Source organism: Pseudomonas sp. NPDC086278, assembly GCF_050280905.1.
In the GTDB taxonomy this organism is placed as follows: Bacteria; Pseudomonadota; Gammaproteobacteria; order Pseudomonadales; family Pseudomonadaceae; genus Aquipseudomonas.
Genome location: NZ_JBNNWE010000018.1, coordinates 1 through 55838 on the forward strand (window position 1 = coordinate 1; position 55838 = coordinate 55838).

General features: G+C 60.1%; 51 protein-coding genes and 1 pseudogene (1 of these 52 running past the window's edge). 28 read left to right on the plus strand and 24 right to left on the minus strand.

Features of this window, described 5'->3' with window-relative positions; genetic code table 11:
- Both ACQKP4_RS07955 and ACQKP4_RS07960 read left to right on the plus strand, forming a co-directional pair.
- Positions 1-262 (plus strand): annotated as a pseudogene (locus ACQKP4_RS07955) (hypothetical protein); the annotation flags it as partial.
- A gap of 3 nt (positions 263-265) precedes the next feature.
- On the plus strand, positions 266-1255 hold the full coding sequence (locus ACQKP4_RS07960; RefSeq protein WP_427631987.1) for a sulfate/molybdate ABC transporter ATP-binding protein: 990 nt from the start codon (positions 266-268) through the stop codon (positions 1253-1255).
- A gap of 106 nt (positions 1256-1361) precedes the next feature.
- Here ACQKP4_RS07960 and ACQKP4_RS07965 read toward each other — a convergent pair whose 3' ends face one another.
- Positions 1362-1886: a DUF962 domain-containing protein gene (locus ACQKP4_RS07965; RefSeq protein WP_427631989.1), complete on the minus strand. Its 525-nt coding sequence runs from the start codon at positions 1884-1886 to the stop codon at positions 1362-1364.
- 84 nt (positions 1887-1970) lie between these two features.
- Here ACQKP4_RS07965 and ACQKP4_RS07970 point away from each other — a divergent pair, with 84 nt between their 5' ends.
- The 3 genes from ACQKP4_RS07970 (at position 1971) to ACQKP4_RS07980 (ending at position 3603) form a co-directional block, all read left to right on the plus strand.
- Positions 1971-2657, plus strand: a complete 687-nt coding sequence (locus ACQKP4_RS07970) for a Crp/Fnr family transcriptional regulator (RefSeq protein WP_427631991.1) — start codon at positions 1971-1973, stop codon at positions 2655-2657.
- A gap of 66 nt (positions 2658-2723) precedes the next feature.
- Positions 2724-3053, plus strand: a complete 330-nt coding sequence (locus tag ACQKP4_RS07975; RefSeq protein ID WP_427631993.1) for a hypothetical protein — start codon at positions 2724-2726, stop codon at positions 3051-3053.
- Positions 3054-3237: 184 nt separating this feature from the next.
- The gene (locus ACQKP4_RS07980; RefSeq protein WP_427631994.1) at positions 3238-3603 is read left to right on the plus strand and encodes a response regulator; all 366 of its coding nucleotides are present in this window, start codon (positions 3238-3240) and stop codon (positions 3601-3603) included.
- Between the two features lie 169 nt (positions 3604-3772).
- Here ACQKP4_RS07980 and ACQKP4_RS07985 read toward each other — a convergent pair whose 3' ends face one another.
- Positions 3773-4777 carry an AraC family transcriptional regulator gene (locus ACQKP4_RS07985; RefSeq protein WP_427631996.1) on the minus strand — a complete coding sequence of 335 codons (1005 nt, stop codon included), beginning with the start codon at positions 4775-4777 and terminating at the stop codon, positions 3773-3775.
- A 100-nt stretch (positions 4778-4877) separates the two neighbouring features.
- On the opposite strand from ACQKP4_RS07985, the gene ACQKP4_RS07990 reads away from it, so the two are divergent.
- A complete protein-coding gene (locus tag ACQKP4_RS07990) occupies positions 4878-5951 on the plus strand; it encodes a fatty acid desaturase (protein ID WP_427631998.1) in 1074 nt (357 codons plus the stop codon).
- A 130-nt stretch (positions 5952-6081) separates the two neighbouring features.
- Here ACQKP4_RS07990 and ACQKP4_RS07995 read toward each other — a convergent pair whose 3' ends face one another.
- Genes ACQKP4_RS07995 through ACQKP4_RS08005 form a run of 3 tightly spaced genes read right to left on the minus strand, consistent with a single transcriptional unit; the run spans position 6082 to position 10117 of the window.
- Positions 6082-7692, minus strand: a complete 1611-nt coding sequence (locus tag ACQKP4_RS07995; protein ID WP_427632000.1) for an arylsulfatase — start codon at positions 7690-7692, stop codon at positions 6082-6084.
- A gap of 14 nt (positions 7693-7706) precedes the next feature.
- Entirely contained in the window at positions 7707-8522 is an 816-nt protein-coding gene (locus tag ACQKP4_RS08000; protein WP_427632001.1) for an ABC transporter ATP-binding protein, read from the minus strand.
- Positions 8519-10117, minus strand: coding sequence for an ABC transporter permease (locus ACQKP4_RS08005; protein WP_427632003.1), 1599 nt, complete (start codon positions 10115-10117; stop codon positions 8519-8521). The genes ACQKP4_RS08000 and ACQKP4_RS08005 overlap by 4 nt, the downstream gene beginning before the upstream one ends.
- 326 nt (positions 10118-10443) lie before the next feature.
- Here ACQKP4_RS08005 and ACQKP4_RS08010 point away from each other — a divergent pair, with 326 nt between their 5' ends.
- A complete protein-coding gene (locus ACQKP4_RS08010; RefSeq protein WP_427632005.1) occupies positions 10444-11457 on the plus strand; it encodes an ABC transporter substrate-binding protein in 1014 nt (337 codons plus the stop codon).
- Positions 11458-11558: 101 nt separating this feature from the next.
- On the opposite strand, the gene ACQKP4_RS08015 is transcribed toward ACQKP4_RS08010, so the two are convergent.
- Positions 11559-12479, minus strand: coding sequence for a LysR family transcriptional regulator (locus ACQKP4_RS08015; RefSeq protein ID WP_427632007.1), 921 nt, complete (start codon positions 12477-12479; stop codon positions 11559-11561).
- A gap of 183 nt (positions 12480-12662) precedes the next feature.
- Here ACQKP4_RS08015 and ACQKP4_RS08020 point away from each other — a divergent pair, with 183 nt between their 5' ends.
- Entirely contained in the window at positions 12663-13583 is a 921-nt protein-coding gene (locus ACQKP4_RS08020) for a TauD/TfdA dioxygenase family protein (RefSeq protein ID WP_427632009.1), read from the plus strand.
- 123 nt (positions 13584-13706) lie between these two features.
- Here ACQKP4_RS08020 and ACQKP4_RS08025 read toward each other — a convergent pair whose 3' ends face one another.
- Positions 13707-15317 carry an alkaline phosphatase family protein gene (locus ACQKP4_RS08025; RefSeq protein WP_427632010.1) on the minus strand — a complete coding sequence of 537 codons (1611 nt, stop codon included), beginning with the start codon at positions 15315-15317 and terminating at the stop codon, positions 13707-13709.
- Between the two features lie 648 nt (positions 15318-15965).
- Here ACQKP4_RS08025 and ACQKP4_RS08030 point away from each other — a divergent pair.
- Complete coding sequence (locus tag ACQKP4_RS08030; RefSeq protein ID WP_427632011.1) at positions 15966-16421, plus strand: GNAT family N-acetyltransferase; 456 nt, start codon at positions 15966-15968, stop codon at positions 16419-16421.
- Positions 16422-16601: 180 nt separating this feature from the next.
- On the opposite strand, the gene ACQKP4_RS08035 is transcribed toward ACQKP4_RS08030, so the two are convergent.
- Positions 16602-16940 carry a hypothetical protein gene (locus ACQKP4_RS08035; protein ID WP_427632013.1) on the minus strand — a complete coding sequence of 113 codons (339 nt, stop codon included), beginning with the start codon at positions 16938-16940 and terminating at the stop codon, positions 16602-16604.
- A gap of 158 nt (positions 16941-17098) precedes the next feature.
- Positions 17099-17416, minus strand: coding sequence for a hypothetical protein (locus tag ACQKP4_RS08040; protein ID WP_427632014.1), 318 nt, complete (start codon positions 17414-17416; stop codon positions 17099-17101).
- A 643-nt stretch (positions 17417-18059) separates the two neighbouring features.
- On the opposite strand from ACQKP4_RS08040, the gene ACQKP4_RS08045 reads away from it, so the two are divergent.
- Positions 18060-18449: a DUF6124 family protein gene (locus tag ACQKP4_RS08045; RefSeq protein ID WP_427632016.1), complete on the plus strand. Its 390-nt coding sequence runs from the start codon at positions 18060-18062 to the stop codon at positions 18447-18449.
- A 185-nt stretch (positions 18450-18634) separates the two neighbouring features.
- Positions 18635-19198 (plus strand): type II RES/Xre toxin-antitoxin system antitoxin, encoded by a 564-nt coding sequence (parS, locus tag ACQKP4_RS08050; RefSeq protein WP_427632018.1) that lies wholly within the window; start codon positions 18635-18637, stop codon positions 19196-19198.
- A 228-nt stretch (positions 19199-19426) separates the two neighbouring features.
- Here parS and ACQKP4_RS08055 read toward each other — a convergent pair whose 3' ends face one another.
- On the minus strand, positions 19427-20371 hold the full coding sequence (locus tag ACQKP4_RS08055) for a LysR family transcriptional regulator (protein ID WP_427632020.1): 945 nt from the start codon (positions 20369-20371) through the stop codon (positions 19427-19429).
- A 166-nt stretch (positions 20372-20537) separates the two neighbouring features.
- On the opposite strand from ACQKP4_RS08055, the gene ACQKP4_RS08060 reads away from it, so the two are divergent.
- From ACQKP4_RS08060 to ACQKP4_RS08125, 14 genes are all read left to right on the plus strand, one after another.
- A complete protein-coding gene (locus ACQKP4_RS08060; RefSeq protein ID WP_427632022.1) occupies positions 20538-22898 on the plus strand; it encodes a TonB-dependent receptor in 2361 nt (786 codons plus the stop codon).
- Positions 22899-23199: 301 nt separating this feature from the next.
- Positions 23200-24012, plus strand: coding sequence for an energy transducer TonB (locus ACQKP4_RS08065; RefSeq protein ID WP_427632024.1), 813 nt, complete (start codon positions 23200-23202; stop codon positions 24010-24012).
- 45 nt (positions 24013-24057) lie between these two features.
- Complete coding sequence (locus tag ACQKP4_RS08070; protein WP_427632026.1) at positions 24058-24783, plus strand: MotA/TolQ/ExbB proton channel family protein; 726 nt, start codon at positions 24058-24060, stop codon at positions 24781-24783.
- A gap of 1 nt (position 24784) precedes the next feature.
- The gene (locus ACQKP4_RS08075; protein ID WP_003220570.1) at positions 24785-25186 is read left to right on the plus strand and encodes an ExbD/TolR family protein; all 402 of its coding nucleotides are present in this window, start codon (positions 24785-24787) and stop codon (positions 25184-25186) included.
- A gap of 283 nt (positions 25187-25469) precedes the next feature.
- Complete coding sequence (locus ACQKP4_RS08080) at positions 25470-26051, plus strand: alpha/beta hydrolase (protein WP_427632028.1); 582 nt, start codon at positions 25470-25472, stop codon at positions 26049-26051.
- A gap of 59 nt (positions 26052-26110) precedes the next feature.
- A complete protein-coding gene (locus ACQKP4_RS08085) occupies positions 26111-27043 on the plus strand; it encodes a sigma 54-interacting transcriptional regulator (RefSeq protein WP_427632030.1) in 933 nt (310 codons plus the stop codon).
- Positions 27044-27317: 274 nt separating this feature from the next.
- Positions 27318-28100, plus strand: coding sequence for a MetQ/NlpA family ABC transporter substrate-binding protein (locus ACQKP4_RS08090; RefSeq protein ID WP_427632032.1), 783 nt, complete (start codon positions 27318-27320; stop codon positions 28098-28100).
- 578 nt (positions 28101-28678) lie between these two features.
- Entirely contained in the window at positions 28679-29344 is a 666-nt protein-coding gene (locus ACQKP4_RS08095; protein ID WP_427632034.1) for an amino acid ABC transporter permease, read from the plus strand.
- Complete coding sequence (locus ACQKP4_RS08100) at positions 29325-29984, plus strand: amino acid ABC transporter permease (protein ID WP_427632036.1); 660 nt, start codon at positions 29325-29327, stop codon at positions 29982-29984. Before ACQKP4_RS08095 ends, ACQKP4_RS08100 begins: the two co-directional genes overlap by 20 nt.
- Positions 29981-30763: an amino acid ABC transporter ATP-binding protein gene (locus ACQKP4_RS08105; RefSeq protein WP_427632038.1), complete on the plus strand. Its 783-nt coding sequence runs from the start codon at positions 29981-29983 to the stop codon at positions 30761-30763. The genes ACQKP4_RS08100 and ACQKP4_RS08105 overlap by 4 nt, the downstream gene beginning before the upstream one ends.
- Positions 30760-31641 (plus strand): transporter substrate-binding domain-containing protein, encoded by an 882-nt coding sequence (locus ACQKP4_RS08110; RefSeq protein WP_427632040.1) that lies wholly within the window; start codon positions 30760-30762, stop codon positions 31639-31641. The genes ACQKP4_RS08105 and ACQKP4_RS08110 overlap by 4 nt, the downstream gene beginning before the upstream one ends.
- Positions 31642-32101: 460 nt before the next feature.
- The gene (locus tag ACQKP4_RS08115; RefSeq protein ID WP_427632042.1) at positions 32102-33205 is read left to right on the plus strand and encodes an efflux RND transporter periplasmic adaptor subunit; all 1104 of its coding nucleotides are present in this window, start codon (positions 32102-32104) and stop codon (positions 33203-33205) included.
- Positions 33202-34269, plus strand: a complete 1068-nt coding sequence (locus ACQKP4_RS08120) for an efflux RND transporter periplasmic adaptor subunit (protein WP_427632044.1) — start codon at positions 33202-33204, stop codon at positions 34267-34269. Before ACQKP4_RS08115 ends, ACQKP4_RS08120 begins: the two co-directional genes overlap by 4 nt.
- Positions 34266-37319, plus strand: coding sequence for an efflux RND transporter permease subunit (locus tag ACQKP4_RS08125; RefSeq protein ID WP_427632046.1), 3054 nt, complete (start codon positions 34266-34268; stop codon positions 37317-37319). Before ACQKP4_RS08120 ends, ACQKP4_RS08125 begins: the two co-directional genes overlap by 4 nt.
- 307 nt (positions 37320-37626) lie before the next feature.
- On the opposite strand, the gene ACQKP4_RS08130 is transcribed toward ACQKP4_RS08125, so the two are convergent.
- The 12 genes from ACQKP4_RS08130 to ACQKP4_RS08185 all read right to left on the minus strand — a co-directional run bounded on the left by ACQKP4_RS08130 (position 37627) and on the right by ACQKP4_RS08185 (position 50236).
- On the minus strand, positions 37627-38256 hold the full coding sequence (locus ACQKP4_RS08130; RefSeq protein ID WP_427632048.1) for a class I SAM-dependent methyltransferase: 630 nt from the start codon (positions 38254-38256) through the stop codon (positions 37627-37629).
- A 155-nt stretch (positions 38257-38411) separates the two neighbouring features.
- The gene (locus ACQKP4_RS08135; RefSeq protein WP_427632050.1) at positions 38412-39056 is read right to left on the minus strand and encodes a methionine ABC transporter permease; all 645 of its coding nucleotides are present in this window, start codon (positions 39054-39056) and stop codon (positions 38412-38414) included.
- A complete protein-coding gene (locus ACQKP4_RS08140; protein ID WP_427632052.1) occupies positions 39046-40167 on the minus strand; it encodes a methionine ABC transporter ATP-binding protein in 1122 nt (373 codons plus the stop codon). Before ACQKP4_RS08140 ends, ACQKP4_RS08135 begins: the two co-directional genes overlap by 11 nt.
- A gap of 2 nt (positions 40168-40169) precedes the next feature.
- A complete protein-coding gene (locus tag ACQKP4_RS08145) occupies positions 40170-40979 on the minus strand; it encodes a MetQ/NlpA family ABC transporter substrate-binding protein (RefSeq protein ID WP_427632054.1) in 810 nt (269 codons plus the stop codon).
- A gap of 199 nt (positions 40980-41178) precedes the next feature.
- On the minus strand, positions 41179-42537 hold the full coding sequence (locus ACQKP4_RS08150) for an LLM class flavin-dependent oxidoreductase (RefSeq protein WP_427632056.1): 1359 nt from the start codon (positions 42535-42537) through the stop codon (positions 41179-41181).
- Positions 42537-43730: an SfnB family sulfur acquisition oxidoreductase gene (locus ACQKP4_RS08155; RefSeq protein ID WP_427632058.1), complete on the minus strand. Its 1194-nt coding sequence runs from the start codon at positions 43728-43730 to the stop codon at positions 42537-42539. The genes ACQKP4_RS08150 and ACQKP4_RS08155 overlap by 1 nt, the downstream gene beginning before the upstream one ends.
- A 20-nt stretch (positions 43731-43750) precedes the next feature.
- Positions 43751-44992 (minus strand): SfnB family sulfur acquisition oxidoreductase, encoded by a 1242-nt coding sequence (locus tag ACQKP4_RS08160; RefSeq protein ID WP_427632060.1) that lies wholly within the window; start codon positions 44990-44992, stop codon positions 43751-43753.
- Between the two features lie 328 nt (positions 44993-45320).
- A complete protein-coding gene (locus tag ACQKP4_RS08165) occupies positions 45321-46085 on the minus strand; it encodes a hypothetical protein (RefSeq protein ID WP_427632062.1) in 765 nt (254 codons plus the stop codon).
- Positions 46086-46572: 487 nt separating this feature from the next.
- The gene (tcyN, locus tag ACQKP4_RS08170; protein ID WP_427632064.1) at positions 46573-47328 is read right to left on the minus strand and encodes an L-cystine ABC transporter ATP-binding protein TcyN; all 756 of its coding nucleotides are present in this window, start codon (positions 47326-47328) and stop codon (positions 46573-46575) included.
- Between the two features lie 4 nt (positions 47329-47332).
- Entirely contained in the window at positions 47333-47998 is a 666-nt protein-coding gene (gene tcyL / locus ACQKP4_RS08175; RefSeq protein ID WP_427632066.1) for a cystine ABC transporter permease, read from the minus strand.
- Positions 47998-48798, minus strand: coding sequence for a cystine ABC transporter substrate-binding protein (tcyJ, locus tag ACQKP4_RS08180; protein ID WP_427632068.1), 801 nt, complete (start codon positions 48796-48798; stop codon positions 47998-48000). Before tcyJ ends, tcyL begins: the two co-directional genes overlap by 1 nt.
- Before the next feature lie 445 nt (positions 48799-49243).
- On the minus strand, positions 49244-50236 hold the full coding sequence (locus ACQKP4_RS08185; protein ID WP_427632070.1) for a D-cysteine desulfhydrase: 993 nt from the start codon (positions 50234-50236) through the stop codon (positions 49244-49246).
- A gap of 190 nt (positions 50237-50426) precedes the next feature.
- On the opposite strand from ACQKP4_RS08185, the gene epsC reads away from it, so the two are divergent.
- Together epsC and betT are read left to right on the plus strand one after the other, a co-directional pair.
- Positions 50427-51353, plus strand: coding sequence for a serine O-acetyltransferase EpsC (epsC, locus tag ACQKP4_RS08190; RefSeq protein ID WP_427632072.1), 927 nt, complete (start codon positions 50427-50429; stop codon positions 51351-51353).
- A gap of 420 nt (positions 51354-51773) precedes the next feature.
- Complete coding sequence (betT, locus tag ACQKP4_RS08195; RefSeq protein WP_427632108.1) at positions 51774-53729, plus strand: choline transporter BetT; 1956 nt, start codon at positions 51774-51776, stop codon at positions 53727-53729.
- Between the two features lie 14 nt (positions 53730-53743).
- Here betT and ACQKP4_RS08200 read toward each other — a convergent pair whose 3' ends face one another.
- Both ACQKP4_RS08200 and ACQKP4_RS08205 read right to left on the minus strand, forming a co-directional pair.
- Entirely contained in the window at positions 53744-54001 is a 258-nt protein-coding gene (locus tag ACQKP4_RS08200) for a hypothetical protein (protein ID WP_427632074.1), read from the minus strand.
- Positions 54002-54175: 174 nt separating this feature from the next.
- Positions 54176-54910, minus strand: coding sequence for an SDR family oxidoreductase (locus tag ACQKP4_RS08205; RefSeq protein ID WP_427632076.1), 735 nt, complete (start codon positions 54908-54910; stop codon positions 54176-54178).
- 127 nt (positions 54911-55037) lie between these two features.
- Here ACQKP4_RS08205 and ACQKP4_RS08210 point away from each other — a divergent pair, with 127 nt between their 5' ends.
- Positions 55038-55838, plus strand: the 5' portion of a protein-coding gene (locus tag ACQKP4_RS08210) for a LysR family transcriptional regulator (protein WP_427632078.1). The gene runs 90 nt beyond the window's last position; only the first 801 of its 891 coding nucleotides appear in the window; it begins with the start codon at positions 55038-55040; its stop codon lies beyond the right edge, outside the window.

Below are 55838 nucleotides of genomic sequence, written 5' to 3' on the forward strand. Positions count from 1 at the left end.
CCCTGAGTGGGTGCCTTACCTGTACGTCGCGATGTTCGGTGCGGTCATGATCGCCGTCGGTATTGCCTGCCAGTTGATCCAGCTCTACGTCAGCGCCAACACCTTGCCGCTGCACGTCGAGATCCTCTACAACGAATACAACCACGTGGCCGCGTTTGCGGTAGCGAGCCTGTTGCTGATCATGGCGCTCTTCATCCTGCTGCTGAAGCAGTGGAGCGAAAACCGTATTAACCGCCTGCGCGCCAGCGCCGCGGAGGAATAATTCATGTCGATCGAAGTGCGTAACGTCAGCAAGAATTTCAACGCGTTCAAGGCGCTGGACAACATCAGCCTGGACATCCACAGCGGCGAACTCGTGGCGCTGCTCGGCCCGTCGGGTTGCGGCAAAACCACGCTGCTGCGGATCATCGCCGGCCTGGAAACGCCAGATCAAGGCAACATCGTGTTCCACGGTGAAGACGTTTCCGGCCATGACGTGCGTGATCGCAACGTCGGTTTCGTGTTCCAGCACTACGCGTTGTTTCGCCACATGACGGTGTTCGACAACGTCGCGTTCGGTTTGCGCATGAAACCGAAAAACCAGCGCCCGAGCGAAAGCCAGATCGCGGTCAAAGTCCACGAATTGCTGAACATGGTGCAACTGGATTGGCTGTCGGATCGCTACCCGGAGCAACTCTCCGGCGGTCAGCGCCAGCGCATTGCATTGGCCCGCGCCTTGGCGGTGGAACCCAAAGTCTTGCTGCTCGACGAACCGTTCGGCGCCCTCGACGCCAAGGTCCGTAAAGAACTGCGTCGCTGGCTGGCGCGGCTGCACGAAGACATCAACCTGACTTCCGTGTTCGTGACCCACGACCAGGAAGAAGCGATGGAAGTCGCCGACCGGATCGTGGTGATGAACAAGGGGGTGATCGAGCAGATCGGCTCACCGGGCGATGTGTATGAAAACCCGGCCAGCGATTTCGTCTATCACTTCCTTGGTGATTCCAACCGCCTGCACTTGGGCGAGGACAACCACGTGCTGTTCCGTCCGCACGAGGTGTCGCTGTCGCGGCATGAACTGGAAGATCACCACGCGGCTGAAGTGCGCGATATCCGGCCACTGGGCGCCACGACGCGGGTGACATTGAAGGTGGAAGGTCAGAGCGAGTTGATCGAAGCTGAAGTGGTCAAGGACCACGACAGCCTGACCGGGCTGGCGAAGGGCGAGACGTTGTTCTTCAAACCCAAGGTCTGGCAGAAACTCGCCAACATCTAAAGCAAAAGCTTCGTCGGAAAGCCGCCCGGACCAAGCTCGCTCCCACAGTGATTTGCGTGTTCACACACAAATCCCCTGTGGGAGCGGGTTTACTCGCGAAAGCGATCTACGCAGCAGCACGCTTCGGATTGACTCGAACACCCCCCGCCCGCGCCTCGATCTGCGCTTTCAGGTCATGACGCAGCCCCAGCAAAAACGCCAGTTCCGCCACCACAAACAACGGCCCGACAATCAGCCCCGTCACATCATCCACAAACGCCGGTTTGCGCCCTTCATAGTGATGGCCGACAAACTGAATCACCCAGCCCACCACGAACATCCCGAGACCGCTGACCAGCCACACCAGTGTGCTTTGCTGCGCGAGCACATGGCCGAGCCATACGCAAAGCCCCAGCAACACGGTCATCAAAACTCCCAGCCGCACTTCGAGGCGCAGGTAAAACCACGCCGACGCCAAGGCTAAAAGCACCGCAGGCGAAACCCAGACCCCGGCCACCGGCCATTCAGGCCGCGACAACAACACCGCCACCGCCACCACAATCAGCGGAATGCCGATGAAATGGCTGGCGATGTTGCGCGGATCACGGTGGTAGGTGGCGTATTGACTGAGATGGTCAACGAGGCTTTTCATTGTTATTCCTCCTGTAGGGTGACTGATCATGCCCCGGGTTCACTTTTCGCTCTGTCGGGCAGGCGACAATCTTTAGGAGTTTCCATGGATATGCAGGCCTGGCGTTCACGCCTGATGACGGGGCAATGGTTCAGTCATCTACCTGTGCCCTTACAGGATAGTCTGCTGGCTGCCGCCCGCATTCGGCGCTTGTCGGCGGGGCAGTTGCTGTTCAAGCGCGGTGGTCCGCCCTGCGGGTTGTACGCGGTGCTCGAAGGCTCGGTGCGCATCGGCGCGGTCAGCGAGCAGGGCAAGGAAGCCGTGTTGAGCCTGGTGGAGCCACCGCACTGGTTTGGCGAAATCTGCCTGTTCGACGGCCAGCCGCGCACCCACGATGCGTTCGCCGTGGGCCAGTGCGTGCTGCTGCACATTCCGCAGGTTGCGCTGCTGAAGTTGCTCGACGAACAACCGGTGTACTGGCGCCAACTCGCGCTGCTGATGAGCCACAAGTTGCGCCTGACCTTCATCAGCCTCGAACAGCTGAGCCTGATGCCCGCCCCGGCACGCCTGGCTCATCGCCTGCTGATGATCGCCCAAGGCTATGGCGAAACCGATCCGCCGCGCCGCGCGCTGCAACTGCCACAGGAGCAACTCGCTGCGATGTTGTCGCTGTCGCGCCAGACCACCAATCAGATTCTCAAGGAGCTTGAGGGGCAGGGAATTCTCGGTCTGAGCTATGGCGAAATCGAGATTCTCGACCTGGAGAAATTGCGGGCTACCTGTCAGATATGACAGTAGCGAGGTGCGTGTCGGCGGTGTAGAAGAAGTTTGTCGATCACGACAACAAGGAGATGACCGATGAACGATATGAGCAACTACAAAGGTGCTGAGGCGCTTGGTAAGCCGTCGACGAATGCCGTTGCTGCGCCTGTGGTGACATCACCGTCGCCAGGCAGCAATGTCGAAAACCCCGTGCAGTTCTCGGGAGTCGGTGAGGAGGGCTGGGTGGTCTATGTCTACGCCGTACCCACCGACGGTGACCCGATCGCCTCCGCGTTGGTTAAAGACGGCAAGTGGTCGGTATCGGCGAGTCTGGAGGTCCGTGCCTATTCTGCGTTTGCACTGCAACGGCACGACCGTGAAACGTCTGATTGGGGGGATATATTCGATTTCACGGTGAGCAAGTGACAGCGCGACTTGTTGAATAACGCCATCAAGCCGCGTGCGTTGCGCGCGGCTGCAGTTTTATTAACCACAGCGTCGGCCTTCACCAGCATTGCACTCACTGATCGTCCGGCGGGAAATCCAAGTTTGTCATGGGCAACTCACTTAAAGAGGCCTAGCCTGTGAGGCTGACCAATCGAGGTGTGCCATGCGTGTGCTGTTAGTAGAAGACGAACCGGAGACCGCCAAACTCCTGGCCAGCGGCCTGAATGAGGCGAGCTATTCGGTCGATGTGGCACTCAACGGCATGGACGGCCGGCGCTATATCGAGACCGGCGAATACGCACTGATCATCCTCGACGTGATGCTGCCGGGGCTCAACGGCTGGCAGTTGCAGCAGCAGATCCGCAAGCTGGGCGAGACGCCGGTGCTGTTCCTCACCACCGAGGACGGCATCGAGGATCGGCTGCGGGGTCTGGAGTTGCATGAGGACGATTATCTGCTCAAACCGTTTGCCGTGAGCGAGCTGGTGGCGCGGGTGCGCAAGTTGTTGCGACGGGATCGGGGGCGGTAAGCGATTCTGCTTGGTCTTGAAAATTGCCATCGCGAGCAAGCTCGCTCGCCCATTTGATCTGCAGCGGGCACACAGTTAGTGAACAGCCGAGATCCGCTGTGGGGGCGGGCTTGGTCCGGGCGGCGCTCCGACGAAGAGGCCGGCCCAGACAACCCGCCTTCCGGATCAATCACCGCAACCCATCCCGAAACTGCCCCGGTGTCACCCCCGTCCAGCGCTTGAACGCGCGGCTGAAACTGCTGGTGTCGGCAAACCCCAGCAAATAACTGATTTCACTCAACGAGCATTGCGGGTCACGCAGGTGCAGCAGTGCCAGGTTTTCGCGGCTTTCATTGAGCAGCGTGTCGAACCGGTAACCTTCGTCCGCCAGGTGCCGTTGCAGGCTGCGCAAGCTCAGGTGCAAGGCCTTGGCGATGTGCTCGGCGCTGGGCTCGCCTTCGGGCAATTGCTCCTCGATGGCGTCGCGCACCTTGCGTTCCCAGGTCAGCGGCTTGAGTTGCGCCAGGGTGCGCTTGAGCACGGTCTCATTGTGTTCGGCCAGTTCCGGGTTGGCGTCGTCCAGGTGACTATCGAAGTCCACCAGGGAAAACTCCAGTCGATCTTCGTCAGCGGAAAAATACACCGGTGAGCGGAAGACTTTGTGCCACTGATGCGGGTCGGCGGGTTCCGGACGCCGCAAGTAAACCGCCAACGGTGCGTAGTCGCGACCCAGACGATTGCGGCAGGTGCGCACGTAAATCGCGGTGAAGGCGTCGATGGCTTCGAACGCGGGCGCCGGGTTGCCGGCAGGAATTTTCAGGCGAAACCGGTAGCGATCCTCGGCGCGGGTCAATTCCAGCTCCAGGGCATCGCTGACCACTTGGTGATAGCGCACGATGCGCTCGAACACTTCGCGCAGGCTGCCGCTGGCCACCAGCGCATAACCAAGCGCGTGAAACGTGGTCGGGCTGACAAACCGCGACACGCGCAAGCCAATCGCCGGGTCGCCGCTGACTTGCACCGCGATTTCCCACAGGCGCGTGGTGCCGGACAACGGGTAACGGGCGTTCGGGTCGTCCATCAATTGAGGGTCGAGCCCCGCCTGGTGACACAGGGCGGTGCTGTCGAGGCCCAGCGCGTCGAGTTGCTTGCGCAGGGCACGGGTCCAGCTGGCGAGGGAGGTCGGTTCAGTCATGCTGATTGGCGCTTCCGGTCAACAGGTTGGCGTTCACGGCTACCGCCTTGCGCGGTTTCACAGGGCAGGATGCGAACATCAATAACCAGAGGATGGAAGCATGGACCGTACTTCTGCAAGTCCCCAGCGACTGAATGCAGCCCAGCGATCAGCACATATTCGCGAAGTGGTGCTGGCCAAAGGGGTCGAACTGCGTAAGCGCTACCCGATTCTCAACCATCAGGACGCCTTGGGCGTGGCCATTCTGGCCTTCGCCCTGGCCGGCATGATCGGCTCGGCGGCGCTCTACATCACCGGGCACATGGCGTGGTGGGCGTGCCTGCTGCTCAACGCGTTTTTCGCCTCGCTGACCCACGAACTGGAACACGACCTGATCCACAGCATGTATTTCCGCAAACAACGCGTGCCGCACAACCTGATGATGGGCCTGGTGTGGCTGGCTCGGCCGAGCACGATCAATCCGTGGATCCGTCGGCATCTGCACCTCAATCACCACAAGGTGTCCGGCACTGAAACCGACATGGAAGAACGCGCGATCACCAACGGCGAGCCGTGGGGTTTTGCGCGGTTGCTGATGGTCGGCGACAACGTGATGTCGGCGTTCATTCGCATGCTGCGGGCCAAAACCTGGGCGCACAAGTTCAGCATCATCAAGCGCACGCTGAAGGTCTACGCGCCGCTGGCGCTGGTGCATTGGGGCGCGTGGTATATGTTCCTCGGTTTCCATGCGGCCAATGGCGTTGCCTACTTGATGGGCACGTCGGTGGAATGGTCGGCGACGACGCTGTCGGTGATGCAGGTGATCGACATTGCGGCGGTGGTGATCATCGGCCCGAACGTGTTGCGCACGTTCTGCCTGCACTTTGTCAGCTCGAACATGCATTACTACGGCGACATCGAAGCCGGCAATGTGATCCAGCAAACCCAGGTGCTGAACCCTTGGTGGATGTGGCCGTTGCAGGCGTTCTGCTTCAACTTCGGCAGCAGCCACGGGATTCACCATTTTGTGGTGAAAGAACCGTTTTACATCCGCCAGATGACCGTGCCGGTGGCGCATAAGGTGATGCGCGAGATGGGCGTGAGGTTCAATGATTTCGGGACGTTCGGCCGGGCGAACCGGTTTGTGCGCAAGGAAGAAGTGGCTGTGGCAAACGGGCGTGCAGCCAGTATTTGATTGGCTGTATTTGACGGCCCCTTCGCGGGCAAGCCCGCTCCCACAGGTTTCAAAGTGAATGCTGAGTTTGCATTGAACACAAATCACTGTGGGAGCGGGCTTGCCCGCGAAGGGGCCGGATCAGACACCATCAATCCGGCTGAAACGGCGACTCACTCAAGATCACTCCGGTCTCATCGACATATTTTTGCCAATGCTCAATCAACCCGCTGAGCTTTTCCGGCTGACTCAAAGCCAGATCATGAATCTCCCCCGGATCGTTCCCCAGGTCATACAACTGCCAGGTCGCCGGCCCAACCGGTCCCGGGATATAAACCGCCTTCCACTGCCCCTGCCGAATCGCCCGTCGTCCGAACAATTCCCACCCGGTCACCGTGTGCTCGTCATGCACCTGCGCCGTCTCGCCGGACAGAAACCCCAGCCAGGATTTGCCGCGAATCTCAGCCACTTGCTTGCCGCGCCATTGCTTGCCCGGATGCCTCACACCGGCCAGATCAAGAATGGTCGGCGCGATGTCCATCACCGTGCCAAACCCGTGGCTGATCTGCCCTTTGAGCGACAGTTGCGGGTAATGCATCAGCGCCGGCACGCGAATTCCTCCTTCGGTGGTAAACGCCTTGAACAGGCGCGACGGCGCGGTCGCGGTCTGCGCCCAGTTTGGCCCGTACCAGACGTAGGAATTGGCGCGGCCGATGTTGTCGAGGCTGTTGTCGTAATGCTCGTTCAGGTAGGTCATCAGCTCCGGGCCGAACTTGGGAAACGCCTCCAGCAATGCGCCCTCGGCGCCGTTATCGGACATGAACAGGATGAAGGTATTGTCCAGTTGCCCTTGTTGGCGCAGGTAATCGACGACACGTCCGATGTTCCAGTCCATGCGCTCGACCATCGCCGCGTACACCTCCATGGCGCGCGCGGAAATCTGCCGTTGTTCGTCGCTCAGGGCTGCCCATTGGGCGGTCAGCTGGATCAGTGGATGCGGCTCGACATCGGCCTCGATCAGCCCCAGGGATTTCAGTTTTTCCAGACGCTCCAGCCTGAGCACCTCAGGGCCGGCGTCGTAGCGACCGCGATACTTCTCGACGACATCAGCCGGCGCCTGCAACGGCCAGTGCGGTGCCGAAAACGGCAGGTAGGCGAAGAACGGCCGGGTCTGGTCGCGTTCCTTGAGGTATTGCAGCAACTTGTCGCCGAAGGCATCCGAGGAATAGAAATCCTTGGGTAACTCGTCGATGAATCGGTCGTCCTCGATGTACAGCGCCGGCGTCGATTTCAGCAGGCCGGGCGTCTGTTCGTCGTAGGTCGGCTCGAAACCGTAATGGTTGGCGGCGCCGGGCAGCAGTGAAAAAGAACGCTCGAACCCCCGGGCGTGCGGCGCCAGTTCAGCCGTCAGGCCCAAGTGCCATTTGCCGCTCATCAACGTCTGGTAACCGGCCTCGCGCAACAGCTCGGGCAGCGCCACCACGCGGTCGTTCAAGTAGCCTTCGTAGCCGGGTTTGCCGATCAGGTCCGGTGTCAGCGCTTCGGCCATGGTGCCGATGCCCGCGATGTGGTGGTCGGTGCCGGTGAGCAACATCGAGCGGGTCGGCGAGCAGGTGGGCGCGGTGTGGAAATCGGTGAGGCGCAGGCCGTTGTTCGCCAGTGCATCCAGATTCGGCGTGGCGATTTCACCGCCGAATGCACCGAGGTCGGAAAAGCCCAGGTCATCGGCCAGGATCACCAGAAAGTTGGGACGTTGCGGCATCGAAAATCTCCTGTTCAGCAGGCAATGAAAGACAGCGGCAAATCACGGACCTGCACCTGTACGGGCGGCTGGTAGTGGCCGTCGCTGGTGAGTTCGTGCAGCAGTTCTTCGCGCAGTTGATGGAAGTCGAAGCTGCTGCGCTGGCGCGGATGGGGCAGGGCGATGTCGACCACTTGCTTGATCCGTCCGGGGCGCGGCTCCATCACCACCACGCGGTCAGCGAGAAAAATGGCTTCCTCGACATCGTGGGTTACCAGAATCGTGGTGATTTTTGCCCGCGCGCGAATCGCCAGCAGCTCGTCCTGCATCTGCTGGCGGGTCAGCGCATCGAGGGCGCCGAACGGTTCGTCCAGCAGCAGGATACGCGGGCTCGCCACCAGCCCGCGAGCGATGGCCACCCGTTGCGCCATGCCGCCGGAGAGCTGATGCGGATAGGCGCGGGTGAAATCGGTCAGGCCCACCAGTTCGATGAAATCACTGACCCGTTGTGCCTTTTGCGCGCTGCTCAACGGTTCGTTGACCAGGCCCAGGCCGATGTTGTCGGCCACCGTCAGCCACGGGAACAAGCGGTGTTCCTGGAACACAATGCCGCGCTCGCCGCCAATGCCGGTGACGGCTTTACCGTCCACGGTGATCTGCCCGCGAAACTGCGTGTCAAGGCCGATCAGCAGCCGCAGCAAGGTTGACTTGCCGCAGCCGCTCGAACCGACGATGGCGACAAATTCGCCCTCGGCAATGTCCAGGTTGAATTCGTGAATCGCCTCCAGCTCGAAGCCATCGACGTCGAAGGATTTGCCCACGTGATTGAAGCTGACAATCGGTGCGTTCATGCGTGTCTCCAGCGGGTGGCGCGGATTTCGAGGCGTTGGCCAATGAGGTTGAGCAGGGCGCCGGTCAGGCCGACCAGCAACATGCCGGCCATGATCAGGTCCATGCGCAGCAGTTGTTGGGCGCCGATCATCTGGCTGCCGATGCCGCCGTTGGACGGCATGAAATATTCGGCGCCGATGGTGCCGAGCCAGGCGTAGATCAGGCTCAGGCGCAGACCGGCGAAAATTCCCGGTGCCGCGCCCGGCAATACCAGGCGGCGCAGCCGCTGGCCGAGGCTCAGGCGTAACACCTGCGCGGCCTCGTTGAGTTGTGGCGAGAGGTTGGCGACGCTGCGTTGAGTGGCGATGAACAGCGGAAAAAATGCGGCGAGGGCGACGAACACCCACTTGGCCAATTCCCCCAGGCCGAACCAGGCGGTGAGCAGCGGCACCCAGGCGAAAATCGCGATCTGGCGAAGGGCGGCGAGGGTCGGGCCCAGCACCCGTTCGCTGGTGCGCGACAGGCCCAGCAGCAATCCCAGCGCAAACCCGAGGCCACCGCCGAGCAGCAAGCCGCCGAGGGTGCGACCCAGGCTCAGCGCCATGCCGGCGATCAACGTGCCGTCGAGCAAGCCGTTCCAGGCGGTGTCGAGGACCGCCAACGGGCTGACCAGAATATTCGCGTCGACCCATTGCTGATCCGTCGTCACTTGCCACAACGCAAGCAGCGCCAGCGGCAGCAGCCACGGTTGCACCCGTTGCCAGCCTTCGTAGCGCGGGCCGCGGCGGATTTCCGCGGTCGCCGGATGCGGCCAGTGCACCAGTTTTTTGTCGAGCAGCCCGATGCCGCGATCCATCACCACGCCGATCACGCCGATGACCACGATGCAGACAAAGACGATGTCGAGCATGAACAGCTGTCGCGCCCAGACCATCAGGTAGCCGATGCCTTCGCTGGAGGCGAGCAGTTCCACCGCCAGCAACGATGTCCAGCCAGCGGCCAGTGCGAGCCGCACACCGGCCATGAAGGCGGGCAACGCTGCGGGCAGCACCAGGCGCCGGATCAGCAGCCGTGGCGGCAAGCGCAGCACCGCCGCGGTTTCGCGCAGTCGGGGTTGCGCATCACGCACGCCGACCAGCGTGTGCAAGGTCACCGGCACGACGATGGCCTTGATCAGCACCACCAGTTTCAATACTTCGCCGATGCCGAAAAACACCATGAACAGCGGAATCCACGCCAGCGTCGGTACTTGCGCCAGCCCGGCGAAGGTCGGGAACACCAGGCGCTCCAGTCGACGGCTGAAACCCAGCGCCGCGCCCAACACGGCCCCGGCGCTGATCCCGGCGAGCAAGCCCCAGAACAGGCGTTGCAAGCTGATCCACAACTGACTCCACAACTCGCCCTGGGCCAATTCCACTGCGCTGCTCCAGACCAGCGACGGCGCTGGCAGGATCTGCTCGCTCATCCAGTGATTGCGGCTGGCCAGCCACCACAACGCGAACAAACCGAACGGCAACAACCAAGGCAATAACCGCTGGCCGAGACGCGGCCAACGGCGTTTGCCATTGAGCGACGGCGCGGCCAGCGGCAGGCTGAGAAGGGAAATACGGGCCATGGATGACCTCCGTTGTCGGGTTGCAATACAGGCTGGCCTGTCGTGGGGCTCCTACAGGGTTTAAGTGATATGCAAAAAAGATCTATAAATATGCATGTCAATTCTATTAGGAGATAAGCCAAGCCATTTAAGGCTTACAGCCGATACGCATCCAATGCATTCGATGAATATTTTTGATGCTTTTTAAGCATGGCGATCCACAGCGCCCGTATTTGGTGGTTTAGGTCAAAAAGATCTAAAAATGTGAATTTATATTATTTAAGTGCTGGTCCTGATTCAGCCTACTTTCAGCTCCACTACGCCCGTTGTCCTCAGGAGCCGCATCTATGAACCGCCCTTTCAAACGTGTCATCAGTCTGTTCGCCGCACCGGCTCTGGCAAGCATGCTGGCGTTCACCGTCAACGCTGCCGAACTCAAGGAAATCCGCATCGCCGTGCCCGACCTCAGCGCCGGCACGCAGCACAGCGGCGGGGGCGTGGTGGATGTGTTGCGCGAACAGCAGATCTACGAAAAAGCCTTCGCCGATCAAGGCATCAAGATTCAGTGGAGTTTCTTCAAGGGCGCAGGCCCGGTGATCAACGAAGCGTTCGCCAACGGTCAGGTGGATTTGGCCTACCTCGGTGACTTGGCGGCGATCATTGGCAAGTCGAATGGCCTGGATACGCGGCTGCTAAGCGCCTCGGCGCGCGGTGTGAAGCAATACCTCGGCGTGTTGCCGGGTTCCGGAATCAAGACGCTGCAGGACCTGAAAGGCAAACGCGTGGCGATCTTCAAGGGCACCGCGACGCAACTGTCCTTTGATGCTGCGTTGGCCAGCCAGGGGCTGAGCGAGAAAGACCTGAAGGTGATCAATCTGGACTTCAGCGGTGCGGTTGCCGCGCTCGCGGCCAAGCAGATCGACGCGTCGTGGGGCAGTTCCGGGCTGACGGCGTTGCAGGCCAAGGGCTTGGCCGAGTTGCCGCTGAACACCAAGGACCTGGGCGGCGCCGGCAGCATACAGAGCGTGTTGGTGGGCTCCGGCAAGTTTGTCGACGAGAATCCCGAGGTAGTGGCCAAGTTTCTGAAAGCGCAGCAGCAAGCGGTGGACTGGCTGACTCAGGACAGCAACAAAGAGGCCTACATTCAATTGGTGTCAGGGCTGGCAAGTTACCCGCCGGTGATTCTCTCCCAGGACTTGCAGGACCAGAAGTTGAGCGAGGTGTTCCCGTCGACGCTGGACCCGGTGTTCCTTGGCAAATTGCAGGACGCGGTGGATTTGGCGTCGCAGCAGCGGCTGATTCGCAAGCCGTTCAAGGTATCGGAGTGGGTGGCGCCTGAACTGGCTGCGGCAAAGCTCTGAATCTTTAGCGCCAGCATGGACGCTTTCGCGAGCAAGCCCGCTCCCACAGTGGATGTGTAAACACATAACCCTGTGGGAGCGGGCTTGCTCGCGAAGAGGCCCTAAACCGCGACAGAGATTTGCTGCTTATCCACCGCCACCAGCGTTTCAATCATCGCCCGCGCCGCCGGCGACAACCGAAACCCGGTACGACTCACAATCCCGCACCGCGCGTTCATGCTCTCAATGTTCTGCGGCAGATTTCGCCAGTGCAGCAGCACCAGTGAACCTTGCACACTGTCTTCCAGAAACGCCTCCTCCGTGCCGATGCCGATGGCATTCGACTGCAACACAATCTTCACCAGCGCCGGATAATGCTCGGTCTCGATGGTCGGCGAAAAATCGGTACGGCCACTGAGATTCGCCAGCAGTTTGCGAATGCCTGGCGGGATCAGCGTGGTCGCCAGCGGGTAATCGAACATGTCATTGGTCGACAGGCTTTCCTTGGCCAATAACGGATGGCCCGGCCGGCAGAAAAACACCCCGCGCTTGGGGGTCAAGGCCTGGGTCTGGAAGTTGGGGTCGGATTCAAAGTGGCGGATGTCGGCGATGAAGAATTCGATCTCCTCGCGGCTCAGCGCGCGGCTGAGTTTTTCCCAGTTATCCACCTCGAAACAGGTGCGCACTTTCGGGTGGGCGTTGATGAATTGCGCCACCGCGTCCGGCACCAGTTTCACCGCTGGCGCCGGGCCGCAACCAAAGCGCAGTTCCCCGGCGTCGAGCTTGGTCATCTGCGTCACTTCCGCACTGAGCAACGCCGCGCCCTGCACCAGCGACAAGGCGTGTTGCAGCACCACCTGGCCTTCGGGCGTGGGGCGTAAATCCTTGTTGCCACGGTCCACCAGCACACACCCGAACTCCTGCTCCAGCCCTTGGATACTGCGGCTGAACGCCGGTTGCGTGATGCCCATGGCGTCGGCCGCGCGGACAAAACTGCGGTGTTCGTTGAGGGCGATGAAGTAACGCAGCTGACGAAGATCCATATGCTTTTCCGGCATCCTAAAAATAGCTCGAAGGCATTTGCGACGAGGGTTGCTAGAGGTTTTAAATGCAAGCTCTTATTCCGTCAACGAAGCATGTGAATATCTATTAGACCTAAATTGAATATAGATAGAGCGTTGTTTCGCTGTCGCTCAACCGTCAGCAGTCCGATAGAGGGTCTACCCATGAGCAATGCCGCTTTAGCTGTAAAACCCGCTGTTCACGCACTTGAAATCCATCCAGTGGCCGGTCGGATCGGCGCCGAGATCCGTGGCGTGCACCTTTCCGGTGAACTGGACGCCAGCACCGTTGAAGCCATCCAGCAGGCGCTGGTGCAGTACAAAGTGATCTTCTTCCGCGAGCAGACGCATCTCGACGATCAGCGCCAGGAAGCGTTCGCTCATCTGCTCGGCGAGCCGGTGGCGCACCCGACTGTACCGGTGCGTGAAGGCACGCGTTATCTGCTGGAGCTGGACGGTGCCGAAGGCCAGCGCGCCAACTCGTGGCACACCGACGTGACCTTCGTGGAGGCGTATCCGAAAGCTTCGATCCTGCGCTCCGTCGTGGCGCCGGCATTCGGCGGCGACACGCTGTGGGCCAACACCGCGACCGCTTACAACGAACTCGCCCCCGAGCTGCGTGAACTGGCGGACAAACTGGTGGCCGTGCACAGCAACGAATATGACTACGCCGGCGCCAAGCCTGACGTCTCGGCGGAGAAGCTTGAGCGTTACCGCAAGATCTTCACCTCGACGGTTTACGAGACCGAGCATCCGGTGGTCCGTGTGCACCCGATCAGTGGCGAGAAAAGCCTGTTGCTGGGGCATTTCGTCAAGCGCATCAAAGGTTATTCGCAGGCGGATTCGGCGCACCTGTTCGGGCTGCTGCAAAGCCATGTGGTGCGTCAGGAAAACACCGTGCGCTGGCGCTGGCAGGCTGGTGATGTGGCGATCTGGGACAACCGTTCGACCCAGCATTACGCGGTGGATGACTACGGCACTCAGGACCGGATCGTGCGGCGGGTGACACTTAAAGGTGAAGTGCCAATCGGGGTGGCGGGGCAGCGGAGCCAGACCATTAAGGGAGCTGAAGTCAGCGGCGTCTGATCGGACGCTATCGCGGGCAAGGCCGCTCCCACAGTGAAGTGATGTTGAACACAATGGATGTGAACAGACACCAAACACTGTGGGAGCGGCCTTGCCCCGGGCGCGGCGTTCCGACGATGCTTTTCACCAAACGCCGATCTGTACCATTTTCTCAGTCTGCGGCTCACCGTACCGAAATCTCTGCCCCCGCACATCAATCTCCTGATGACTGATCGTCGTCCTGCGTTTCAACCCACGCACCCACTCGAACAAATACCCCGCATGCTCTTCGCGCACGGCCGCATACGCCGGGTCAGCGCCCAGATCGTGTAACTCCTGCGGATCATTCAGCAGATCAAACAGCTGCGGTCGAAAGCCGTCATACGCCAGGTATTTCCAGCGTTCGCTGCGGACCATGGTCATGCGGCAACGGTCGATCGGTTGCGCCAGCCGCTCCCGCGCCGGGGCCTGGAAGGCGTAGTCGTATTCGCTGATGGCGTAGCGGCGCCACTCAGTGTTCACACCGTGCAGCAACGGAATCAGCGAGCGTCCCTCCAGCCGATGCTCGGCACTCGGCAACCCAAGTGCTTGCAGAAATGTCGGCAACGCATCGATGGTTTCCACCAGCCGCGCATCCACCGAACCCCGCGTGGCATCCGCCGCCCGACGCGGGTCGCGCACGATCAACGGCACGCCGACCGCCGGCTCCAGCAGAAACTCTTTTTCGCCCAGGTAATGGTCGCCGAGGAAGTCGCCGTGATCGCTGGTAAACACGATCAGCGTGTCGTCCCAGCGACCGTTGCTCTGCAGAAAATCAAACAGCCGCCCGAGCTGATCGTCGACCTGTTTGATCAGTCCCATGTAGGTCGGGATTACGTTTAGCCGCACCTCTTCACGGGAGAAATTCAGGCTCTCTTCATGCTGACGAAACGCGGTGTACACCGGGTGATCGCTCTCTTCGCCGAGCGCTGCACGGATCGGGTCGACGACGTGTGCGGCGCCGTACAGCGCGTTATAGGGCGCAGGCGCGATGTAAGGCCAGTGCGGTTTGATGTACGACAGATGCAGGCACCACGGATGCTCGCCTTGTTCGCCAATGAAGTCGATGGCACGGTCGGTGGTGTAGACGGTTTCGGAGTGCTGCTCTGGGATGCGCGCCGGCACATGGGCGTTGCGCATTTGCCAGCCACTGAGGATTTCGCCCTGAGCACCTGCGCCGGCGTTGGCCCACTCGTGCCACGGGTTGCGGCCTGCAAAACCGAGGTCGCGCAGGTAATGGGTGTAAGGCGCTGATTCACGTTTTTCGTCGAACAGCGGGTCGTCGGGAAAGATGCCGTCGTGGCGAAAGTACGGTTCGAAGCCGACTTCGTTCAGCATCTCGGCGTGTTTCGGGTCGATGGCCAAGCGTTGCAAGGCCGGCTCGTTCGGCGTGGCGTGGGTCTTGCCGACCAGCGCCGTGCGAATGCCGTGCGGCCGCAGGTAATCGCCGAGGGTCAGCTCCTCCAGCGGCAACGGCACGGCGTTCCACGCGACTTGATGGCTGCTGACATAACGTCCGGTGTAGGCCGACATCCGCGACGGCCCGCAGATGGTGCCTTGGGTATAGGCGCGGCTGAAACGCACACCGGCAGCGGCCAGACGATCGATATTCGGCGTGTGCAGATGCGGGTGGCCGTAGCACGACAAGTAATCGCGGCGCAGTTGATCGCACATGATGTACAGCACATTGCGCACGGGGTTCGGGGTGTTGGGCATGGGGTTCACCGATCAAAAGACAGGCGAGGGTTTTCGCTGGTTGGGCGGGTTGGGGCAAGTGCATTTGGGGAATGGGGTTGATGCAGGGGTTGCATCGTTGCTTGGGCAGATCAACATTCGGCTAGAAGCAGCTGCTCAGCGTTCCCCTGGCTGGTTTTTTTTTGCTCATGGGCTTGGCGTAGCCGGTCAAGTGACTCGCCACCACCACTGCCATCCAGCGGGAGATCGGTCAGCACCGTAAACCGACGACTGAAAGGGTTCCGCCTAAGGTTTACAGTAGCGTCCACATACAGAGTTAGTTTGTATCTGTGGGGCACTCAACCTACATGGATCGCCCCGATTTTGCCGGTAGTGAGTGACCGCTTTTGGATGATTGTGTTGAAAAAGTCGGTCCTTCCAGACTGCCCACGTATTGACTGCTGAAAATGCCTTTTTTGCGCGCAGCTACGCGAAATCTGAGTCCGGAATCCTCTACTCAAAGTAAAGATTTCAATCTCAAGCGCGTACTTTTCTGCCGTGGAAACCATGGCCGCCTTTTTCAACAGAATCGGCCGTTTTCTGCCTATGGAGGCCGACTGAAAGCAAGCGTCCGGTTAAGGCGCGTTGCGATGAGCTAGGCTGTGATCACTAAAGATTGAGGTTCCCAACATGGAATGTCATGTTCGCCCCGCAACAGGCGGAGATACAGCAGCGATTAGCCGTGTAGTGATCGCTGCTCTGCGTGAGTCAAATTCACAGGATTACTCACCTGACGTTATCGCTCAGGTGGAACGGAGCTTTGCTCCTGAAGCCGTCAGCGCACTGCTCGATAAGCGCAAGATTTTCGTAGCCTTGCTAGGCGAAAATATTACCGGCACTGCAAGTCTCGACGGTGATGTTGTTAGAAGCGTTTTCGTTGATCCTTCGTACCAAGGTGGCGGTATCGGTCGGCAGTTGATGAATGTCATACATGCTATTGCTGCCAGCGGTGGTGTTAGAGCTTTGCGGGTGCCGTCGTCGATTACAGCGGAGAAGTTTTACGCTGCGCTGGGTTATCAGAAAATCCGCGATGAGTTTTATGGGATTGAGCGCACCATCGTTATGGAAAAACGGCTTGAGGATTAGTCCTGGCCTTTCACCCACTTATGCGGCAGCAATTCAGTGATTTCACTCGCCCGCTGCGTCGGTAGGCGCGTGAGAACATCTTTTAGGGCTGAAAACGACCCAAAGCGGCCCTACACGAAGGCTCAGCTACAAAACGCGTAAATGGGTTAGTGGACGAGATTCAGTGCGTTGTTGGCCCGCTCACCACAGCAATGCTTCAACTTCATCGTATTTCTCAGCCACTTTAAGGAAGGTGCCCGCCCAACCACTGCTGAGGCTGACTTCTTGCAGTGGACCGGTTGGAGCAAAAAGAACAGCAACTTTCATCCTTTCGGGTAGCACGCCAGATTTCAGCGTGCTGACCAAACCTAGCAATTCTCTCTTTGCCTGCTCTTCGTCCTCCCAACGTGACCAGCAGAAGTCATTGTCCGGAAGAGAAATCAGTTCAATGGCTGCTTCAAGAACATGGATGAGACTTTCAATAGGGAAGTCATGATCTTGCTCTCCATGAATCAGCTGCTTTGCACGATCCAAATTCATAGGGTGACTGACTCTTCCTGCTCGTGGCGGTTAAAACACATTGAGGCTAGCGCGTACAGGGATGGAGAAACAAGAGAACAGCCCCTATTTCCGAACGACTGCTTCTGGCCGGATTCAACCGGTCGACGAAGATTGGCTAAATCGTTCAGCGGGGCATGTCAAGCATTCACAATGATGCAAAAAAGCAGCTTGATATCGGTAGTCTCGTTCTGGAGTTCGTGTTCCTTTTGCGACAGGCTCATGGAAGCTTTGGCCCAGCTATACGCTTCTGATGAAGGAAGCACTGAAGTGTCAGTGGTGCCTTGGTGCATGTCGGAATGTCCCAACCTGCCGTCTGGGTAGCGTAACCACCCCTCCCATCCCATCAGGATAGCGCCGGTTACCTCCAGAAGTTGCAAAGCTGTAATCGCTTGGGGGTAGGGAAGAACCAGTTCGCTTTGAGATACGGATAACCGTTGCAAGTCAGCCAGTGTCATCGGGATATCCTTGTGTCATGCATACGGTGTCGCGTGTTGAGTAGTTTATGAGGAAAAGGCCTACTCGACTCAGCGCGTATATAGACTATCAATGCATGACAGTATCGTCAGCTTTTGGCTGATTGCTGCCTTTCGCTTGATCGCAATAGTGTCGCTTACTTCCTGAGAAATCCGTTCCAGCATTCCGCTCGATGGGATTGCGAGCTCGCCTGACGCTGTGAGTAATACAACGTGCTATCAGCATGCGTTTAGCGTGTAGGACGTTTTCGTAGGCAGTTCAACATCAGCGGATACCGCGTGTTTAAAACCGATCAAGGTTACGTCCTGAAAGCTACGAAACCTTGCGCCGTGGCCTACAGCTACGCCAGAATCCGCCGACTTGTGCGTCGTCGGCCTTGATTCTATTGTTTCCGTGTCGCTGAAAGTTCAGCGGTCGGGCTTGGAAACTCGACAGGTAAACGACACAAATGCACCTGTTCATAACGCAGTTTTTCGCACTCTGTGCGTCCGTTATGGCGGCTGTGCGTGGGAGACCTTTTAGGTCTGCCGGGCTCGTTTACCCTGGTTTTCCAACCCGCGTACAGTTGCCACCCCTTCGCTTGGAAACGAACGTGGCAGCTCCACCAGTAGACGAGGATTTACCATGTTCAAGGTCACACCCAACCCACCCGACACCGATCCCATTTCCCCCTACCAAAGCCCCGATTCAAAGAAGTTCAACGATGCCGCCGAGCGCGCGCTCGATTATCACTTCCCTTCATTCGCTGACTTCAAAGCCAAACCCCGTACCCCCAGCACACTGTTTGCCGTGGACCCACAAGCTTCGTCCGAAACCCTGACGGTTTACTTGGTGGAGACGCTGGCGTCGGTCGATGTGATGGTCCATCAGTTGGTGGATCACCTGGAGGGTGAAGCGCGCTATGCACTGCTGGGTATTTCAAACAGCATTATGGTGGCGGAGCTCACGGCTAACAGATTGCTGGATCAGACTGATCCGCCGGCGTTAGAGCGAACAGCGGTGGTGGATGAGTAACTGACGTTGGGATGTGTGGCGGTGCCTTTTATGGCGCTGCCGCGCGACCTCGTTGGAACAGGCTCCCTCGCCGCAAGGTCGGTGTTTTTGGGTGCGGCGATGTTGGGTGGTGGCGCTGGGGCTCGAAGCATAATGGCTGGGCTTTCCGCCATTCAATGCCAGATGACTGAGCATCGGAGGCCACCATGAGTGCGAAGAAGAACGCAGACACCGCCGGCGAGGCTGTCAAAGGAGTCGTTCGGGGCAGCCGTGCCAAACGAAATGACGAAGCCTCGGGCCAATTTTTTCGCATGGAGCAGGAATCGACAGTGATTAAAGTGCATCAGGATTCACAGATGGTTTCGATATTGCTCGCGGGTAGCGTGAGCGATGACCGGATGGCGATTTACAGGGCGGTCAAAAACGGTTTTCCGCTGCAGTCGGTGTTGGACATGATCGACAACAGCGAGGTGTTCAAGCAACGCGGCGTGCTGTCGAGAATCATGGGCACGTCTGATCGGATGCTGGCGCGGCGGTTGAAAACGCCGGATGAAGCGTTGACGGCGGAGCAGAGCACGCGCGCACTCAATTATGCCGAGGTGTTGGAGAAGGCCACGCAGCTGCTCGGCTCGCGTGAGCTTGCTGAGCAGTGGATGGTCAAACCGGCGCGGGGCCTGGAAGGTGAGACGCCTATCGACTTGATTTCTAATTCGGTGGGGCATGAGTTGGTGACGGACCTGCTGACGCGCATTGAGTATGGGATCTATTGATGGCGCAAGGTCCGTTAAGCGATGAGGAAACCTAAAGGCCTTGCCACGATTTATGCGGTGCACCCCGAGAGCATTGCCAACTCGAATTGGGCCGTTCGGTGCCGGTTTGCTGAAGCAGTAACCGTTTGTGTTGGTGCCTTCGAGTGTCTGTCGGCATAGCTGCAATCTACTGGTCAATCCGCCGATGGCTCGAGGGCCTGGATTTGATTAACCGACGAAAGCAGCCAATCAAACAGCCAGATAATCCAGCGAACACACTTCCTCATCCAACTCATCAATCGCCTTGATCTGCGCAATCATCGCCTCGGCCAGCGGCGATAACCGATACCCCGCGCGACTGACAATCCCATACCGGGTGTACAGCTCCTCCAGGTCATCCGCGAGCCCGTCGATCTTCAAATACACCAGTTCACCCTTGGCGTTGTGCAGTGCGTCGGAATACGCGCCGACAATCCCGATCGCATCCGATTGCATCACCACACTCAGCAGGCTGTAACTGTTCTCGCACTCCACATTCGGCGTGAAATCCGGCCGGCCGCTCAAATCGACGATGACCTTGCGCAGGTTCGGCGGGCGAATGCTCACCGCCATCGGATAACTCATCAATTGCTCGGCGCTGACGCTGTCGCGAGCGGCCAGCGGGTGCCCGGCGCGGCAGCAGAAATGCCATTTGCGCGGACGCAGCCGCTGGGTCAGGTAATCCGGATCGGCCTCGAACTGACGGGTGTCGGCCACGAAGAATTCGAACTCTTCGCTCAGCAGCCGCTTGCTCAGGCTCTGCCAGTCATCCACCTGAAATTGCACCCGTGCTTTCGGGTAGCGCCCGATGAAGCTGCCAATCGCACGCGGGATCAACCCCGCCGCTGGCGCCGGCCCGCAACCGAAGCGCAACTCGCCCGCCTCCAGGCCATTGAACTGGCTGATCTCGTTGGCCATTTGCTGTGCGCCGCTGACCAGGCGCCGCGCGTGCTCCAGCAGCATCTGCCCTTGTTTGGTCGGCGCCAGGTCCTTGCGCCCGCGATCCACCAACTGACAGCCGACGCTGTGTTCCAGCGCCTGAATGCTGCGGCTGAACGCCGATTGCGAGAGGTTCACCGCCAACGCGCCCGCGACAAAGCTGCGCTGATCGGCGAGGGCGATGAAGTGGCGGAGTTGGCGCAAATCGATATGCATTTTTCACATAAAAAATATCGGGGAAATGCATTGGATATGCATTAGGTCGACTCCTTATAAAGGCAATCTCTTATGCAGTAAATCTTTGTAAAAACATAAATAAATAACTTTTAAGAATATGCACTGCTGAAAAGTCGCTGTGTGTTTTTTGACCTGGAGCCGCTTTATGAGTCCGTTGAACCTTGCGTTTCCCCTCACTCCCCGACGGCTCAAACGCCTGCCCCTGGCCCTGCTGCTGGCGGGGAGCGCCAGTTGGACCCACGGCTACGCGGCCGATGCCGCTTCCCCCGTACCGGCTCCGGCCGGCAAAGCCACCGCCGACAGTTCGCAACTGGAAACCGTGACCGTGACCACGCGCCGCCGCGAAGAAAGTTCGCAGGACGTACCGACGCCGATGAGCGTGGTCAGCGGCCAGACCCTGGAGACGCAGCGGGTCTATCGCATCCAGGACCTGCAACAACTGGTGCCCAGCGTCAACGTTGCCTACATGCATGCGCGGCAATCCAGCGTGTCGATCCGTGGCCTGGGCAACAACCCGGCGAGCGACGGCCTGGAAGGCAGCGTCGGCCTCTACATCGACAACGTTTACCTCGGGCGGCCGGGCATGGCGGTGTTCGATTTGATGGACATCGAGCAGCTCGAAGTGCTGCGCGGTCCGCAAGGCACGCTGTTCGGCAAAAACACCACGGCGGGGGTGATCAATATCAGTACCCGCGCGCCGACGTTCACGCCTGAGCACAGCATCGAAACCTCGGTGGGCGAGGACGGTTACTTCCAGACCAAGGGCACCATTTCCGGCCCGTTGAACGATGAGCTCGCCGGGCGGTTTTCGGCGTACCGCACCCGCAACGACGGCGACATCAAGAACGAATACAACGGCCATGAGTTGAACGGCGGTTCGCGCGACGGCTTCCGTGGGCAGTTGCTGTTCAAGCCGAACGAGTCATTTAACCTGCGCTGGATCGGCGACTACAACGAAGAAGATTCCAGCGCCGGCACCCGCGTGTTGTACGACACCGGGCCGACCATCAACGGCGTCAACCTCTACCAGGCACGGGCCACTGCCGCCGGCGCGACGCTAGTGAACGGCACGCATCGCAAGGTCAATCTGGACAACGATCAACACGTCACCGTGCATCAGGGCGGCACGTCGGTGGAGGCCAACTGGACCTTGCCGAGCGACTTCACCCTGACGTCGATCAGCTCCTACCGCTGGTGGAATTTCACCCCGCGCAACGACGACGGCTTGAATGTCGCGGCGACTTACAACGCCGGCGTGTCGGTGGAGGACAAACAGTACTCCCAGGAATTTCGCCTGGCGTCGCCCAAGGGCGAGTTCTTCGATTACGTGCTGGGGGCGTATTACTTCGGCAACGATCTGGACAACAAATCCTTCGCCTATTACGGCCCGCAAGCGGACATCTGGAACGGCACGCCGCGCGGGGCACTGGCCAACGTCGACAGCGTCGGCAACGGCCACATCAAGACCGACAGCTTCGCGCTGTTCGCCCAAGGCACTTGGCACCTCACCCCGCGCCTGGATTTCACCGCCGGTGTGCGCGGCACCTATGAACAGAAAAACGCCTGGGTCACTCGCGATGCACCGCAGGGTGGCGCGGCAGTCACCGGCGCAGCGGCGACCGCCAGACGTGGCCGCACCGGCGCCTACGATTCAGGCGATTTGAATCAATACAGTTCCAGCCCTTCCGGATTGTTGAACCTCAGTTACCACTTCACCGACGATTTGCTCGGCTACGCAACGCTGTCCCACGGCGAAAAATCCGGCGGAGTGAACCTCGGCGTCGCCTCGGCGCCGGTCGCTGGCGCCGACTCGTTGCTGGTCGGCACCGAGCGCGCCAACAACGCCGAACTCGGTTTCAAGAGCACCTTGTGGGACCGTCGGCTGCAACTCAACGCCAACGTGTTCTGGACCCAGGTCAACGCCTATCAGACCAACGCCTACGACGACGTCAACCGCGTGCAATACCTGACCAACGCCGGTTCAGTGCGCTCACGCGGCGTGGAATTCGACAGCACGCTGATCCCGCTGCGCGGCCTGACGCTGAACATCAACGGCTCCTATAACGACGTCAGTTACCTCTCCTACAAAGATGCGCCATGCCCGCCGGAAGTCAGCCTGGCACCGGGCGCGCCGGCGTCTTGCGACTTGAGCGGCCACCAGGTGGTCGGGGCGTCGAAATGGATCGGTAACGCCAACGGCGAATACAAATGGAACCTCAGTAACGGCTTCGAAGAGTACGTCACCGCCAGCTACGCCTTCCGTTCGAAAGCGGTGGGCATGGTGGAAGATTCCGACTACGGGCAGATCCCGAGTTACGCCGTGGTCAACCTGTCCACGGGCCTGCGTGGCGACTTCAACCAAGGCCAGTGGGACGTCTCGCTCTGGCTGAAAAACGCCTTCGACAAAACCTATTACACGACCCTCTGGACCGGCGGCAACGGCGGTTATGAAGGCTTGCTCGGTACGCCTCGGACGTTGGGTGTGACCGGTCGCTACGACTTCTGATTGGTTATTCAGAAAACGTCCGGGAATACGTAAAAACGGCGAAAAGCCATGCCTTCAATGAATATTTTCGATGCAGCCAAAGCATGGTTTTTTCGCCGTCGCGCCGCAGGCCTTGAACGACGGGCCTTTGCACGTAACGGCAATTCTGCATATGCATTTATGATCTAAATATAACTTCAAAGATTACTTTAAGAGATAAGCGCCTGCGTCAATGATTGGCCCCATCGATACGTCGCCGGGGGATGTCAGGTGCGACGTTTCGGCTTATCCGCACCGCAAAGAGACCGCAGGGAGTTAATCAATGGGCAATGTCCAGACCGCCGCCAGTGCGCATGAGGTGCTGTGGCGCCAGGCACCGGGTGGTGAGTTGGTCGACCTCGGCCGACCGCACCGCGTGCCCTTGGGCCAATTGCGTTTGCAGCGTGCGCCCAAGGGCATCCTGAGCCGCCGCGAAGCGATTCTGCTCGGTGTGCTGGCGTTGCTGGTGCATGGCGCGGTGATTTATTGGCTGAATCAGCAGCCCGTCAAAGCACTGCCGATTGTGCCGCCGGAAATTCCGCCGATGACCATCGAGTTCTCGCGTCCGGCACCGCCTGTGGTCGAGCCGCCGCCACCACCGCCCCCGCCGGCGCCGGTGGTAGAACCGCCGCCGCCGGTGCAAGACGAGCTGGCCGTGAAACCGCCGCCACCGAAACCGATTCCGAAACCGAAACCAGTGGTCAAGCCCGTGCCGAAACCGGCGCCCAAAGCCGTCGAGCAACCGCCCGCGCCGCCACAACCGGCAGCGCCCGTGGCGGCGCCGGCTCCACCCGCCCCACCGGCGCCGGCGCCTGTGACACCGGCTTCGGCCAGTGCCGCTTACCTGAAGAACCCGGCGCCGGAATACCCGTCGCTGGCCCAGCGTCGCGGTTGGGAAGGCACGGTGTTGTTGCGGGTGCACGTACTCGCCAGCGGCAAACCCGGCGAAATCCAGATTCAGAAAAGCAGCGGCCGCGAAGCCCTGGACGAAGCGGCGTTAAGCGCCGTGAAGCGTTGGAGTTTTGTGCCAGCCAAGCAGGGTGATGTCGCCCAGGACGGCTGGGTCAGCGTGCCCATCGATTTCAAGATTCATTAAACCGAAACCTATTTCGCGCGAAACGTTTACACGAGGGAATACATCATGACGTTACTGGCCTCTCCACTTGAATCCATCGAAAGCGCGGTGATCTGGCTGCTGGTGGTTTTTTCCGTAGCCACCTGGGGTTTGGCGTTGCTCAAAGGCGTGCAGTTCGGTCGCCTGAAAGCTCAGGATCGCAAGTTTCATAAACAGTTCTGGGCGGCGTCGAGCCTCGATGCCGCCGCTGAGTTGACTGAAACCGAGCCCGGTGCTGCGGCCCGGGTGGCCCAGGCCGGTTACGCGGCGATTCAGGTGGGTGAGGTGCCGCATGCGAATGACTTGAGCCACGCGATCAATCATCAGGATCGCCTGGAGCGCGCGTTGCGCCAGCAGATCGTACGTGAACGCCGCTCGCTGGAAACCGGCCTGGCCGTGGTCGCGAGTATTGGCAGCACCTCGCCGTTCATTGGTTTGTTCGGCACGGTGTGGGGAATCATGGAGGCATTGAAAGGCATCAGCGCGGCGGGCTCGGCGAGCCTGGAAACGGTGGCCGGACCGATCGGCGCAGCGTTGGTGGCGACCGGTGTGGGGATCGCCGTCGCGGTGCCGGCGGTGCTGGTTTACAACTACTTCTTGCGTCGTTTGAAACTGACGGCGGCGGACCTGGATGACTTCGCCCATGACTTCTACAGCCTGGCGCAGAAGAGTTCGTTCCGCGTATTGATCCACCCGACGGCGCACAAAGCTGCCGCCCAAGGCAACACGCAAAAAGTGAAGGAGGCGTCCTGATATGGCCTTCTCCACGCAAGACAGCGACGAGGTGCTGAGCGAGATCAACGTGACGCCACTGGTGGACGTGATGTTGGTGCTGCTGGTGGTGTTCATCGTCACCGCACCGCTGCTGACCAATGCGATACCGATCAACCTGCCCAAGACCGAAGCCGTGGCGCCGGTGGAGCAGAAAGACCCGCTGGTGGTGAGCATCGACGGTGCGGGAAAACTGTTTATCAACAAGGATGAAATCCAGCCGGATCTGCTGGAATTCAACCTCAAGTCGGCCAAGGCCAAAGACCCGGAAGTGCGTGTGCAATTGCAGGCGGATGACGGGGTGAATTACGGCGAAGTGGCGCGCGCCATGGCGTCGATCGAGCGGGCCGGGATTACCAAATTGTCGGTGATCACCGCGCGCTGACAGGTTTCAAGTTTTCCGGGGCCGTCTCCTTGGCAGGGTGCGGCCCTTTTTTTATTCCCAAGAAAAAACACAAATCCCCCGTGGGAGCGGGCTTGCTCGCGAAGGCGCTGGGTCAGACAACATTGATGCGACTGACCCAGCGCCTTCGCGAGCAAGCCAGCTCCCACAGTGAATGTTTTTATATTCGATATAGGTCTTAATAAATAGCTTCTTATTCCTTAACGAATATAAATACCGTCCCTATACTCGACCAGGAACAGACACGCAGCAGGAGAGTTCCCCCATGCGCAACGAATCAATTCGCTACCTGATTGTGCCGGGCTGGCAAGGATCGCCGGAAGATCATTGGCAAACTCACTGGCAGAATAGCCTGCCGAACAGCGCGCGGGTGGAGCAGGCCGACTGGCTGACACCGCGTCGTGAAGACTGGGTGGCCGCGTTGGCCGAGGCGATTGCCGCCGACAGCACGCCAGTGATCCTGATTGCTCACAGCCTGGGCTGTGTCACGGTTGCCCACTGGGCCGCCACCGCCCCTTTGAATTTCTTGCGCCAGGTGCGCGGTGCCTTGCTGGTGGCACCGGCCGACGTCGAGCGCCCGGCCTGCGCGCCGGCCCTGCGCAACTTCGCACCGATTCCCACCACCCTGTTACCGTTCCCGAGCCAGGTCGTGAGTTCCGACAACGACAGCGCCGTCAGTGCGCCGCGCGCGTTGGAACTGGCGCGTAACTGGGGCGCCGAGGCCGGGATTCTGGCCGGTGCCGGACACATCAACGTGAAGTCCGGGCATCAGCGCTGGGAGCAGGGTTTCGCTTATCTCTATCGCTTGCAAAACCGCATGGAACATCACGCGCTGCGCCGCGCTTGAACCTTCTATTTTTTTAATATCGCCCCCCGTCTCCCGGCGGTTTTGGGCGGGAGTCTGCCATGAGTTTTGAAGTTTTCGGTCAGCCACTGCTGACCTTCCCCGATGCAGAAAAAAGTCCGTTGAGCATCCGCGCCAAGGCGCTGGTGTTCGTCGATCCGCGCTCGCGGCAGTTGCGCCAGGAATTGGAGCAACTGGCACCGCGTGCGATCTCGGTGCTGATTCGCGGTGAAACCGGCAGCGGCAAGGAATTGCTGGCGCGGCACATCCATCGCGGCAGTGATCGTGGCGGGCTGTTCGTCTCGGTCAATTGCGGCGCGATCAGCCCGACGTACGCCGATGCCGAGTTGTTCGGTTATGCGGCCGGCAGCTTCAGCGGTTCGGCGAGCAGTCGTGCCGGTTGGTTCGGTTCGGCCAATGGCGGCACGCTGTACCTGGATGAGATCGGCGACCTGCCGTTGCCGATCCAGATCAAATTGCTGGCCGCGCTGGAAAACCACGAAGTCACCCGCGTCGGCGCGCCGCAGCCGAGCCCGGTGGACGTGCGTCTGGTGGCCGCGACCAGCATCGATCTGGCGCAAGCGGTGGCGGCCGGCAAATTCCATGAGCGGCTTTACCATTACCTGATTGAAGGTCAGCTGGAGTTGCCGGCGTTGCGCGAACGGGTCGGCGACATCCTGTCGCTGTCGGAATATTTCCTCGGTATCTACAGCCAGCGCCTGGACCTGCCCGTGCCACTGATCAGCGAAGCCGCGCAGCACGTGTTGGAGCAGCACAGTTGGCCGGGCAACACCCGTGAACTGGAGAACGTCATTCACTTCGCGCTGCTGGTCAGCACCGGCGACGAGATCTTGCCGGAGCATCTGAACCTACCGGCGGCGTCGCCGTCGCTGGTGCAGATCGGGCAGCAGGTGGCGCAACTGGTGAAAAACGGCACGGCCGCCGAGCGCTCGGCGCTCAAGGATTTACTCGAAAGCCTGAGCCAGACGCTGTGACCCTTTGTGGGAGCGGGCTTGCTCGCGAAAGCGCTGGGTCAGACGACATTGATAGTGACTGACCCCGCGCATTCGCGAGCAAGCCCGCTCCCACATCAGGTAATCCGTGCGCTGGCGCTTTAGGAACAAAATGGAATATCAAAGTGAATAAAAGATATTGTTCGGGAATAAAAAATCCCGGTATTGTCCGCTTCACGCCAGCGATAGCATTTCGCTGGCACACCCATGTTTAGCCGTCGCCGTTGGCGACCGTGATTTTCGATAAGGACACTGCATGAAAAAGGTTCTGTTGTTCACCGCACTGGCGGCTGCCCTGACCGCAAGCCTGGCCCAGGCTGGCGAGAAACTGGTGGTTGCGGCGACCCCGATCCCACACGCCGAGATTCTCGAACTGATCAAGCCAACCCTCGCCAAAGAAGGCGTGGACCTGGAAATCAAAGTCTTCACCGACTACGTTCAGCCGAACGTGCAGGTCGCCGAAAAGCATCTGGATGCCAACTACTTCCAGACCAAGCCTTACCTGGACAGCTTCAACAAAGGCAAAGGTACTGACCTGGTCACCGTGATCGGCGTCCACGTTGAACCGTTCGGTGGCTACTCGAGCAAATACAAAACCCTGGCTGAACTGCCAAACGGCGCGACCATCGCCCTGCCAAACGAAGGCAGCAACAGCGGCCGTGCCCTGATCCTGCTGCAGAAGGCTGGCCTGATCGAGCTGAAAGACCCGACAAACGCTCTGTCTACGCCGAAAGACATCGCCAAGAACCCGCACAACTTCAAGTTCAAGGAACTGGAATCGGCCATGCTGCCGCGCGTCCTGAAGGAAGTGGATCTGGACCTGATCAACACCAACTATGCACTGGAAGCCGGTTTGAACCCGGCTAAAGATGCGCTGATCATCGAAGGCGCGGATTCGCCTTACGTGAACTTCCTCGTCGCTCGTCCGGACAACAAGAACAGCGACGCGGTCCAGAAACTGGCCAAGGCACTGACCAGCCCGGAAGTGAAAGCGTTCATCGAGAAGAAGTACAGCGGCGCGGTATTGCCAGCGTTCTGATTCGACGCAGCATCAAACCCCAAAGGTTTCGAACGCCGACGGCTAACACTAGCGTCGGCGTTTTTGTATGCCTGCACAAAACCCCCTGTGGGAGCGGGCTTGCTCGCGAAGGCGGTGAATCAGTCGAAACCGATGTCGGCTGACACTGCGCCTTCGCGAGCAAGCCCGCTCCCACAGGGGGATGCGGGTGGTTCAGACGATTCAGGCCACCCTGGCCTTCAACGCCCTGTGCAACGCCACCAGCAACTTCACAATCTCTTGCGGATCCAGCCGCTGGGGCACTTTTACGTCAGCCATGTTCTCTTCCTTGTGATGGTTTGGCCGAGGGAGTCTGGCCACAAGCTGTACGTCCTTGGAGGGGTATTTCGAAAAAAAGATCCTTCCTACAGCGCAAAGGAAAATAGTCGTCTTCCGCAGCCGTGGCAAATCCGCAGGATAGTTTTTTGGGTGATATCAATATGCTTTAACGGTATTTAAATTCTTTTTCTTATGCCTTTAAAGTCAGTGCCTGCCGGGCGGTTATCCATCGCCCCTGGACCGCATCACCGTCGCTTACCGAGTGGCGTTCAGGATTTTCAATGACCTTCGATTACGCTTTTATCCTCAGCACCCTGCCGGCGTTTCTCAAAGCCGTGGGCGTGACACTGCAGGTCGGTTTCATCGCCATTGGCACCTCGTTGCTGGTGGCGCTGCTCAACGCGACGATATTGGTGTTTCGTACGCCCTACCTGCGACGCCTGGTCGGGCTCTATGTCGAACTCGCGCGCAACACCCCTCTGTTGATCCAGCTGTTCTTCGTCTACTTCGCCTTGCCGGCGCTGGGCATCAGGGTGTCGGGGTTCGCCGCGGCGATCATCACCATGACCTTCCTCGGCGGCGCGTACCTCACCGAAGTGCTGCGCGCCGGTGTCGAAGCGGTGCCCCAGGCGCAACTCGAATCCGGCCGCTCGATCGGCCTGTCTCACGGGCAACTGCTGCGCTACGTGATCCTGCCGCAGGCCGGCATCCTCAGCCTGCCGTCGCTGTTCGCCAATTTCATTTTCCTGCTCAAGGAAACCACCGTGGTCTCCGCCGTGGCCGTGCCGGAAATCCTCTACACCACCAAAAGCTACATCGCGCTCTACTACAAAACCTACGAAATGCTCGCCGTGCTGACGCTGATCTGCGTGCTGCTGTTCTTGCCGTTGTCGCTGCTGCTCAGCCGTCTGGAAAGGAGGCTCCAGCATGGCCAGTTCGGGTCTTGAGTTGTTGTGGGTGTCGTTGCCGCAATTGGGCAAGGGCGCTGCGCAAACCTTGTCGATTTCTTTCCTGAGCATCGCCTTCAGCACGGTTGGCGGCGTGGTTTACGGTGTGTTACGCACGCTGAATTCGACATGGCTGAATGCGATTCTGCGGGTCTATCTGGAGTTGTTCCGGGCGATCCCGGTGTTGGTTTGGCTGTATCTGCTGTTCTTCGGCCTGCCGATTTTTTTTGGCCTGAGCATTGCGAGCTTCTGGTGCGCGGTGCTGGTGCTGTCGCTGTGGGGCGCCAGCGAAGTCGGCGAAGTGGTGCGCGGCGCGTTGCATTCGCTGCCTCGCGGCCAACGGGAGGCAGGGTTGTCGATTGGCCTGGACGGCCCGCAACTCTACGGTTACGTGCTGCTGCCGCAGGCGCTGAAACGCATGACGCCGCCGACCATCAATGTCTACACGCGCATCATCAAGACCAGTTCGCTGGCGGTGCTGATCGGTGTGGTGGACGTGATCAAGGTCGGCCAGCAGATCATCGAACGCACTTACGAATCGGTGCTGATCTACGGCGCACTGTTCCTGTTTTTCTTTTTCATCTGCTACCCGCTGTCGGCCGCCTCGCGCGTGCTGGAGCGGCGCTGGACGCAAGCATGAGCGCATTGATCGAGTTCAAGGGTTTCAACAAGTTTTTCGGCGAGCAACAGGTGCTCAAAGCGATCGACCTGCAAGTGAAGCCTGGCGAAGTCATCGTCATCCTCGGCCCCAGCGGTTGCGGCAAAAGCACCTTGCTGCGTTGCCTCAACGGTTTGGAAATCGCCCACAGCGGCAGCCTGAAATTCAACGGCCGTGAACTGCTGGACAAGGGCACCGACTGGCGCGATGTGCGCCAGCAGATCGGCATGGTGTTCCAGAGTTATCACCTGTTTCCGCACATGAACGTGCTCGATAACGTGCTGCTCGGCCCGGTCAAAGTGCAGAAGCGCGAGCGCGGCGAAGCCCGCGCCCAGGCCGAAGCGTTGCTCGACCGTGTGGGCCTGCTGGACAAGCGCGACGCCTTCCCGCGTCAGCTCTCCGGCGGCCAGCAACAACGGATCGCCATCGTCCGCTCGCTGTGCATGAACCCCAAAGTCATGCTGTTCGACGAAGTCACCGCCGCCCTCGACCCGGAGATGGTCAAGGAAGTGCTGGAAGTGATTCAAGGCCTGGCCCGCGAAGGCATGACCCTGTTGATCGTCACCCACGAAATGGCCTTCGCCCGTGCCGTGGCTGACCGCATTGTGTTCATGGATGGCGGACGCATCCTTGAGCAAAACCCTCCCGAGATTTTCTTTACGAACCCGCAAACCGCACGAGCGCAGCAGTTCCTGGAGAAGTTCTCCTACGTCGCCGCCTTACCCAAAACGACTCAAACAAAGGAACTGCAACTGCCATGAAAACTGCCAAGTCTTGCCTCTTTCTCCTGCCGTTGCTCGGCCTCGCCTTGCTCGCGGGCTGCAACAAAACCGATGAACCAGCCAAACCCAAAGTCGCCAGCGAAAGCACCGCGCCGGCCGGCTACCTGGACAAAATCAAAGCCAGGGACAAGCTGATTGTCGGCGTGTTCACCGACAAACCACCGTTCGGTTTTGTCGACGAGGCCGGACGTTACGTCGGTTTCGATACCGACATCGCCCGTCGATTCGCCAAGGATCTGCTGGGCGATGAAAACAAGGTCGAGTTTGTTGCGGTGGAACCGGCCAGCCGCATTCCATTCCTGCAAAGCGACAAGGTCGATTTGATTCTGGCCAACATGACGGTCACTCCGGAGCGCAAGGAAGCGGTGGAATTCACCATCCCGAACCTCAAGGTCGCGGTGCAGGCGCTGGTGCCGCAGGCGAGTGCGGTGAAAAACCTGGATGACCTGGCGACACGCACCACCATCGTCACCACCGGTACTACGGCGGATATCTGGCTGACCAAGAACCACCCGGACTGGAAGCTGCTGAAGTTCGAGAAAAACTCCGAATCCCTGCAAGCCCTGGCCAATGGTCGTGGCGATGCGTATGCGCAGGACAATCTGGTGCTGTTCAGCTGGGCCAAGCAGAACCCTGGCTACCGCGTGTTGACCCAGACCCTGGGCGCAGAAGCGCCGATTGCGCCGGCGGTGAAGAAGGGCAACATCGAGTTGCGCGATTGGGTGAATACCGAGTTGGCGAAGCTGGGTGAGGAGAAGTACTTGCTCAAGCTGTATGACCAATACGTGCGTAAAGAACTGAGCGATGACACCAAGCCTGAAAGCGTGATTGTTGAAGGGGGCAAGTGGCAGGGTTAATGCTCTGGAGGATGCGCTGATCCTTCGATAGCCTTCGCGAGCAAGCCCGCTCCCACATTGGAATGCATTTCAAATGGGGGAGCGGGCTTCTGTGGTGAGAAAGCTTCTGTGGCGAGGGGGCTTGCCCCCGTTCGACTGCGCAGCAGTCGCCTTCGGTGTCACTGAAAAAAAACAGTGGGGCCGCTTCGCAGCCCAACGGGGGCAAGCCCCCTCGCCACAGGTCATTCACTGGCCAAGATTCACAAAGCCACAGGTCATTCACTGGCCAAGATTCACAAAGCCACAGGTCATTCATTGGCCAAGATTCACAAAACCACAGGTCATTCATTGGCCAAGGTTCACTAAGACAGGTTATTCACAGAGCCACAGGAACACAGCAAACCTGTGCGCCCATTGAACCCTGTTCTAAGCTCACAGTCGTATCGCCATTGGCACGTCCGTACAACGCAAAGGAGTCTGCATGGCTGGTCCCGGATTGAAAACAGTGGTTGGCCTGAGCCTCCTGGTCCTGCTGAGCGCCTGCGGCGACAAAAAGCAGGTCGAAAAGGACCTGCCGCGCGTCTTTGTGCAAGAGGTCAAACCCGCTGACTACGCGGCTTCCGTGACCCTGACCGGCGACGTCCAGGCGCGGGTGCAGACTGATTTGTCGTTTCGCGTGGGCGGCAAGATCATCCAGCGCATGGTCGATGTCGGTGACCGGGTGTCGGCCAAGCAAGTGCTGGCCAAACTCGATCCCAAGGATTTGCAGACCAACGTCGATTCGGCCCAGGCCCAGGTCGTCGCCGAACAGGCCCGGGTCAAGCAGACCGCCGCTGCATTCGTCCGCCAGCAGAAACTCCTGCCCAAGGGCTACACCAGTCGCAGCGAATTCGATTCCGCCCAAGCCGCCTTGCGCAGCAGTCAGAGCGCGTTGGCCGCTGCCCAGGCGCAACTGGCCAACGCCCGTGAACAATTGAGCTACACCTCGCTGATTGCCGAAGCGCCGGGGATTATCACCGCGCGCCAGGCCGAAGTCGGTCAGGTGGTGCAGGCGACGGTGCCGATTTACAGCCTTGCCCGCGACGGCGACCGCGATGCGGTGTTCAACGTCTACGAATCGCTGCTGACCACAGAACCGGAAGATAAAACCATCGTGGTCAGCCTGCTCGACAACCCGAACATCAAGACCACCGGCACCGTGCGCGAAATCACCCCGGCGGTGTCGGCGCAGACCGGCACCGTGCAAGTCAAAGTCACGCTCAACAGCCTGCCCGACGGCATGCAATTAGGTTCTGTTGTGAGCGCCACGGCCAAGCAGCCGGGCACGTCGGCGGTGGAACTGCCGTGGTCGGCGTTGACCAAAAACATCAGCGAACCGGCCGTTTGGCTGGTCGACGCCGACGGCAAGGCGCAACTGCACACCGTCACGGTGGGGCGTTACCTGACCGGCAAAGTCATCATCAGCGGCGGCCTGAACGCCGGCGACAAAGTGATCATCGCCGGCGGCCAGTTGTTGCACCCTGGCATGAAAGTCGAAATCGCTGAAAACACCTACAAGGATTTGGCCGTGGGAGCCCAGCCATGAAGCGTCTGTTACTGGTGTGTGCCGGTGTGATGCTGGTGGCCTGCTCGAAAAAGGAACCGCCACCGGAACCCGTGCGGCCGGTGCTGTCGGTCAAGGTCGAGGCTTTGAATGAAGAAAGTCTCGGCCGCTTTGCCGGCAGTATCCAGGCCCGCTACGAAAGCAACGTCGGGTTCCGGGTGCCGGGCAGAATCGCCAGCCGCGCGGTTGATGTCGGTGCTGAAGTCGACAAAGGCGCATTGCTTGCCACGCTCGACCCGACCGATCAACAAAACCAGTTGCGTGCCGCCCAAGGTGATCTGGCCAACATTCAGGCGCAATTCATCAATGCCCAGGCCAGCGCCCGGCGTCAGCAGGAATTGTTCGATCGCGGCGTCGGTGCGCAAGCGCAACTCGATGTTGCCCAGACCGACCTGAAAACCACTCAGGCGTCCCTCGATCAAGCGAAGGCCGCGGTGGATCAGGCCAAGGACCAACTCAACTACGTCGAACTGCGCGCCGACCACAAAGCCGTGGTCACCGCGTGGAATGCCGAAGCCGGCCAGGTCGTGACGGCCGGGCAGCAAGTGGTGACGCTGGCGCAACCCGACATCAAGGAAGCGGTGATCGATCTGCCGGACATCCTGGTCGACCAATTGCCCGCCGACGTGGTGTTTCAGGTTGCCGCGCAACTGGACCCGAGCATCAATACCACCGCCGTGGTTCGCGAAATCGAACCCCAGGCCCAGAGCGCGACCCGTACCCGTCGCGCGCGCCTGACCCTGGCCGAGACGCCGCCTGGCTTTCGCCTGGGCACGGCGATCAGCGTGACCCTCAGCTCCGCGATCAAACCGCGCATCGAACTGCCCCTTACCGCGCTGCAAGAAGTCGATGGCCAGGCACGTATCTGGGTCATCGATACCCAAAATAAAACCGTGTCACCCCGTGATGTCCGTGTGATCAGTCGCACGGACGATACCGTGGTGCTGGCGGACGGCGTGAAGGCTGGCGAGCATGTCGTCAGTGCCGGTGTGAATAGCCTGAAACCCGGGCAACCCGTGAAATTCGACGAGGACCGCCCACAATGAAAGGGAGTTTCAACTTATCCGAATGGGCCATCAAACATCAGTCGTTTGTCTGGTACCTGATGTTCGTCGCGCTGCTGATGGGCGTGTTCTCGTACATGAACCTGGGCCGCGAGGAAGACCCGTCCTTCACCATCAAAACCATGGTGATCCAGACCCGCTGGCCAGGCGCGACGCAAGAGGAAACCCTCAAGCAGGTCACCGACCGCATCGAGAAAAAACTCGAAGAGCTCGACTCCCTCGACTACGTGAAAAGCTACACGCGGCCCGGCGAATCGACGGTGTTCGTCTACCTGCGCGACACCACCAGCGCCAAGGACATTCCGGAAATCTGGTACCAGGTGCGCAAGAAGATCAACGACATTCGCGGCGAGTTCCCCCAGGGCCTGCAAGGGCCGGGGTTCAACGACGAGTTCGGTGATGTCTACGGTTCGGTGTATGCCTTTACCGCTGACGGCTTGTCGATGCGCCAGTTGCGCGACTACGTGGAGCAGGTGCGCGCGGCGATTCGCGACGTGCCGGGGCTGGGCAAGGTCGAGATGGTCGGTGAGCAGGATGAAGTCCTGTACCTGAATTTCTCCACGCGCAAACTGGCGGCGCTGGGCATCGATCAGCGGCAGGTGGTGCAGAGCCTGCAATCACAGAACGCCGTGACCCCGGCGGGGGTGATCGAGGCCGGTCCGGAACGGATTTCCGTGCGCACCTCAGGGCAGTTCGCTTCTGAAAAGGACCTGGAAAACGTCAACCTGCGGCTCAACGACCGCTTCTATCGCCTGGCCGATATCGCTGAAATCAGCCGGGGTTACGTCGACCCGGCCACCCCTGAATTTCGTTTCAACGGTCACCCGGCCATCGGCCTGGCCATCGCGATGAAGAAGGGCGGCAACATTCAGGAGTTCGGCAAGGCGTTGCATCAACGCATGACCGACCTGACCGCCGACCTGCCGGTGGGCGTGGGCGTACACAACGTGTCCGATCAGGCCGACGTGGTGGAAAAAGCAGTCGGCGGCTTCACCAGCGCGCTGTTCGAGGCGGTGGTCATCGTGCTGATCGTCAGCTTCATCAGCCTCGGCGTGCGCGCCGGTCTGGTGGTGGCGTGCTCGATTCCGCTGGTGCTGGCGATGGTCTTCGTCTTCATGGAATACAGCGGAATCACCATGCAGCGGATTTCCCTCGGCGCGCTGATCATCGCCCTCGGCCTGCTGGTGGACGACGCGATGATCACCGTGGAGATGATGGTCACGCGCCTGGAAATGGGCGAGACCAAGGAGCAGGCGGCCACATTCGCCTACACCTCGACCGCGTTCCCGATGCTCACCGGCACGCTGGTGACCGTGGCCGGGTTCGTGCCGATTGGCCTCAACGCCAGCTCGGCCGGCGAGTACACCTTCACCCTGTTTGCGGTGATCGCGGTGGCGATGCTGGTGTCGTGGGTCGTCGCGGTGCTGTTCGCACCGGTGATCGGCGTGCACATCCTCAGCGCCAATGTGAAACCGCACTCGGCCGAGCCGGGTCGCATCGGCCGTGGGTTCAATCACGGCATGCTGTGGGCGATGCGCAATCGCTGGTGGGCCATCGGCATCACCCTCGGGCTGTTCGTGGCGTCGGTGTACTCCATGCAGTTCGTGCAAAACCAGTTTTTCCCGTCCTCGGACCGCCCGGAAATTCTCGTCGACCTCAACCTGCCGCAAAACGCCTCCATCGCCGAAACCCGCAAAGCGGTGGACAAGCTCGAAGCGACGCTCAAGGACGACCCGGACATCGTGCGCTGGAGCACCTACATCGGCGAGGGCGCGATCCGTTTCTACCTGCCCCTCGACCAGCAACTGCAAAACCCGTACTACGCGCAACTGGTGATCGTCAGCAAAGGCCTGGAGTCACGCGCCGCCCTCAGCCAGCGCTTGCGCGAGCGGCTGCGCAAGGATTTTGTCGGCATCGGCAGCTATGTTCAGGCGCTGGAAATGGGCCCGCCGGTGGGGCGGCCGATTCAGTACCGGGTCAGCGGCAACGACATCGACCAGGTGCGCAAACACGCGATCGAACTGGCCACCGAGCTGGATAAAAACTCGCACATCGGCGAAATCATTTACGACTGGAACGAGCCGGGCAAAGTCCTGCGTATCGACATCGCGCAGGACAAGGCGCGGCAATTGGGGTTGTCGTCGGAAGACGTGGCCAATCTGATGAACAGCATCGTCGTCGGTTCGCCAGTGACGCAGGTCGATGACGATATCTACCTGATCAACGTGGTCGGCCGCGCCGTCGATGCGGAGCGCGGCACGCCGGAAACCCTGCAAAACCTGCAGATCGTCACGCCGAGCGGCACCTCGATTCCGCTGCTGGCGTTCGCCACGGTGCGGTACGAACTGGAGCAGCCGCTGGTGTGGCGCCGCGACCGCAAGCCGACCATCACCGTCAAGGCGGCGGTGCGCGACGAGATTCAGCCGACCGACCTGGTCAAGCAGTTGAAACCGGACATCGACAAATTCGCGGCCGGCCTACCGGTCGGTTACAAGGTCGCCACGGGCGGCACGGTCGAGGAAAGCGGCAAGGCCCAGGGGCCGATTGCCAAAGTCGTGCCGTTGATGCTGTTTCTGATGGCGACCTTTTTGATGATCCAGTTGCACAGCGTGCAGAAGATGTTCCTGGTGGCCAGCGTCGCGCCGCTCGGCTTGATCGGCGTGGTGCTGGCGCTGATCCCGACCGGCACGCCGATGGGCTTCGTGGCGATCCTGGGGATTCTCGCGCTGATCGGCATCATCATCCGCAACTCGGTGATCCTGGTGACCCAGATCGATGCCTACGAGAAGGACGGCTATGTGCCGTGGGACGCGGTGGTGCAAGCCACGGAACATCGTCGTCGCCCGATTCTGTTGACGGCGGCAGCGGCGAGCCTGGGCATGATCCCGATTGCCCGGGAAGTGTTCTGGGGGCCGATGGCGTACGCGATGATTGGCGGGATTATCATCGCGACGCTGCTGACGCTGCTGTTTTTGCCGGCGCTGTACGTGGCCTGGTACAAAATCCGCGAGCCGAAGAAAGAAGCGCAGTAAGGCACAAACCCTGTGGGAGCGGGCTTGCTCGCGAAAGCGGTTGCACATTCAACATGTCTGTTGCCTGAACCGACGCCTTCGCGAGCAAGCCCGCTCCCACAGTTGATCGAGTGATCCAGGCGGATGCGGTCAAAGGTTGGAGTTCGTTCCCACAGGGGAGTGCGGTTCCTTGTGGGAGCGGGCTTGCTCGCGAAAGCAATTGCACATTCAACAGCTCTGTTGCCTGAGCCAACGCCTTCGCGGGCAAGCCCGCTCCCACAGTTGATCGCGTTGTCCAGACGGATGCGGTCAAGGTGGGGGCAAAGGGTTACACAGGTTTACGCCAGACACTCGCCAACCAAGGTTGCTGCTCGCGTGGCAATCCTGCTGGCCGGTAGTAATGCTCCAACTCGACAAACCCGGCCTCGGTCAGCAAGGCCTGCCATGCCGTTAAATCGTGGTACGCCCCGTACCGTGGCCCGTTCCAGCCCTCCTGATTTTCACCGCGCGGGTTGGAGCTGAACAACACCCCGCCTGGCTTCAACGCGCCACGCAGCTCCTGCAACACCCGAGGCAATTCCTGACGCGGAATGTGGAACAACACGGCGTTGGCAAAAACTCCGTCGAAGCGCTCGGCCGGTAGATCGAGCTTCAGGAAATCCTGCTGCCACACCTCGCATCCACTGTCCTCACGCGCCATCTGCGCAAACTTCTCCGAGCCGTCCAGCCCGACAGCCGTGTGGCCCATGCGGGTGAAGGTTTGCAAATCACGCCCCGGCCCACAGCCGAAATCGAGGATGTCGAACGGCGCTTCAGCCTGAATGTGCCGCAGCAGGGCATCGATGTTCTGGCTGACATCATGATCGCGAGTCCCTTCACGGAAGCCTTCGGCCACCGAGTTGTAATGGCCCAGGGTGGTCGCGGTGATCTGCTGGAGGTCGTCGGGGGTTTGTTTCATGGGGGGGCTGCGCAGGCAATGTGGGTTTGCCGAATATACGCCATCAGCCTTGGGGCTGCTGCGCAGCCATTCGCGAGCAAGCCCGCTCCCACAGGGGAACGCGGTCCCATGTGGGAGCGGGCTTGCTCGCGAATGGCGGTATCACTGGCAGGCTTTCAGCGTTTGTTGAGGCCCCGGGCCAACCGATCACCGCCGAGTTGAATAATCGCCACCAACACCACCAGCAGCACAATCACCGTCAACATGATCTGGCTGTCAAAGCGCTGATAACCATATCGATAAGCAATGTCCCCCAGTCCGCCAGCGCCAATCGCCCCGGCCATGGCCGACGAATTGATCATCGTCACCAGCGTAATCGTGAAACCGCCGACAATTCCCGGCAACGCCTCGGGCAACAGCACATGCCAGACGATGTGCCAGCGCCGGCAACCCATCGCCTGCGCCGCTTCGATCAAACCGTGATCGACCTCGCGCAAACTCACTTCCGCGATACGCGCAAAAAATGGCGTGGCCGCAATGGTCAGCGGCACGACCGCCGCCCACACGCCGTACGTGGTGCCGACGATCAACCGCGTGAACGGAATCAGCGCCACCATCAGAATCAGAAACGGAATCGAGCGAAACAGGTTCACGAACGCGCCCAGGACGCGGTTCAGCGTCGGCGCTTCATAGATTCCGCCCTTGGAGCTGGTGACCAGAATCACCGCCATCGGGATGCCCGCCAGCAGCGCGATCAGTGACGACACGCCGACCATCAGGAAGGTGTCGATAAAGCCCTGAAGCAAGCGATCAAACCACATAACCGAGCACCTCCACCTGTTGCGCCCAGTGGCTGGCACGCTCACACATGTCTTCGGCGTCCCGGGGGGAGCCCGTCACGGCCAACAGCAATTGCCCCAGCGCATGGCCCTGAATCCGTTCCACGCCGCCCTGAAGCAGGCGCACGCGACCGCCGAGGGCACTGAACAACGCGGCCAGGTCCGGTTCCTCCGCCGCGCTGCCAGTGAATTGCAAACGCAACACCACAGCGGCATCCGGCGATTGTGGCTGCGTGCGCAAACGGTTTTGCAGCTCTTCCGGCAAGCCATGTTGCAGCGGCGCGAGCAAGGTCTTGCTGACCTCATGCTGCGGGTTGCCGAAAACCTCCCACACCGGCCCTTGTTCGACGACACGCCCGTGTTCAAGCACGACGACGCGGTCGCAGATATCGCGAATCACCGCCATCTCATGCGTGATCAACACGATGGTCAAACCCAGGCGCTGATTGATCTCGCGCAGCAGGCCGAGAATCGATTGCGTGGTTTCCGGGTCCAGCGCCGACGTGGCTTCGTCGCACAGCAGAATTTCCGGGTCATGCACCAAGGCGCGGGCGATGCCGACGCGCTGTTTCTGTCCGCCGGAAAGCTGCGCCGGGTAAGCCTTGTGCTTTTCTTGCAGGCCCACCAGTTCGAGCAATTCGCGGACTTTGCGCTCGCGTTTGTCCTTGGCCACGCCAGCCACTTTCAGCGGCAATTCAACGTTCTGCCAGACCGTTTTGGCCGACATCAGATTGAAGTGCTGAAAGATCATGCCGATCCGTCGGCGCAGTGCTACCAAGCGGTCTTCATCGAACGCGCCGATGTCCACTTGATCGATCAGCACGCGCCCGCTGCTCGGTTGTTCCAGGCGATTGATGGTGCGGATCAGCGACGATTTGCCGGCGCCGCTGCGGCCGATGATGCCGAACACTTCACCGCGCTGGATCGCCAGGTCGATGCCGTGCAGCGCCGCCACCGGACCTTGCTGGCCGTTGTAGGTTTTACCCAGGCCGATGAAGCGCACGTGGGCGTGATTCAGGTCCGGGTGCAGCTCAGTTCGTTCAGCTTCTTTTGGCTCTGGAATATCCAGTCGCCGTTGAATCGCAGCCGTCATGCTCAGCTTTCCCAACCGGCTTGGTAGAGCTTGCCGTGGGCCTTGTCCAGTGCCGCGCGAACCGCTGGCGAATGCTGGTAGATGTCGACGAATTTGATCAGGCGCGGGTCGGTTTTGCTTTTCGGCTGGATCACGAACTGGATCACGTATTCCTTGTGATCGAGGCCATCGAACAGCAGCGCCGAGCCGGCATCGAAGGTCTTCGCCAGGCGGATGTAGGCCGGGTAGCCCTGGACCAGATCGGCGTCGTCATAGGCGCGCACCAGTTGCACCGCTTCGACCTGGAGGATTTTGATTTTCTTCGGGTTGGCGATGATGTCTTCTTCGGTGGCCTTGTAGCCGACCCCCGGTTTGAGCGTGATCAGCCCGGCCTTGGCCAATAGTTGCAGGCCGCGACCACTGTTGATTGGGTCGTTGGCGATGGCGACGGTGGCGCCTTGTGGCAGTTCGTCGAAGCTTTTGTATTTCTTCGAGTAGAGGCCGACGTTGTTGATGATCCCCGGCGCGAACGGCACCAGGTCAAAACCGGCGGCAGCCTTGGCGTTTTCCAGGAACGGCACGTGCTGGAAGTAATTCACGTCGATGTCGCCGGCGGCGAGGCTGACGTTCGGCGCGATCCAGTCGGTGAACTCCACCAGCTCGACTTTCAGCCCTTGTTTGGAAGCTTCTTCCACAGCAGCCTCGAGAGGGATGGCAAAAGCGGCGGTGGTGCCGACTTTCAGCGGTGCGTCGGCGGCAAATACCGCCGAGCTGAACAGGCCGAGGGCCAGGGCCAGTGCTTTGACTGGGTGGGACAGGTTTTTTGTGATCATGATGTTTTTCCAGTCAATTATTTAATGTGTGCCCGCATCTGTGGCGAGGAGCCTGTGTGGCGAGGGGGCTTGTGTGGCGAGGGGGCTTGCCCCCGTTGGGCTGCGAAGCGGCCCCCAAACCATTCAATAAGGAAAACCGCTGCGCAGGTTTTACGACTGCTGCGCAGCCCGACGGGGGCAAGCCCCCTCGCCACAGGGATCAGTGGCGAAACGCGGCGCCGGTGTGTTGCTGCGGCAAATGCGCCTCACCGTGAAACAGCTTTTCGCGCAGGCTGCCAGTGTCGTAGGCGGTCTTGTACGACCCACGACGTTGCAACTCCGGAATCACCAGATCGATGAAATCCACATAGCTTTCCGGCGTGACGATCCGCGTCAGGTTGAAGCCGTCGAGCCCGGTTTCGGCGATCCACGATTCCAGCTCATCGGCCACTTGCTCCGGCGAGCCGACCACGGTGATGTAGCGGCCACCGAGGGCGTGTTGTTCGAGCAATTTGCGTCGGGTCCAGTCGTTGTTCTGCAGGTTCTTGGTCGCCGACTGAATCGCGTTGCTCTTCACGTACTGAATCGGTTCGTCGATTTCGTACTGGGAAAAATCGATCCCCGTTGACGCCGAGAAATGCGCCACGCCGGCCTCGGCACTGGCGTAGCTCAAGTACTCGGCGTGCTTGGCCCAAGCTGCCTCTTCGGTTTCGCCAACAATCACGTTCAGCCCCATGAACACCTTGATGTCCTCAGGGTTGCGCCCGGCCTCGACCGCGCTGGCGCGGACCTTGTCCACTTGCACCTTGGTCGACGGTTTGTTCTGGCCGCTGATGAACACGCACTCGGCGTGCCGCCCGGCGAACAGCAAACCGCGATCCGAACTGCCGGCCTGGAACAGCACCGGCGTGCGCTGCGGCGACGGTTCGCAGAGGTGATAACCCTCGACCTGATAGAACTCGCCCTTGTGCTCGACCTTGTGCACTTTTTCCGGTTGGGCGTAGATCCGCTGTTGGCGATCGTTGAGCACCGCGCCGTTTTCCCAGCTGCCTTCCCAGAGTTTGTAGAGCACCTCCAGGTACTCATCGGCCTGGTCGTAACGGCGGTCGTGTTCCACTTGCTCGCTCAGGCCCATGGCCTTGGCGGCGCTGTCGAGGTAACCGGTGACGATGTTCCAGCCGACCCGACCGCGACTCAAATGATCGAGGGTCGACATGCGTCGGGCGAACAGATAGGGCGGTTCGTAGGTCAGGTTGGCGGTGAGGCCGAAACCGAGGTTTCGGGTGACGGCAGCCATGGCCGAGACCAGCAGCAACGGGTCGTTGACCGGCAACTGGATCGACTCTTTGAGCGGCACATCCACCGAGTTCTGATAGACGTCGTACACGCCGACGATGTCCGCGATGAACAAGCCGTCGAACAGCCCGCGCTCCAGCAACTGCGCCAGTTCGGTCCAGTATTCGATGGTTTTGTATTGGGTCGAAGTGTCCCGTGGGTGTGTCCACAGGCCATGGTTGATGTGCCCGATGCAGTTCATGTTGAACGCGTTGAGCAAAATCTTTTTCTTGGCGTGGGCCATCAGATGGTCCCCCGCAGTGGCGGGTTTTCATCGTTGAGGTAGTAATTGCCCACGGCGTGATACTTCCAGCGCACCGGGTCGTGCAGCGTGTGCACCCGGGCGTTGCGCCAGTGACGGTCCAGACCGTGTTCGATCAGGGTCGCCTGGCTGCCGGCCAGCTCGAACAGTGTGCTGCCGGCGGCGAGGGAAATCTCGGTGCTGATGGCGCGGGCTTCGGCGACGGCAATCGATGCGGCGGCGACGGTCTCGGCGTTGGTGTCGGCCTGGGCCTTGTCGAGGAATTCGCCAGAGCGTTCCAGCAGGGCTTCGGTGGCGTGCAGACGAATCGCCAAGTGGCCGAAACTCTTGATGGTCAGCGGGTCGTCGATGGCTTTTTCATGGGTGGCGTCGATCCACGGCCGGGTTTTGGTACGCACGAAATGCAGCGCATCTTCGTAAGCCGCGCGGGCAATGCCAGTGTCGATGGCCGCGTGGAGAATCTGCGCCAACGGGCCGACGGTGGTCGGGCGTTCGAACGCGCTTTGAAACGCGATCACGTCTTCGGCGGCGACGTATACGTCTTCGAACACCACCGAACCGCTGCCGGTGGTGCGCTGGCCGAAGCCGCTCCAGTCGTCGATCACCGTCAGGCCTTTGCTGTCACGCGGGACGAACGCCAACTGCTGCACACCGTTTTCATCCACGACCGACGTCGGGATGCGTTGCGCGTAAATCGCGCCGGTGGCGTAGAACTTGCGACCGTTGATGCGATAGCCATCGCCGTCGCGCTTGAGGCTGGTGACGCGGTCATGGGCGGTTTTGGTGCCGAGTTCGGCGAGGGCATTGCCAAAGCGCTGGCCGGCCAGCACTTCGGCGTACAGGCGTTTTTTCTGCGCGTCGCTGCCGTTCACGCGCAGCACTTCGAGCGCATAGAAATGGTTCTGCGGGATTTGCCCGAGGGAGCCGTCAGCCTGGGCGATCAGCGCAATGACTTTAGCCAGGGTGACGTTGGACACGTCAGCGCCGCCGTATTCTTTTGGCACGCTGATGCCCCACAGGCCCGAGCGGGAAAACACTTCAAGTTCCGGGTGCGGCAAACGGCGTTCGCGGTCACGCAGGGCGCTGTCGCGTTTGAAGTCGTCGGCCAGGTCACTGGCGACGATCAGGGCTTGCTCATCGCTGGTTATGACCGCGACGTGGTGAGAAAGAGTCATGTGTTTCTCCAGAGGTCTGGTCAAATCCAGGAGTGGCGAGCGGGTAGCGTGCCGTTCAGGTGATAGCTGCCGACGGCGTGATACTTCCAGCGCACCGGGTCGTGGAGCGTGTGCACGCGGGCATTGCGCCAGTGACGGTCGAGGTTGAATTCGGCGAGGGTGGCGCGGCTGCCGGCCAGTTCGAAGAGCTTTTCGCTGGCCAGCAGCGAGATCTCGGTGGTCAGCACTTTGGCTTCGGCCACGGCAATCGAGGCGCGCGCGGCGGACTCGGCGGTGAGCGGCGCGGCGTTGACCTGATCGAGCACTTTGCCGGCCTTGCGCAGCAGCGCTTCGGCGGCGTGCAGTTCGATTTTCAGTTTGCCGATGTCGGCAATCACATACAGGTCATCGCTGGCCCGTTCGACCTTGGCGTCGATCCATGGGCGAGCACGGGTTTTGACGAATTCGATGGCGTCGTCGATGGCGCCGCGAGCGATGCCGGCGTCGATGGCCGCCTGGATCAACTGCGACACGGCGCCCTGGATGTTTGGCTGGTCGTTGATTTTCCAGTTATCCACCACCAGCTCGGCGTCGACCCGTACGTTGTTGAGCAAAATGGTGCCGCTGGCGGTGGTGCGCTGGCCGAAACCGGACCAGTCATCGACGATGCGCAAGCCCGGCGTACCACGGCGGACGAAGGCCAGCACTTGCTTGCCATCGTCGTTCAGCGCCTTGACCGCCACCCAGTGCGCGAACAGCGCGCCGGTGGAATAGAACTTCTGGCCGTTGATGACGAAACCGTCACCGTCAGCGGTGATGCGCGCCTTGAGTTCGAGGGTGTTTTTGGTGCCGCGTTCCGGGCCGGCATTGCCGATGCGCCAGCCTTCGAGCACGCTTTTGAACAGCTGTTTTTTCTGCGCCTCGGTCGCGCTGCCGAGCACCAGATTGAGGATGCCGAACTGGTTCTGCGGAATCTGCCCGAGCGCCGGGTCTGCCGCGGAAATGATCGCGAACACCTCCGCAAGGGTGACGAACGAAACCTGCGGGCCACCGTATTCGCGCGGGATGGCAATGCTGCCTAATCCGCTGCGGGTGAACTGTTCGATTTCCGACCATGGCAACTTGCGCTGCTGGTCACGTTTGGCCGCTTGCAGGCGGGCGACTTGCGCCAGCTCGTGGGCAGCCTTGATGGCTTGTGCGTCGTTGCGCAAAACCTGCGCGGGCAACAACAGGGGGGCGATGTCCAGATCACTCTGAACGATTGCATCTGCCAGACTCGACATCAGCGCCACTCCTTGGCTGCACGCAATGCCCTGGCGTTCTGCACTGGGGTGATTGTGTTCCGGACCATACCTACCTCACATCTCATGAAAACGCCGCAATGGTGGCGGCGAGCGAAAAACAAGAATGTCCGGTGGTCCGGTGCATATACCCTAAGCGCGTATAAATATTAAATAAACTAACTTTTAGGAATATGCATAGAAGGGTGACTGTCCGTAGCGCAACAGTTGTTCGTGGAGCAACAGCTGAGCGTTGGGCTGGGCCGTCAAACCTCAATTCGCGACCCTGTGGGAGCGGCGGTGCGACGCTCCCACAGGGTCGGCGGTGCCTTCACTTTTTGCCGGGTTCTGCAACCTTCAGTTCTTCCTTCAACGGCATTTTCAGATAAGGATTGGCGCAGCCGATCTTCAGCATTCGTGGCGGCGCCCAGCGTGAGTTATTGCCCACGCGGTCGAGGATGCAATACGTGACTTCCAGGCGAAGGTCTTCGCCCGCTTCAACAATGATGGACGGCGGTACCCAGACCTGAATCGGCTCGCCGACATCGCACGCCTTGAGTTTTGGCAGGTCCATGCGCACGTCGCCCCAACGCAGGGTGATCTCGTCGTCGGCGGCCATGTTCAGGTAGGGCTCGATGGTCAACGGCACGCCGCGTTTGATCTGGTTCGGATTGACCCCCTGCCGGCGAATGGTGTCAGGGAGACTGACCGGCGCCAGGTGCTCGTTTTCGTCACTGCCCGGCGTGCAGGGCTGGCCACCGGGGCAATCGAGCTTGATCTGCACGCGCGTCGCGGATGATAGCGCCGGCCCGTGCCCGACCTGCATCACGCGGTAATGCAGGCGGGAGGAGCCATTGGCAATGAAGCTTTGCGGGACGCGCAGGCTGATCACTTCGCCAACGTCGGCGGTACTCAGCACGCGGGACGCGACGTAGCAGTTGTCCCAGAACAATTCGATCAGGTCACCTTCGTCCATGCCGGGGTAGGGCGCGACGTCGATCAGCAGATGCGCTGCCGAAGTGACGTTGATGCCAGTCTTGTTCGATTGCGCCAAGGTGGGGGCCGCAAGTTCGGGTTTATTCGAGGTGCTTTTCATGGGGTTTCTCCTTGAAGCCTTGCAACGAAGTTCCGTTTCTGGAAGATCAAAAAGCGCGCATTGCCCAGCAACAATAAGATTCACTATTTGCAAGTTTAATAATAAACGAGTGCACGGGCGGCGCCTGCTGGCAACTAGATAAGAGCGCGCTTGAATAGGTGTCAATAGAGGATGCTAGTTAAGTATTGGATCTACTGTTATTCAGAAATATCCTACGCGTCCAAGTTAATAAGCTGCGCCGTGCTGTCGAACATGACGACGAATTCAGGGGGTTTTATTCGTCGGCCATGGCCAATGGTTGCTCGTGGATGAACGCTGTATCGAGTGATTCTGCGCAAGGTTGATCTGTTGCAGGACATATATATGTACCGCACACAACATTAAACAAAAATCTAAAGTGCGAAGAATTGAATAAACAGGAGAGGTTTTTTCGGAGGGGTAGTTGTCACTTCCATCCTTGGAAGTTAACAAGTAGTGAGGCGATGTTTCAATGTTGAGCGTTAGTCAGGAACTTGCTGAGAAACTGTTGAGTGCGTTCTTCTTTCGGGTTGGCAAACAGTGCCTTGGATTCACCTTGTTCAACGATCACGCCTTTGTCGAAGAACACCACGCGGTTGGCCACGTCTCGGGCAAAACCCATTTCGTGGGTGACGATCACCATGGTGCGGTTCTCTTCGGCCAGGCTGCGAATGGTCGCCAGCACTTCACCGACCAGTTCAGGGTCGAGCGCCGAGGTGGGCTCGTCGAACAGGATCACTTCCGGCTCCATCGCCAGCGCGCGGGCAATCGCCACGCGTTGTTGCTGCCCGCCGGAAAGGCGTCGCGGGTAAGCGTCTTCCTTGCCCGCCAGGCCCACCCTGGCCAACAGCTTTTTGCCCAGGGCAACGGCGTCGGCGTGGGCCATCTTCTTGACGATGATCGGGCCTTCGATGACGTTTTCCAGGGCGGTGCGATGGGGGAACAGGTTGAAGTTCTGGAACACAAAACCCACGTGCTGGCGCAAGCGACGCACCAGGCCTTGCTGCTGGTTCAAGGGACGGCTGCCATCGATTTCGATGTCACCGACCTTGATCCGGCCGCTGGTAGGTTCCTCCAGAAAATTCAGGCAACGCAGAAACGTGGTTTTACCCGAGCCGCTCGGCCCGATGATCGCCACTACCTCGCCTTCCTTTACTTCCAGATCGATGCCGTTGAGCACGACTTGACCCTTGAACTGCTTTGTCAGTTTTTCCACGACAATCATGGGGTCAGGACTCCTGGTCGTGCCGGTTGACCCGCTCTTCCAACTTGTTCTGCAGGTGCGACAGCACCGTGGCCAGAATCCAGTAGATCAGCGCGGCGGCAAGGTACATGGTGAAAATTTCGAAGGTGCGCGCGGTAATCAGCTGCGCCTGGCGGAACAGTTCCGGCACCTGAATGGTGGCGGCCAGCGCCGTGTCCTTGACCAGTGAAATGAAGCTGTTGCCCAGTGGCGGCAAAGCCGTGCGCATCGCTTGCGGCAGGATGGCCCGGCGCAGGGTTTGCGCGCGGGTCATGCCGATACTCGCGGCGGCTTCCCACTGGCCGCGCTCGATCGAGCTGATCGCGGCGCGCAGGATTTCGCAGGCGTACGCGGCCATGTTCAGCGAGAAGCCGATCAGGGCCGCTGGCAGCGGATCAAGTTCGATACCCAGTTGCGGCAAGCCGTAATAGATCACGAACAGCTGCACCAGCAACGGCGTGCCGCGAAAGAACGACACGTAGATGCGGGCCAGCCAGCTGACCGATTTGAAGCGCGACAAGCGCATCAACGCGAGGCCGAAGCCCATCAGCAGGCCGAAGAACATCCCGCCCAGGCTCAAGATGACCGTGTAGTACGCGCCCTTCAGCAGGAAGGGCGCGGAATCCAGTGCCAGTTGGAAAGCTTCTTCCATTATTGAGTGACGTCAGCGCTGAAGTATTTTTCCGAAAGCTTTTTCAGCGTGCCGTCGGCCCGCAGCTTGTCGATGGCCTTGTTCACCGCGGCCAGCAGCTCAGGCTCGCCTTTGCGCAAGGTAACCCCGGCTTCCTGGCGGGAGAACGGTTCGCCGGCGGCGGAGGTGTCTTTGGCTTTCTTGGCGTATTCGAGGGCAGCGAGGCGGTCGATCAGAATCACGTCGGTGCGGCCGTTACGCAGGTCTGCGAACTTGCTCGGATCATCTTCGTAGGTGCGCACGTCAGCGGTCGGCACGTTGGCTTTGACCCATTGCTCGTAGTTGGTGCCCAGGCCTACGCCGACTTTCTTGCCACCCAGGTCGGCGGCGGTCTTGATGTTCAACTCTGGTGCTTTCTTGGTCAGCACCAGCGCCTGAATCCCGGAAACGGTGTACGGCTCGGAGAAGTCATACTTCTTCTTGCGCTCGTCCGAGATGGTCACCTGGTTGATCACCGCGTCCAGACGCTTGGATTCCAGCGCCGCGAGGATGCCGTCCCATTTGGTCGGTTGCAGTTTGACCTTCACGCCCAGCTCTTTGGCCAGGGCTTCGGAGAACTCGACTTCGAAGCCGGTCAGTTTGCCGTCGGCGTCGACGAAACTGAACGGTGGATACGTGCCTTCCAGGCCGACGTTGATCACGCCGGCGTCCTTGATTTTTTGCAGTTGCTCACCGGCAACCGCTTGCCCCAGCAGACCGGCGCTCAGCGCCAGGCCCAGCGAACCTACCAGCAGATTTCGACGTAGTGCGGAAAAATTCATGACAAGCCCCTGTGGTTTCTTATGGAAAGCGCTTTTAGGAAAGTTGGCAAAATCGGGATTTGAACGACTGCAATATCCTGCCCTAAAGCAGCTTATGCGTCTCGCGCCAAATTCGCCTGCGGCGCGACTATATGACGATGCCGTTAGATAGGAAAATACTTAATATTGATTTTGTTATTCTATTTTGAAATATAAGGCTGAGGGCTAACTGAAGGAAAGAGGCTTCTGTGGTGAGGGGGCTTGCCCCCGTTGGGTCGCGAAGCGGCCCCCTGCGTCCGTCAGTCATCCAATGTCAGCAGACTCTACGACTGCTGCGCAGCCGAACGGGGGCAAGCCCCCTCGCCACAGAAGCCCTTTCCCTTCAGTTAGCCCTTCCAGCACAGAAGCCCGAACACCCACAGAAGCCCTCTCACCAAAGAAGCTCCCCTAGCCACAGCACGATCACTTAAAGGAAATCTTTATACGCAAACAACGCCGGCGCTCCACCGGTGTGCAGGAAGATGATCGGCCCTTCGTCAAAGCGTCCGCGCCCAATCCCGTCGAGCAATCCGGCCATGGCCTTGCCGGTGTACACCGGGTCCAGCAACAACCCTTCCTGACTCGCCAGCAGCTTCACTGCGGACAGCGTGCCAGCATTCGGTTCGCCATAACGCGGGCCGAAATACTCGTCCCATAGTTCGATCTTGAAACTCGCTGGCAATTTCACCCCCAGCAATTGGGCGGTTCGTTCGGCCAGGCCCTGGACCTTGGGCCGTTGATCTTCATCGCTACGGGACACGGTGACGCCGATCACTGGCAAATCCGGCAATGTTTCACTCAACGCCAGCGCCAGGCCGCTGTGGGTCCCGGCGCTGCCCGAGGCCAGAACCACGGCGGCAAACCGCAGGCCGGTGTCCTTGATCTGCTCGGCCAGTTCCAGTCCCGCGCGCACATAACCCAATGCGCCTAATGCATTCGAACCGCCAATCGGCACCAGATACGGTTTCTTGCCGTTATTGCGCAGGCGTTCGGCCAAGGCTTGCAGTTGGTCGTCGGCGTTGTCGAGGTTTTCCACCAACTCGACCTTGGCGTCGAACAGGTCGAGCAATAGCCGATTGCCGTTACCGAGGTAGTTGGCGTCGTCGGTGCCCAGCGGATTTTCCAGCAGGGCAACGCAACCCAGGCCCAGTCTGGCGGCGATGGCGGCAGTCTGGCGCACGTGGTTGGATTGCAACGCGCCGGCGGTGATCAATGTGTCGGCGCCCTGGGCCAGCGCATCGGCGGCCAGGTATTCGAGTTTGCGCAGTTTGTTGCCGCCCATGGCCAGCGGGGTCAGGTCGTCGCGTTTGACGTACACATCACGGCCCAGCCAGGTTGACAGGCGTTCGAGTTTTTCCAGGGGCGTGGGGTGGCCGAGCAGGTCGAGGCGGTCAAAACGGGAGAGCTGTTGTTTGATCATGGTTCCGTACTGGCGGAGGAAGGTGTCAGGACTATAGGCACGTGGTTTTCACCGGGCAACCGTGAATCGCATATAGCCAAAAGTATTGAGCACAGCACTATTGGTTCTTAATTTCGCCCGCGATCCTTGCCGTAAAGTAATCGCCGTCAAGGCGGCCAGACAGTCCGGCCGCCCGTGAGGAGTTTTTACCGTGAGCGAGCGTTCCAGCCATTGGCAATTGCAGTCCATCGTCAGCCAGCTGCGCACCGCGCGCGCACAATGGCGTGCCCAAAACGGTCGTGTCAGCGGCGAGCAGGGCGGTCGCGAGTTGCCGTCCCGGGCGGCGATGGCGGAGATTCTCGAAGCGCTGTGCGGTGCCTTGTTTCCGATGCGGCTGGGCCCGGTGGATCTGCGCGAAGAGAGCGAAGACTTCTACGTCGGCCACACGCTGGACGTCGCGCTGAATGCGTTGCTGGCCCAGGCGCGGCTCGAATTGCGTTACGCCGCGCGCCACAGCAACGACGCCGACGTCGAGGTCGAGGCCAAAACCATTTCGATCATTCAGGACTTTGCCCTCGCGTTGCCAGGGCTGCGCAGTTTGCTGGACACCGATGTGCTGGCGGCTTACCACGGCGATCCGGCGGCGCGCAGTGTCGACGAAGTGTTGCTGTGCTATCCGGGAATTCTGGCGGTGATTCACCATCGCCTCGCGCACCATTTGTACCGCGCCGGGCTGCCGTTGCTGGCGCGGATCAGCGCAGAAATCGCGCACTCGGCCACCGGCATCGATATCCATCCGGGCGCGCAGATCGGGCGCAGCTTCTTCATCGATCACGGGACGGGCGTGGTGATTGGCGAGACGGCGATCATTGGCGAGCGCGTGCGGATTTATCAGGCGGTAACGCTGGGCGCCAAGCGCTTCCCGGCGGATGAAGACGGGCAGTTGCAGAAGGGCCATCCGCGGCATCCGATTGTCGAGGACGATGTGGTGATCTATGCCGGGGCGACGATTCTGGGACGGATCACCATCGGCAAGGGTTCGACCATTGGCGGCAATGTCTGGCTGACCCGCAGCGTGCCGGCGGGGTGCAACCTGACGCAGGCGAATCTGCAGCATGATGACGGGACGCAGAAGTAGGCCCTCCGGCGTCTGATAGATCGTCTTCGCGAGCAAGCCCGCTCCCACAGTGGACCTGTGTCGACCCCGGCATTGGTGAACGACACAAACCCCTGTGGGAGCGGGCTTGCTCGCGAATGGTTTCAAGCCGAACACAGGTAATGGCATTTAGCTCATTTCCCACTGAACGAATCCTCCAAACCCCGCGTCATACCCTTCCTTGAACTAGTGTAGGAAAGGCACCGCCGAGCCCTGCGATTAGTCCTTAGCAGGCTATTCATGTTTAACTTGAACGCTCATTCAAGTTAAACCGCCGGTTTGCTGCCCGCTCACAACAGGAGGCTTGCCTTTGCCGAGTCCGTTTTCGATCGCCCTGATTTACCCCCTCGAGGTGCGCTTTTCATGAGTGCATCGTCCACCCCCGCCAGCGGTCAGGTCCGCATGAACCCGCCAGTGTTTTACTTCGCGGCGAGCTTCATCCTGCTGTTTGGCATTGTCGTCATTGCCATGCCTGAACGGGCCGGCGCCTGGCTGCTGGAAGCGCAAAACTGGGCGGCCAACACGGTCGGCTGGTACTACATGCTCGCGATGACCCTGTATCTGGTCTTCGTGGTGGTCACCGCGTTATCTGGCTACGGCAAGATCAAGCTCGGTGCCGACCACGACGAGCCCGAATTCAGTTACCTGTCCTGGGCCGGGATGCTGTTCGCCGCCGGGATCAGCATCACGCTGTTTTTCTTTTGCGTGTCCGAACCGCTGACGCACCTGTCGCAACCGCCACAGGGCAGCGCCGGTACGCCGGATGCGGCGCGCCAGGCGATGCAGATTCTGTTTCTGCACTGGGGCTTGCACGGTTGGGGCGTGTTCGCCTTTGTCGGCATGGCGCTGGCGTACTTTGCCTACCGTCACAACCTGCCGCTGGCCCTGCGCTCGGCGCTGTACCCGCTGATTGGCAAACGCATCAACGGCCCCATCGGTTATGCGGTGGACGGCTTCGGCATCATCGCCACCGTATTCGGCCTCGGCGCCGATATGGGCTTCGGCGTGTTGCACCTGAACGCCGGGCTCGACTACCTGTTCGGCATCGCGCATACGCAGTGGATTCAGGTCGGCCTGATCACGCTGATGATGGGCGCGGCGATCATCGTCGCCGTGTCCGGCGTCGACAAAGGCGTGCGGGTCATGTCCGACATCAACATGCTGCTGGCCTGCGCGCTGTTGCTGTTCGTGCTGTTCGCCGGCCCGACGCAGCACTTGCTCAACACCTTGATCCAGAACATCGGCGACTACCTCGGCGCCTTGCCGATGAAGAGTTTCGACCTCTACGCCTACGACAAACCCAGCGACTGGCTGGGCGGCTGGACGGTGTTCTATTGGGCCTGGTGGATCGCATGGTCGCCGTTCGTGGGCCTGTTTATCGCGCGCATTTCCCGTGGCCGCACCATTCGTGAATTCGTCTTCGGCGTGTTGTTGATTCCGCTCGGTTTCACCCTGGCGTGGATGTCGATCTTCGGCAACAGCGCCATCGATCAAGTGCTCAACCACGGCATGAGCGCGCTCGGCATGTCGGCCATCGATAACCCGTCGATGACGCTGTACCTGCTGCTGGAAACCTACCCGTGGAGCAAAACCGTGATCGCGGTGACGGTGTTCATCAGCTTCGTGTTCTTCGTCACCTCGGCCGACTCCGGCACGGTGGTGCTGTCGACGCTGTCCGCCAAGGGCGGCAATCCTGACGAAGACGGGCCGAAATGGCTGCGGGTGTTCTGGGGCGCGATGACTGCGCTGGTCACCAGTGCGTTGCTGTTCTCCGGCAGCATCGACGCGCTGAAGTCGGCGGTGGTGCTGACCTCGTTGCCGTTCTCGATGATTTTGCTGCTGATGATGTGGGGGCTGCACAAGGCGTTCTATCTGGAGTCGCAGAAGCAGATCGCGCAGCTGCATTCTTTGGCGCCGGTGTCCGGTTCGCGCCGAGGCGGCTGGCGTCAGCGCCTGAGCCAGGCGGTGCACTTCCCGTCGCGCGACGAGGTGTATCGCTTTCTCGATACGACGGTGCGTCCGGCGATTGAAGAAGTGACGGCGGTGTTTGTCGAGAAGGGGCTGAACGTGGTCACTCAGCCGGACCCGGCGAACGACAATGTCAGCCTGGAAATCGGCCACGGCGAACAGCATCCGTTTATCTATCAGGTGCAGATGCGCGGTTACTTCACGCCGTCATTCGCCCGTGGCGGCATGGGTTCCAAGGAACTCAACAACCGTCGTTATTACCGGGCGGAAGTGCATTTGGCGGAAGGCAGTCAGGACTACGACCTGGTGGGCTACACCAAGGAGCAGATCATCAACGACATCCTCGATCAGTACGAACGGCACATGCAGTTCCTGCACCTGGTGCGTTGATCGCAAGGTGGCTGCTAGGCGTTGTTCAGGACCATGAACAACACCAGCGCCGCCACCGGCACGCCGAACACCACACTGCCGACCACCAGCTCCGAACTCACGGGCTGGCCGGCAGTGACCACGCCGATTGCGCCGTTGATCACCGTCAGCGCCAGCCACAAGGCCACGAAGCTGTAGGTCAGGGTCTGGCGGCTGAAGCCGACCCGTTCGCCGATGAACAGCATCAGCGCGAGCAGGGCCAGGCCGAAGGTGATGATGATTGCGGTGTGCATGGTGGGTTACGCCCGTTCAATGTGTGTTGCCTGACAAGCCGCTTTCGCGAGCAAGCCCGCTCCCACAGTGGATCGAGTTGCCAGACACAACGCGGTCAAATGTGGGAGCGGGCATGCCCGCGAAAGGGCTACCCCGGTTTCCCGCCTGTCGACTAAGCATAGGCGCCGCTGCGGTTAAACCAAGCCACCATTGGCGCGCAAAATCTGCCCGTTGACCCACGCCGAATCCGGCCCCACCAGAAACGACACAATGCGCGCAATATCCTCGGGCTGCCCCAGGCGTTCCAGCGGCGGCATTTTCGCGAAGTTCTGGATCTGCTCTTCACTCTTGCCATGTAAAAACAACTCCGTCGCCACCGGTCCCGGCGCCACCGCGTTAACGGTGATGTCGCGCCCGCGCATTTCCTTGGCGAACACTTGAGTCAGCGATTCAACCGCCGCTTTGCTGGCGATGTACACCGCGTACCCCGGCAAGTTGAGACCCACGGTGCTGCTGGAAAAATTGACGATCCGTCCGCCGCTGTTCAGCCGCGTCGCGGCTTCACGCAAGGTGTTGAAGGTGCCACGCGCGTGGATGTTGAAGGTCTGGTCGAACAGCTCATCCGTGTGTTGCGCCAGGGGCATCACCTTGAGAATGCCGGCATTGTTGATCAGCACATCGACCTTGCCCAGTTGCGTTTCCGTCTCGTCGAACATCCGGCGCACGTCGTCGGCATTGGCCACGTCAGCCTTGACCGCGATGGCTTGGTGCCCGGCCTGACGCAGTTCCACCACCAGCCTGGAAGCTTCGCTGGCGCTGTTGGCGTAGTTGATGGCGACGGCAAAACCTTCGCCGGCCAGCTGTTTGGCAATCACCGCGCCGATGCCGCGCGAGGCGCCGGTCACAATCGCAACTTTCTGAGTCGTCATAACGTCGATTCCTGATGAGGATGTGGGTCGGGGTGCGGCCAATTTCACATGTTTACTCAAGCCGATAAATGCACCAGAGTTGCCTTGACTGTTCAATATTCGCCAACAATAGAGCCCGGAGGCCCGCGTGGATCAAGTCAAAGCGATGAAGGTGTTCGTGCGGATTTACGAGCGCAGCAGCTTCACCCTTGCGGCCGAAGACCTGAACCTGCCGCGCGCGACCTTGACCCACACCCTGAATCAGTTCGAAGCATGGCTCGGCACGCGTTTGTTGGAGCGTAGTACGCGCAAAGTGCGTCCCACGCTGGACGGCGAGGCCTACTACTTGCGCTGCGTGCAGTTGCTGGCGGAACTGGAAGAGGCCGAGCTGGCGTTTCGCGGTTGCGCGCCAAAAGGTCGGTTGCGCGTCGACCTGCACGGCACGCTGGCGAAAAGTTTCGTAATCCCCGCGCTGCCGCAATTCATGGCGCGCTACCCGGAGATCGACCTGTCCATCAGCGAGTCCGACCGTTTTGTCGACTTGATCGCCGAAGGCGTCGACTGCGTGCTGCGCGCGGGCACGCTGGGCGATTCGGCGCTGATCGGCAAACGCGTCGCCAACTTGCGGCAGATCACCTGCGCCAGCCCCGCCTACTTGCGCAAATACGGCGAACCAAAAACCCTCGAAGACCTCAGGCATCACCGTGCGGTGAACTACGTCTCGCGCACCACCGCCAAGCTGTTTCCCTTCGAATTCATGGTGGATGGCCAATTGCAGGAAGTCGTCATCGATGGCGCGCTGTCAGTGTTCGGCGCGGAAATTTACGCGGCGTCCGCCATTGCCGGTTTGGGTCTGATCCAGTGCCCGCACTACCGCATGCAAACGCAGATTGCCCAAGGGCTGATCCAGGAAGTCCTCAGCGACACGCCGCCACCACCGATGCCGGTG

Excerpts from the sequence above, each read along its gene's own strand:
- ACQKP4_RS07960 (WP_427631987.1), top strand. The coding sequence starts at position 266 with ATGTCGATCGAAGTGCGTAACGTCAGCAAGAATTTCAACGCGTTCAAG.
- ACQKP4_RS07965 (WP_427631989.1), bottom strand. The coding sequence starts at position 1,886 with ATGAAAAGCCTCGTTGACCATCTCAGTCAATACGCCACCTACCACCGT.
- ACQKP4_RS07970 (WP_427631991.1), top strand. The coding sequence starts at position 1,971 with ATGGATATGCAGGCCTGGCGTTCACGCCTGATGACGGGGCAATGGTTC.
- ACQKP4_RS07975 (WP_427631993.1), top strand. The coding sequence starts at position 2,724 with ATGAACGATATGAGCAACTACAAAGGTGCTGAGGCGCTTGGTAAGCCG.
- ACQKP4_RS07980 (WP_427631994.1), top strand. The coding sequence starts at position 3,238 with ATGCGTGTGCTGTTAGTAGAAGACGAACCGGAGACCGCCAAACTCCTG.
- ACQKP4_RS07985 (WP_427631996.1), bottom strand. The coding sequence starts at position 4,777 with ATGACTGAACCGACCTCCCTCGCCAGCTGGACCCGTGCCCTGCGCAAG.
- ACQKP4_RS07990 (WP_427631998.1), top strand. The coding sequence starts at position 4,878 with ATGGACCGTACTTCTGCAAGTCCCCAGCGACTGAATGCAGCCCAGCGA.
- ACQKP4_RS07995 (WP_427632000.1), bottom strand. The coding sequence starts at position 7,692 with ATGCCGCAACGTCCCAACTTTCTGGTGATCCTGGCCGATGACCTGGGC.
- ACQKP4_RS08000 (WP_427632001.1), bottom strand. The coding sequence starts at position 8,522 with ATGAACGCACCGATTGTCAGCTTCAATCACGTGGGCAAATCCTTCGAC.
- ACQKP4_RS08005 (WP_427632003.1), bottom strand. The coding sequence starts at position 10,117 with ATGGCCCGTATTTCCCTTCTCAGCCTGCCGCTGGCCGCGCCGTCGCTC.
- ACQKP4_RS08010 (WP_427632005.1), top strand. The coding sequence starts at position 10,444 with ATGAACCGCCCTTTCAAACGTGTCATCAGTCTGTTCGCCGCACCGGCT.
- ACQKP4_RS08015 (WP_427632007.1), bottom strand. The coding sequence starts at position 12,479 with ATGGATCTTCGTCAGCTGCGTTACTTCATCGCCCTCAACGAACACCGC.
- ACQKP4_RS08020 (WP_427632009.1), top strand. The coding sequence starts at position 12,663 with ATGAGCAATGCCGCTTTAGCTGTAAAACCCGCTGTTCACGCACTTGAA.
- ACQKP4_RS08025 (WP_427632010.1), bottom strand. The coding sequence starts at position 15,317 with ATGCCCAACACCCCGAACCCCGTGCGCAATGTGCTGTACATCATGTGC.
- ACQKP4_RS08030 (WP_427632011.1), top strand. The coding sequence starts at position 15,966 with ATGGAATGTCATGTTCGCCCCGCAACAGGCGGAGATACAGCAGCGATT.
- ACQKP4_RS08035 (WP_427632013.1), bottom strand. The coding sequence starts at position 16,940 with ATGAATTTGGATCGTGCAAAGCAGCTGATTCATGGAGAGCAAGATCAT.
- ACQKP4_RS08040 (WP_427632014.1), bottom strand. The coding sequence starts at position 17,416 with ATGACACTGGCTGACTTGCAACGGTTATCCGTATCTCAAAGCGAACTG.
- ACQKP4_RS08045 (WP_427632016.1), top strand. The coding sequence starts at position 18,060 with ATGTTCAAGGTCACACCCAACCCACCCGACACCGATCCCATTTCCCCC.
- parS (WP_427632018.1), top strand. The coding sequence starts at position 18,635 with ATGAGTGCGAAGAAGAACGCAGACACCGCCGGCGAGGCTGTCAAAGGA.
- ACQKP4_RS08055 (WP_427632020.1), bottom strand. The coding sequence starts at position 20,371 with ATGCATATCGATTTGCGCCAACTCCGCCACTTCATCGCCCTCGCCGAT.
- ACQKP4_RS08060 (WP_427632022.1), top strand. The coding sequence starts at position 20,538 with ATGAGTCCGTTGAACCTTGCGTTTCCCCTCACTCCCCGACGGCTCAAA.
- ACQKP4_RS08065 (WP_427632024.1), top strand. The coding sequence starts at position 23,200 with ATGGGCAATGTCCAGACCGCCGCCAGTGCGCATGAGGTGCTGTGGCGC.
- ACQKP4_RS08070 (WP_427632026.1), top strand. The coding sequence starts at position 24,058 with ATGACGTTACTGGCCTCTCCACTTGAATCCATCGAAAGCGCGGTGATC.
- ACQKP4_RS08075 (WP_003220570.1), top strand. The coding sequence starts at position 24,785 with ATGGCCTTCTCCACGCAAGACAGCGACGAGGTGCTGAGCGAGATCAAC.
- ACQKP4_RS08080 (WP_427632028.1), top strand. The coding sequence starts at position 25,470 with ATGCGCAACGAATCAATTCGCTACCTGATTGTGCCGGGCTGGCAAGGA.
- ACQKP4_RS08085 (WP_427632030.1), top strand. The coding sequence starts at position 26,111 with ATGAGTTTTGAAGTTTTCGGTCAGCCACTGCTGACCTTCCCCGATGCA.
- ACQKP4_RS08090 (WP_427632032.1), top strand. The coding sequence starts at position 27,318 with ATGAAAAAGGTTCTGTTGTTCACCGCACTGGCGGCTGCCCTGACCGCA.
- ACQKP4_RS08095 (WP_427632034.1), top strand. The coding sequence starts at position 28,679 with ATGACCTTCGATTACGCTTTTATCCTCAGCACCCTGCCGGCGTTTCTC.
- ACQKP4_RS08100 (WP_427632036.1), top strand. The coding sequence starts at position 29,325 with ATGGCCAGTTCGGGTCTTGAGTTGTTGTGGGTGTCGTTGCCGCAATTG.
- ACQKP4_RS08105 (WP_427632038.1), top strand. The coding sequence starts at position 29,981 with ATGAGCGCATTGATCGAGTTCAAGGGTTTCAACAAGTTTTTCGGCGAG.
- ACQKP4_RS08110 (WP_427632040.1), top strand. The coding sequence starts at position 30,760 with ATGAAAACTGCCAAGTCTTGCCTCTTTCTCCTGCCGTTGCTCGGCCTC.
- ACQKP4_RS08115 (WP_427632042.1), top strand. The coding sequence starts at position 32,102 with ATGGCTGGTCCCGGATTGAAAACAGTGGTTGGCCTGAGCCTCCTGGTC.
- ACQKP4_RS08120 (WP_427632044.1), top strand. The coding sequence starts at position 33,202 with ATGAAGCGTCTGTTACTGGTGTGTGCCGGTGTGATGCTGGTGGCCTGC.
- ACQKP4_RS08125 (WP_427632046.1), top strand. The coding sequence starts at position 34,266 with ATGAAAGGGAGTTTCAACTTATCCGAATGGGCCATCAAACATCAGTCG.
- ACQKP4_RS08130 (WP_427632048.1), bottom strand. The coding sequence starts at position 38,256 with ATGAAACAAACCCCCGACGACCTCCAGCAGATCACCGCGACCACCCTG.
- ACQKP4_RS08135 (WP_427632050.1), bottom strand. The coding sequence starts at position 39,056 with ATGTGGTTTGATCGCTTGCTTCAGGGCTTTATCGACACCTTCCTGATG.
- ACQKP4_RS08140 (WP_427632052.1), bottom strand. The coding sequence starts at position 40,167 with ATGACGGCTGCGATTCAACGGCGACTGGATATTCCAGAGCCAAAAGAA.
- ACQKP4_RS08145 (WP_427632054.1), bottom strand. The coding sequence starts at position 40,979 with ATGATCACAAAAAACCTGTCCCACCCAGTCAAAGCACTGGCCCTGGCC.
- ACQKP4_RS08150 (WP_427632056.1), bottom strand. The coding sequence starts at position 42,537 with ATGGCCCACGCCAAGAAAAAGATTTTGCTCAACGCGTTCAACATGAAC.
- ACQKP4_RS08155 (WP_427632058.1), bottom strand. The coding sequence starts at position 43,730 with ATGACTCTTTCTCACCACGTCGCGGTCATAACCAGCGATGAGCAAGCC.
- ACQKP4_RS08160 (WP_427632060.1), bottom strand. The coding sequence starts at position 44,992 with ATGTCGAGTCTGGCAGATGCAATCGTTCAGAGTGATCTGGACATCGCC.
- ACQKP4_RS08165 (WP_427632062.1), bottom strand. The coding sequence starts at position 46,085 with ATGAAAAGCACCTCGAATAAACCCGAACTTGCGGCCCCCACCTTGGCG.
- tcyN (WP_427632064.1), bottom strand. The coding sequence starts at position 47,328 with ATGATTGTCGTGGAAAAACTGACAAAGCAGTTCAAGGGTCAAGTCGTG.
- tcyL (WP_427632066.1), bottom strand. The coding sequence starts at position 47,998 with ATGGAAGAAGCTTTCCAACTGGCACTGGATTCCGCGCCCTTCCTGCTG.
- tcyJ (WP_427632068.1), bottom strand. The coding sequence starts at position 48,798 with ATGAATTTTTCCGCACTACGTCGAAATCTGCTGGTAGGTTCGCTGGGC.
- ACQKP4_RS08185 (WP_427632070.1), bottom strand. The coding sequence starts at position 50,236 with ATGATCAAACAACAGCTCTCCCGTTTTGACCGCCTCGACCTGCTCGGC.
- betT (WP_427632108.1), top strand. The coding sequence starts at position 51,774 with ATGAACCCGCCAGTGTTTTACTTCGCGGCGAGCTTCATCCTGCTGTTT.
- ACQKP4_RS08200 (WP_427632074.1), bottom strand. The coding sequence starts at position 54,001 with ATGCACACCGCAATCATCATCACCTTCGGCCTGGCCCTGCTCGCGCTG.
- ACQKP4_RS08205 (WP_427632076.1), bottom strand. The coding sequence starts at position 54,910 with ATGACGACTCAGAAAGTTGCGATTGTGACCGGCGCCTCGCGCGGCATC.